The organism is Novosphingobium sp., from assembly GCF_025351285.1.
Lineage (GTDB): Bacteria > Pseudomonadota > Alphaproteobacteria > Sphingomonadales > Sphingomonadaceae > Novosphingobium.
This window is the reverse complement of sequence record NZ_JANXWG010000134.1, coordinates 1-57,227: the sequence shown is the minus strand read 5'-3', so window position 1 is coordinate 57,227 and position 57,227 is coordinate 1. Positions and strand designations below refer to the sequence as shown.

Sequence of the window (57,227 nt, the reverse complement as noted above, 5' to 3'; positions counted from 1 at the left end):
CGCCACGCCGATCCTGTTCAGCATGGGCGCGAGCCTTGCCTATTTCGTGATGATGCCCATCGCGTTCCGCTGGTTTCTGGGATTCCAGGGTGCGAAGGGCGGCTTGCAGGTCGAAGCTCTGCCCAACGCGGCCGATTACCTCAATCTCGTCATGCACTTCATCCTCGCGTTCGGGGTCAGTTTCCTGCTGCCTGTGCTGCTGATGCTGCTCAACCGCGCCGGGATCGTCAGCCGTGCGCAGTTGGTACGGGCGCGGCGCTATGTGATCGTGGGCTGTTTCGCGGTGGCTGCGGTGGCCGCGCCGCCGGACCTGGGCAGCATGCTGATGCTGGCGTTCCCGCTGGTGCTGCTGTTCGAGGGCACGCTGGTCGTGATGCGCTTCATCGAGAACAAGGAAGCCGAAGAGCGTGAAGCCGCCGAAGACGCCAAGCTGGTGCCCAATCCCGCAACGCTGCTGAGCGAAACGCCGCCCGCGCCCTAGCGATCCCTGGTCGGTTTGTTCACCGGCTGCCCGGTCGAATAGACCTTCCCCCCGCCGATCCAAACTTCGAGCACCCGTGTGGCGCGAACCTGCGCAGGGGATGCCGTCATCGGATCGGTATCGACGAAGATGAAGTCGGCGCGCAGCCCGGGGGCGATCCGGCCGAACTTCTGCTCGGCAAAGCCGGCGTAAGCCGCGCCGCTGGTGTAGCCGGCCAGCGCTTCGGCGCGGGTCACGCGCTCTTGCGGTTGCCAGCCACCTGCGGGCTGCCCGTCCGGCCCCTCGCGCGAAATCGCCGCTGCCAGCCCCGCGAACGGATCGGGCAATTCCACCGGCGCGTCGGACCCGAACGCCATGTGCGCGCCCGATGTCAGCAGCGAATGCCACGCATAGGCCCCCGCCAACCGCGCCGGACCAAGCCGCGCTTCGGCCATCTGCCGGTCCGAAGTCTGGTGGACCGGCTGCATCGAAGCGACCACGCCGAGCTTGGCGAACCGTGCAATGTCGGCCGGATCGAGGATCTGCGCGTGTTCGATCCGCCAGCGCCGATCGCCCTTGTACGTCTGGTTCAACTGCTCGACCGAATCGAGCACCGCGCTGTTGGCACGATCGCCGATGGCATGGACCGCGACCTGGAAATGGTCGAGCGCGGCGCGGCTCATCAGGTTGCCCAATTGCGTGTCCGAGAGGCGCGGCAGTCCGGTGCCGGGTGCGTCGGCATATGGCGCCTTGAGCCAGGCCCCGCGCGAACCGAGCGCGCCATCCATGTAGAGCTTGACCCCGCCCATGTGCAGCCGGTCGCCGTAAAGCCACGGCGTCGGGCCCGATCCGCCGATCAGCGACATCGCCTCGGTGCCGCTGGCGTAGACCATTACACGCAAATAAAGCCGGTTGAGATCGCCCGCACGGCGCAGTGCCTGCCAGTCCTCGATGGTGGTGCCCATGTCGGCGGCAGCGGTGACCCCGCGCTTGAACAGCAGGTCCTGTGCGGTGGCAAGCGCGAGATCGCGGTCTTCTGCGCGCGGCAGCGGCACGATCTTGTCGACGAGGGCCGATGCATTGTCGACCAGCACGCCCGCTGGCGCGCCGCCCGCACTGCGCACGATCTGCCCGCCCGCGGGGTCCTTGATGGCGGCGGTGACCCCGGCGGCCTTGAGCGCCGCGCTGTTGCCCCAACCCGCGTGGCCATCGACGCGCTCGAGCCAGACCGGCCGATCGGCCACCGCCGCATCGAGTTCGGCGGCGGAGGGAAAGCGCGAGTTTCCGGCCGAGTCCTTGAGCCCCCAGATTTCCTGGTTCCACCCGCGCCCGATGATCCACGGCCGATCGGGGTGCGCGGCGGCGTAATCGCGGATCCTGGCCTGCGCTTCGGCCAGTGACTTCGTCTCGGACAGATCAAGCGTGAGTGCGGCGAAGCCCAGTTGCAGCAAGTGCAGATGCGCGTCGATCAGCCCGGGCAGCAGCACGCGGCCCTTGCCATCGACGCGGTATTGCGCGCGCGGCAGCTTGTCGCCCTTGTGATAGACCGCGAGGATCGTGCCATCGTCGCTGAAGCGGAAGGCGGTAAAATTCTCGACCCGTCCGTCGGCGGTGACGGTTTCGCCAGCCACGTTGTCGACCAGCGTATCGGCCAACGCCGGTGAGGCCGAGAGCAACATCGCCGCCAAAACGGCGCGAAAAGCAGTCTTCACGCCTTGGGGCCCTTGCGCGGCAGCCGCCGGATCAGCGCGCTGGTATCCTCGCGCCCGGCCCCCAGCGCCTGCACGTCTGCGTAGAACTGATCGACCAGCGCGCCGATCGGCACACTGGCGCCGAGCGCGCGCGCTTCGTCGATCGCCAGCCCCAGGTCCTTGCGCATCCAGTCGACCGCGAAGCCGAAGTCGAATTCGTCGTTGGCCATCGTGTGCCAGCGGTTGTCCATCTGCCAGCTTTGCGCGGCGCCGCCCGAAATCGCGGTATAGACCTTGTCGAGATCGAGGTGCGCGGCTTGCGCCAGCCGGATCGCTTCGGAGAGCCCCGCCAGCGCGCCGGCGATGCAGAACTGGTTGCACATCTTGGCAAGCTGCCCCGCGCCGGCCTTGCCGACATGGGTGATGCGGCTGGAATAGGCTTCCAGCACCGGCCGCGCGGCTTCGATCGCCTTGGCGGTGCCGCCGCACATGATCGACAACGTGCCCGCTTCGGCGCCCGATTGCCCGCCGGTGACAGGCGCATCGACGCACATGATTTCCTTGTCGCGCCCCTCGACTGCGATCTGCCGCGCGATCTTGGCCGAAACGGTGGTGTGATCGATGAACACCGCGCCGCGCCGCAACCGGGTGAACACGCCGGTGGGCCCGAGCACGACATCGGCCAGATCATCGTCGTTGCCCACGCAGGTAACCACCGCGTCGGCGCCGTCGGCGGCATCGGCGGGGGTGCTGGCGAGCCGCGCCTCGATGTTGGGGTGCGCTTTCTGCCAGGCTTCGAGCCGCGCGGGCGAGCGGTTGAACACGGTCAGCTTGTGCCCGGCGGCGGCGATGTGGCGCGCCAGCGGCGAGCCCATCACCCCGAGGCCGAGGAACGAGACGTTGAGCGAGGGGGCGGCGGCCGGTGCGGCGGGATCGGTAGTCATGATTTGGTGTTTAACCGCTTTGTGCCCAGCCGCCAGCCCTTCTTCGGTCACGTTGCAACCACCTTTCGCCGCAGTGCAGCGATCGAATGGTTTCCAAGCTCGCGGCGCTGCGCTATCCGCCTCAGCCGATGGTGAACTTTGTCCAAGCCGTGTTCGGCCCACGCGTGATGCGTCCGCTGTTCTGTCTGCTCACGCTGTTCACGCTGACGATGGCGTTCCTGCCCCAGCCGCCGGCAACGCCGATCGACAAGTTTGGCGACAAGTTCGAACACATGGCCGCCTTCGCGGTGCTGACCGCGGTGGCGCTGATCGCCTGGCCGCAATCGCGGCGCTGGCGAATCATCCTGCTGCTGTCGGGGCTGGGCGCGATGATCGAATTCGTCCAGGAAATCCCCGATCTGCACCGCGACAGCGACTGGCACGACTGGGCGGCGGACACGCTGGCGATCGTGGCGGCGGCGGTGGTGGTCTCGCCGATCGTGCACGTGCTGCGACTCGATCGCACGGCTGCGCCAGACGCTGAACAACCTGCACCGGCCGAATAGCGCGGTTTCCTTTAGGGCCAAAAAGCGCGCTATTGCTGGTCGCATTTTCCGGGTCAGCCAATATTTCCATTGGCTTTGAAAATGCTCTAGGGCGCGCCGATCATGGATATCGCGACAACTGCCGTGCCCGAATCGCCAGAGGCCGACCCTGCCACCCCTTCGCTGACGCTCGCCGACGTGCGCGCTGCGGCCGAGCGGATCGCGGGCCATGTCGTGCGCACGCCGACGCTTTACAGCCGCACGCTCAGCCAGATCACCGGCGCCGAGATCTGGCTCAAGTTCGAAAACCTGCAATTTACCGCAAGTTACAAGGAACGCGGCGCGCTCAATGCGCTGGTGCAGTTGACCGATGAACAGCGCGCGCGCGGCGTGATCGCGGCGAGCGCGGGCAATCACGCGCAAGGCCTGTCGTACCACGGCACCCGGCTGGGCGTGCCGGTCACGATCGTGATGCCCAAGACCACCCCGGTGGTGAAAGTGATGCAGACCGAGCAAGTCGGCGGCAAGGTCGTGCTCGAAGGCGAGACGTTCGACGATGCCTTTGCTTATGCGCGGTCGATGGAGCAGCAGCTCGGGCTGACCTTCGTCCATCCGTTCGATCACCCGCACGTGGCGGCGGGGCAAGGCACCGTGGCGCTAGAGATGCTGGCCGATGTGCCCGATCTGGAAACGCTGGTTGTGCCGATCGGCGGCGGCGGGCTGCTGACGGGCATGGCCGTGGCGTCGCGCGGCATCAACCCGGCGATCGGTCTGGTCGGTGTCGAGGCGGAACTTTACCCGTCGATGTGGGCGCGGCTCAACCATGTCGAAGGCGTCTGCGGCGGCGACACCCTGGCCGAAGGCATCGCGGTCAAGGAACCGGGCAAGTTCACCTCGGCGGTGCTGGCGGGGCTGATCGACGAGCTGGTGCTGGTCAGCGAAAACGCGCTCGAAACCGCGCTGGCGCTGCTGCTGCAAATCGAGAAGACCGTGGTCGAAGGCGCAGGCGCGGCCGGCCTTGCGGCGGTGATGTGCAACCCCGAGATGTTCAAGGGCCGCAAGGTCGGCATCGTGCTGACCGGGGGCAATATCGATACGCGGCTGCTGGCCAACGTGCTGCTGCGCGATCTGGCGCGCTCGGGCCGCCTCGCGCGGTTGCGGCTGACCTTGCAGGACCGGCCGGGTGCGCTGTTCAAGGTGATGCGCGAATTCGATGCGCACCAGGTCAACATCATCGAGATCTACCACCAGCGCATCTTCACGCACTTGCCCGCCAAGGGCCTGATCACCGACATCGAATGCGAAGCGCGCGATCGCGAGCAGCTCGACAAGCTGGTCGCAAGCCTGCGTGGCAAGGGGTATGAAGTGAGCCAGGTCGAGCTGGGATAGCGGCCTGACCTGCGAACGCGCCGGCACAAAATTCCTGCCGATTCCGGATGCAACCGATTTCGCGCCCGCGCGTTACCGCACGATGGAGCTTTCGGAATGAGGCGGGCGGCGTTGCCGGTTGCCGCGCAACCTTTGCCTTGTCGGGCGTCCCGCGCCGGTACGCCGACGACGCGCGACGGACGCCCGCGCAAATATTTCTCGCGGGTTGCGGAAGACTGATGGTTAAGAGACTTCCACCATGCCGCCCGGTGATGCATGATCGTTGCATAGGGTGCCGCTGGCCGTGGCCGCACCAAGGAACCGCCAAGCCCCGTGACCGCGCCCGTCCGCTTTCCCCGCTTTTTCGTGACCAGCCCGGCGCCGTGTCCCTATTTGCCGGGGCGGACCGAGCGCAAGGTGTTCACCGAACTCAAAGGCCCCAATGCCGACGAGCTGAACGATGCGCTTGGCCGCATCGGATTCCGGCGCAGCCAGACCGTTGCCTACAGGCCAAGCTGCCTCGATTGCGCGGCGTGCGTGTCGGTGCGGATCGTGGGCAAGGAATTCGAGGCTTCGGCTACGCAGAAGCGGCTGATGAAGCGCAACGCGGACCTCGAGGTCACGATGTGCAAGCCGTGGTCCACCGGCGAACAGTTCGAATTGCTCCAGACCTATCTCGCCAGCCGGCACCCCGGCGGGGGGATGGCGACGATGGACGAAATGGACTTCGCCGACATGGTCGAGCACACGCCCGTCACCAGCTATGTCATCGAATATCGCGAACCAGGCGTGGACGGGGAACCGGGCCGGCTGGTGGGCGCGTGCCTGACCGATCAGCAGGGCGATGGTCTGTCGATGATCTACAGCTTCTACGATCCGCATCACTCCACGCGCTCGGGGCTGGGCACGTTCATCATCCTCGACCATGTCCGGCGCGCGGCGTGCGCGGGATTGCCTTATGTCTATCTTGGTTACTGGGTCGAAGGTTCGGCGCGGATGCAGTACAAGGTGCGCTTTCGTCCGCTCGAAAAGCTCGGGCGCGAAGGCTGGGTGCGGTTCGATCCCGATGAACAGGCCAACGCAATCACGCGCGCCGTGGCAACCGCGCGAGCCGATTTCGCCGCGCTTGGCGTGGGCGAAGGCGACGGCAAGGACGGCGTGCCCGGCCGGCTCTATTCGCTCCCGCTCGGCTGAGCCGGGCACGGCACGCGTACAAACCATTTCCAGGCAACTGCCAGCAATGCCGCTTTCGCCGCCGCATTCACGGGCGCGTTCAATGCCGCATTCTGCGGGCCTTGGCGTTCTGCTTGTCGCGCTTGCGTGCGGGTCCGTGCTGTCTGGCGGAACCCGCGTTTTCGCGCAGAGCCGCCAGACCGATCAGGAACTCAAGGACCTGATCCCGGACTCGGCGATCGACAACCCGCAAGCCTGGGCCAACCAGCCCGTTCCGGCCGCAAACGCGCCGACTTCGATCTCGCCAACTTCAATTCCTGGCAATGCTACGCCGCCAACCCCCGATGCCGCGCTTGCCGCTGCCGACCCGTCGCAGCCCTTGCCCGATCTCAGTGGGTTGGTGCTGGCCTGGCCCGACACCGCGACGATGCCCACGATCGATCCGCTGGCGCCCGATACGGACCTGGCGGCCGCCAATGCCGCCAACGCGGCAGCAGCCCGCGAATTGGCCACTCAGGAGCGCGCGACCTTGCGCCCTGGCGACACCACCACCCCTCGCACCGCGCGCAACGACACGATCAGCGTGGGCCGCGCGGTCGAACTGGCGTTCCCCGTCGATCTCGCCACCTTCCCTGATCGCGAGGCGTTTGCGCTGCGGTTCGGTACGTTGTCGAGCCTGAAATCGCTCGACAGCAAGTCCGACACCATCGCGCAAGTCGGCCGCCGCGCGGAGGCCGACCGCAAGGCGCTGGTCAGCCTGATGCGGCTTTACGGGTACTACGATCCTGAAGTGATCCAGACGATAGGCGGAAACCGGGGCGACGTTGCCCGGCGCATGGCCAGCGCCGAAACGGCCGCCAGCTCCGCCCCCACACCCCCTGCAACCGACGCGACGGCGGCTTCGGCTGCGCCCGAACCGACCGCCGAGCGCCCGGCCGTGCGCTTCGACATCGTTCCGGGACCGCTCTACCACTTGCGCACCGTCACGCTCGGCGATCTCGAGGCAACCGGCATCGATTACCCGATGCTGCGCGCGGCTTATCCGATGAAGATCGGTGATCCGGCCAACACCGACCGCATCCTGTCGGCCGACATGCAACTCACCACCGCGCTGGGCGAGCACGGCTATGTCTTCGGCACCGTCGGGGATGGTGAGTTGACGATCGATCACGATCCGCGGCTGGGTGACCTTGCGGTTCCGGTCACCAACGGGGGCAAGTTCGCGTTCGGCAAGGTGATCAGCGAATCGCCGGATTTCCTCAGTTCGGACCACTTGCGGCGAATCGCACGGTTCAAGGCGGGGCAAGTGGCGAAGAAATCCGGGCTCGACGATCTGCGCCAGGCAGTGCTCGCCACCGGGCTGGTATCGTCGGTGACGATCACGCCAAGGAAGGTCATCGAACCGCAAGGCGGGTCGGGCGTGAGCCTGGCGGTTCCGGGCACGATCGACGTTGACGTCGCGATGATCCCCGCGCCGCTGCGCACGGTTGCCGGCCAGCTCGGCTATTCGAGCGGGCAGGGCGCGCGGCTCGAACTGAGTTGGGAGAATCGCAACTTGTTCCCGCCCGAAGGCATGCTGCGCGTGCGCGGCGTGGCGGGCACGCGCGAACAGCTTGCCGGGATCACCTTTCGGCGCAACAACTTCCGCACGCGCGACCAGGTGCTGACCGCCGACTTGTTCGTCCAGAACGTCAAGTACACCGCCTATACCGCCAAGACGGTCAGCTTCATCACCACGCTACAGCGCCAGGCGACGATTCTGTTCCAGAAGCCGTTCACCTATTCGGTCGGCTTCGAGGCGGTGGCCACGCGCGATACCAATGGGTCGACCATCGGCCAGCAGTCGATCCCGCAGACCTACTTCGTGATCGCACTGCCCTTGCAAGCCGGGTACGACGGCAGCGACAACCTGCTCGATCCCACGCGCGGGTTCCGGCTGAACTTGCGCGTCTCGCCCGAAGCTTCACGCACGCTGGGCCAGCAATCGACTTATGTGAAGTCGCAGTTCGACGCCAGCATCTACCACACCGTCGCGCCGGGCGTGGTGCTGGCAGGCCGCGCGCGGTTCGGCTCGATCACCGGCGCCGACATTGCCAGCATTGCGCCGTCGCGGCGGTTCTACGCCGGCGGCGGGGGATCGGTGCGCGGTTACGGCTACCAGCAGATCGGCCCGAAGGACACCGCCGGACTGCCCAGCGGCGGCCGCTCGTTGACCGAATTCGGCCTTGAAGCCCGGGTCAAGACCGGGTTTGCAGGCGGCGCGGTCAGCGTGGTGCCGTTTGTCGATGCGGGCTCGGTCGATCAGGGCAGCACTCCGGCCTTCCGCGATATCAAGGTGGGCGTGGGCCTGGGCATTCGTTACCTGACCAACTTCGGCCCGATCCGCATCGACGTGGGCACACCGCTCAACAAGGGACCCAAGGACAGCCGCGTCGGCGTTTACGTCGCGCTGGGCCAGGCGTTCTGATGCCAGACGTTCCGATAGCAGATCCAGCGCTGCCGCCGCTCGATCCGGGCGCACCCGAACCAGCGCAGCGCGTGATCGTGCGCCGCTCGTTCGCGCGCAGCGGTGCGGTGGCCGCGCTCAAGACGCTGATCGTGGCGGCGGTGATCGCGGTGATCGCGGTGTTCGCGATCGACAGTTCAATCGGGCATCGTTTTCTGATTGACCGGATCACCGCGCTCGCGCCGGCCAGCGGGCTGCGGGTCAGCGTCGGGCGGATCGACGGGTCGGTTTATGGCGCGGCCACGATCCACGACTTGACGCTGAGCGATCCCAAGGGCCCGTTCCTGGTCGTGCCGGTCAGTGAACTCGACTGGCGGCCGCTGAGCTGGGTGCGCAGCGGACTCGATATCCGCGCGCTGACGATGCACCGCGGGCATTTGCTGCGCGCGCCCGCGCTCAAGCCGGGCAAGCCGGGCGGATCGACGCTGCCCAATTTCGATACCCGCATCGACAAGCTGGTGCTCGACGCGTTCATCGTCGATCCGGGCGTGATCGGTGAACGCCGCCGCATCGACCTGACCGGCCGCGCCGATGTGCGAAAAGGCCGCGCGCTGGTCGATCTCAACGGGCGTTTGGGCGGGAAAGATCGGCTGATCGCGCACCTCGACAGCGAGCCCGATCGCGACAAGTTCGAACTCGCCGCCGATTACAACGCGCCCAGGGACGGCCTGCTCGCCACGCTGACCGGCACGCACGCCGATGTCATGGCCAGGGTGGGAGGCAAGGGCGGCTGGCGCGATTGGCGCGGCTTCGTCGTCGCGCAACGCGGTGGCAAGTCGCTGGCGGCGCTGCAACTCGGCAACCGGTCGGGGCGTTATTCGGTCGCGGGGCTGGTCCATCCGGGCGATCTGGTCTCCGGCCTGCCCGCGCGTGCGCTGGGCGAGACGGTCGCGCTGGTGTTCGGCGGGACGTTCGTGGGCAACGTGATCGACGGCCGGCTTTCCGCGCAGGGCCAGGCGCTGCACGCGATCGCCACCGGTGCGCTCGATCTCGGGCAGGATCGCGCGAACGGGCTGCTGATCGACGCGGTGCTCGACCGGCCGCAACTGGTGCTGCCCGATCCGGCGCTGACCGGGGTACGGCTGAGTGCGAAGCTCGACGGCCCGTTTTCGGCGCTCGCGATCGACCACCGCCTCACCGTCGCATCACTCAAGAGCGGCCAGGTCGAAATCGACGGCCTTGCGCAGCACGGCATCGCGCGGTTGGCGAACGGGCGGCTCATGGTGCCGCTGGCGCTGACCGCGCAGCGCATCCTGACGGGCAACCCCGCGTTCGATCCGCGGCTGATCAACGGCCAGGCGGGCGGAATGCTGGTGCTCAATGGCACGAAGCTCGATTCCGACGCGCTCGACGTTGCATTTCCGGGGCTGACCGCGCGGCTGGCGCTGCGTTCGGACCTTGCGCGCGGTACTTACGCGCTCGCCGGACCAGTCAACGCCAAGGGGCTGGCGCTGACCAACCTCGGGCTGATCGACGCCAATGCGAAGATCGTGTTCAGCATGGCCGAGCGCAGCCCGTGGCGGCTCCAGGCGCAAGCCAGCGGCGCGATGACCCGGATCGACAACGCCACGCTCGAAAGCCTGACCGGGGGCGGCGTGCACTTTGCCGGCAACGCTACGCTGGGCCTGGGCGCGCCGATCGTGTTCCGCGACACCCGGCTGACCTCGCGCAAGCTGTCGCTGGCGCTGTCGGGCGCGCGCACTGTCGATGGCCGCACCACGCTCGCGGGCAATGGCCGCAGCGCCGATTATGGGCCGTTCACCGTGCGCGCCACGCTCGCCCAGAATGGCCCGCAAGCCGAACTGGTTTTCGCAGATCCGCTGCCCGCGGCCAGTCTCAAGGACGTGCGCGTCGCGCTCTCGCCGATCAAGGACGGGTTCCGCATCGAAACCGCGGGCGGATCGCGGCTGGGGCCGTTCGCGGGTATGCTGGGCCTGTTCATCCAACCGCGTGGCGCCACGCAGGTGCGGATCGAAATGCTCAAGGTCTCGCAAACCTCGGTCAGCGGCGCGCTGACGATCGCGGGCGGCGCGGCCACGGGCAAGCTGGCGCTGACCGGCGGCGGGCTCGATGGGACGATCGCGCTGGCGAATGCCGGTGGCGGGCAAGGCATCGACGCGTTGATCAACGCCCGCAACGCCACGTTCGCGGGCGCCACCCCGATCCGCATCGGCAAGGCGCGGGTCGAAGCCAAGGGCGTGATTGCAACAGGCCACAGCAATATCGACGCCACGCTTTACGCCGAAGGGCTGTCGAGCGGGCGCCTGTTCATCGGCCGGCTCGCCGCGCACACCGCGCTGACCAACGGCGCTGGGCCGTTCACCGCCTCGTTGGCGGGCCGGCGCGGCGCGCGCTTTTCGCTCCAGACCACGGGTTCGATCGCATCGGACCGCGTCGTCCTGCTCGCCTCGGGCGATTACGCCGGCCGGCCGATTGCGATGGCGCGCCGCGCGGTACTGACCCGCGACCCGAACGGCTTGGGCTGGAGCCTTGCGCCAACGCAAGTCAACTTCGCGGGCGGCATCGCGATCGCCTCGGGCCACTTGCTCGGCGGGCCGACCCAGATCTCCCTCCAGCTTGCGAAAATGCCGCTGTCGCTGGCCGATATCGCGTTGGGCGATCTGGGATTGGGCGGATCGGTTTCGGGCATCGTCGATTACCGCAACGATGGCCAGGGCGCACCCACCGGCAACGCGCGGGTGATGATCAATGGGCTGACCCGCTCCGGGCTGATTCTTTCATCGAGCCCGATCGACGTGGCGGTGATCGCCGCGCTCGACTCGCAGGCGCTGCAAACGCGCGCGGTGTTCAAGGAAGGCGGCGCCATTCGCGGCCGCCTGCAAGGCCGCATCGCCAATTTGCCGCGCGGGGGCACGCTGGTCGAGCGGCTGCGCGCGGGCAGCCTGGCCGCGCAATTGCGTTACAGCGGCGCGGCCGAAGCGCTGTGGCGGCTGGCCGGGGTCGATACCTTCGACCTGACCGGGCCGCTGGGCGTGACCGCAGATATTTCGGGCAACCTCGACAACCCCGCCATTCGCGGCGCGCTCGCCAGCAACGCGTTGCGCCTGCAAAGCGCGCTGACCGGCACCGATCTGCGCGGCATCAAGACCGTGGGCACCTTCGATGGCTCGGTGCTGACGCTGCCACGCTTTGCCGGCACCACGCCCAACGGTGGCACGGTCGTCGGCAACGGCACGATCGACTTGTCCGACGTGGCGTCGCGCGGGGTCGCGCTCGATCTCAAGATCGCGGCGGCCAATGCCCAAGTGCTCAACCGCGACGATATCAAGGCGACCGTCACCGGCCCGCTGCGACTGGTCAGCAACGGCAACGGCGGCACGATTGCCGGGCGCTTGCGGATCGACAAGGGTTCCTGGGCGCTCGGCCGCGCGGCAGCGGCGGCAGCGATCCCGGTGCTCAAGACGCGCGAGATCAACTTGCCCGCCGATGTTGCGCCGCCGCCCGCGCCCACCGCACCGTGGACGTACCTGATCGATGCGGTTGCTCCGGGCCAGTTCAACGTGCGCGGCTTGGGGCTCGACAGCGACTGGTCGGCCGACGTCAAGCTGCGCGGGCCGACCAGCAACCCGCAGATCTTCGGCACCGCCGACGTGCAGCGCGGCAGCTACCAGTTTTCGGGCAAGACCTTCGACCTCACGCGCGGCAAGATCCGCTTCACCGGCGAACAACCGCCCGATCCCCGGCTCGACATTGCCGCGGCTGGCGATGCCAACGGCGTCTCCGCCACGATCACCATCCAGGGATCGGCGAGCAAGCCCGAGATCAGCTTTACGTCCACCCCGGCGCTGCCCGAGGAAGAACTGCTCAGCCGGCTGCTGTTCGGCAGTTCGATCACCCAGATTTCGGCGCCCGAAGCAGTTCAACTCGCGGCGGCAGTCGCCAGCCTGCGCGGCGGCAGCGGGCTCGATCCGATCAACAAGCTGCGCAGCGCGATCGGGCTCGACCGACTGCGCGTGATCGGCGCCGACGCTGCCACCGGTCGGGGCACGGCGATTGCGGTGGGCAAGTACCTCGGGCGCAGGTTCTTCGTCGAACTGGTGACAGACGGCAAAGGCTACAGCGCCAGTTCGATCGAATTCCGCATCACCCGCTGGTTGTCGCTGCTGGGCACGATTTCATCGCGGTCGCAGCAATCGGGGCTGAACGTGAAGGCGAGCAAGGATTATTGAGGGGTGACCTCGATTCCAAGGCAGGTTTGACACTGCGGGTGTTGTAACTAGACTTGGCCCCAGTCCACGATGGGGTGCTCGAACGAAGAGCAGTCAGACTGCGGCAGTCGGGGTTCGCCCTTGCCAATGCAGACGGGATGGGGGCAGAAATGGCCGTCGACTACGCAAATTCGGGAAGGTACGATCTGGATGCTTTCCAGAAAGCCGTGGACCTTGGCTTCGGCAAAACGACGGACACCGAGGCCAAGGGGCATTATTACTCGGGATCGACGGCCAATTTTGCCAGCTTGCTAGGTCTGGCCGCGGCCGACACGCGCGTCACCGACATTCGCTGGATAGCCTACATGATGGGCACAACATTCTGGGAAGCGGCGCACATCGTCAGCCTGCCTCCGGCCGCGCCGAAGAAAAAGGCAAGGCACGTTTACGTAACCGGGACGCCGATAGAGGAAGCCGGCAAAGGCGCTGGCCGAAATTATTATCTGCCGGTCAAGGTGACGCCTTTCGTGTCAGCGACGGCAGACCCGATGAAGGCGTTGGTTACAATCTTCGACGGGTCGCAATACACCATCAAGGTGAACGGACGGCTGTACACCATTCACCGCGTGATCAAGGGCGTCGAAGAAAAATCCGCATACGGCAATCTCCCGCACCAGGGCGGCGCCTTGCCAGCGACGAAGGCGCCGACGACCTACATGGATGCCCCGGGAGCAGCCAATTCCTATTACGGCCGTGGGTACGTCCAACTGACCTGGTGGTACAATTATGCCGCAGCCGGCGATGCTACCGGCTGCGGCCTGATGTATCTGTACCACCCCGAGCGGGTCTTGCAGGCAAACGATGCCTATCAAATCATGGCATGGGGCATGCTGAATGGATACGGCTTTGCGAATGGCCATAAATTGAGCGATTACTTCAATGCGACCAAGTCCGATTATACGGGCGCGCGGGCGATCATCAATGCCAACGATCCCAAACCTGCGATCGTGACCGCTTCCAAGATCTTCGAGGAGGCCTTGTTGGCTGCGCGCTTGACGGTGCCGGGTCCCAAGCAGTGAAGCGTCGTGCACAATTGGCCTTGCCGGGCGCATTGCTTGCCGGTCTTGCCGGCATCGCGCTGGCCAAGGCCGCCCCGGCGGCCCTGCCGGGCGCGGAGCATTGGCAGGTGGTTCACACCTTCCGCGATCCCGCGGTCAGCAATGTCCAGGGCGCGTTCCTTGCCAAGGACGATCCCCGATTGGTGGGGCGTGAACTCGTGTTGGGCCCCAAGGCCGTCCAGATCAATTTCTTCGGCTTTGGCCCGAACGGAAGCGAGGCCAATCTCGACGCTTGTTCTCGCGTTGTAAAAACCAACAAGAACACGCGCTTGAGCACACTGCTTACGGCCAAGCTACAGAAGCCGACAACCCAGCCAGGACCAACGCCGCAGAACATGGGCCTGGGCCGGGACCGGGTTGTGTTGGCAACGCAATACCGCTGCCAGGGCACCCCCTACAGCGGCGTAAACGGCATGGCAACCGCGCGGCTGGGCCCCAACCTGCTGCTGGCAATCCTCGACGATCAGGGGACACTGCTCCTGGAACCGTGGCCCGTAAAAGGGCCCGGCCCCGGTTTCGATTGCAGCGCAGCGGCATCCAGCGATCTTGCGCGGATATGCAGGAACGCCGCGCTCACCAGTCTGTATCGCAGCGTTGCCACGGCCGCGGCCCGCAATCGGTCGCTGGCCACGGACCCGGTTCTGGCCACCTTGCAAAAGGAATACCTGACCAAACGCGCGGCCTGCGGAACCGATGACGGCTGCATTGGCCGCGCGATGAGCGAATGGCTCGGCTACTTGATGCAGTGATCTTGCGTAGTGTTCACAGCGCCTTTTCGTAGATCAGATATTCCTTGTTGATCTTGCTGTTGATGGCGTCGGCGATGGCGACCATTCCCTGATTGTCGTCGAGAATCCACCCGATTTCCCCGCGCTTGCCGCCGTATTCGCTGACCGCTGCGCGGCGGACGTATTCGACCATCATGAAAGCCAGTTGGCTGGCGAGGCGGCTGGCTTGCAGGCGCTTGACCACGCCCATGAGCGGCACGCGCATATCGGCATTCTTGGGCTTGCGCAGCCACAGCAGCAGCTTGGCCCAGCCGAACGGGAACAGCTTGCCGCCGATCTGCTTGATCGGACGGTTGAGATCGGGCCAGGTCATCATGAAGGCCACCGGCTCTCCGTCCACTTCGGCAATCCGCACCAGGTCGGGGCGGATCAGCGGCTTCAGTTTCTTGCCGACGTAGGCGATCTCGCTGTCGGTGATCGGCACGAAGCCCCAGTTGTCGCTCCACGCATCGTTGAGGATGTGGAGGATGGTCTGGGCTTCGTTGGCGAAGTCCTTGAGGTTGACCTCGCGGATGCGGATGCGCGGGTTCTTTTCGCCCGAAGCGATGATCCGGCCGATCAGAGGTGGAAATTCCTTTGTGATATCAAGCTCATATGTCACAAGCCGCTTGGCGACCGTATAGCCTTCGCCTTCGATCCAGCCCTGCAGGTGCGCGGGGTGGTGGCCCATCATCACCATCGGCGGATGATCGTGGCCCAACGTCAGCAACCCGGGTTCGTCCCAGATCGACAGGCTGAGCGGGGCCAGCACGCGGATCATGCCCTTGTCGCCCAACCACTGTTCGGCGCGGGCGATCAAGGCATCGGAAATGGCGCGGTCCTCGGCCTCGATCATGCCCCAGTTGCCGGTGCCGGGGCCCATGCCCTGCGCCGGCGGAACCGTCAGCGCGAGGTGATCGATATGCGCCGAGATGCGGCCGACGATCTTGCCGGCGCGCCTCGCCAGGAACAACTGAACCTCGGCGTGTTCGAAGAACGGGTTCTTGCCTGGAGTGAGCAGTTCCTTGACGTCGCCGCGCAGCGGTGGAACCCAGTTCGGGTCAGTGGCGTTGAGGCGGTAAGCAAGGTCGATGAAGGCGTCGAGATCATGCTTGCCGGCCACTGGCGTGATCTTGATATTGCCCGAAAGTACGGTCTGGCTTGCCACTATCTTGCCTTTGTTTGCGAATAAGAACGTAATCAATTGTGCCCTGCGGACTGTCCCGGCCGCTTGTCAAGCCACGAGCCAGGCCTGACGATGCGACGCAAGGTTCCATGCGGGAATATGGCATTCGGAAAACTGGTCGATGATTGCGAGTGATGTCCTGAAGCCCAAGGGGTCCGTGCCGGCCGCTACAGCGACGGGTGTGTTGCCGCGCAACTTGGCCGTAACGCCTGATGACAAGGCCATGCTGCGAGCCGCAGTCGACCTGACGCGCGACATCGCTGCGGCGCGGCCGGCGATCTACTGGTCAGACATGCTGGGCTCTGCTGCGCTGGGCTATGCGGGGCTTGCAGGGGTGATCCTTGCGCCGGGTACGCTGGTGCAGATGGCTTGCGCAGTGGTTGCAGTGCTCGCGCTGTATCGTGCACTTTTGTTCATCCATGAACTGACGCACATCCACAAGACCGCGCTGCCGGGCTTCCGCTTCGCGTGGAACCTGCTGGTGGGCGTGCCGATGTTGACGCCCTCGCTGATGTACGAAAACGTCCACACGCTGCACCATGCGCGCACGCGCTACGGCACCGCGGATGATCCCGAGTACCTGCCGCTGGCGCTGATGAAGCCGTGGTCTTTGCCGGTATTCGTGGTCGTGGCGTTGCTGCTGCCGGTGGGGCTGCTGCTGCGCTCGGCGGTGCTGGTGCCGCTCGGCGTGTTGGTCCCTCCGCTGCGGAAGCTCGTGTGGGAGCGGTTTTCGGCGCTGTCGATCAACCCCGATTTCCGCCGCCGCCGGCCCGAGGGCGAGTTTGCACGGATGGTTTTCTGGCAGGAACTCGGCGCTTCGACGTGGGCGCTGTTCGTGCTCGGCTGGTCCGCCACGCATGGCTGGCGGCCGCTGGCGATCGGTATTGCGGTGGTTTCGATCGTGGCGTTGCTCAACCAGATCCGCACGCTCGTCGCGCATTTGTGGGAGAACGATGGCGAGACGATGACCGTAACCGGGCAGTTTCTCGATACGGTCAACGTTCCGCCGCCGGGCGTGCTGGCCGAAATGTGGGCGCCGGTGGGCTTGCGCTATCATGCCCTGCACCACCTGCTGCCGAGCGTGCCTTACCATTCGCTGGCCGAGGCGCATCGGCGGTTGCATGGGCACTTGCTCGAAGGGTCGACCTATGCACGCTCAAGCTATCCGGGGCTGATGCCGCTGGTCGGACGCCTCGCGCGCAGCACGATGTTGCGCCGCTGAGCTATTCTTCGGTGCGGATTAGCACCGTCTCGCCGATCAGCGCGAACAACACGAACGGTGCCCACGCCGCCAGCAAGGGCGGGTAACCGCCGAAATTGCCCATCGCCAACGCAGCGTTGTCGACCACGAAGTAGGCGAAGCCGAGCGCCATGCCGAGCACGACGCGCAGGAACAGGTGGCCCGACCGCGCAAGGCCGAACGCCGCCACGCCGCCCAGCAGCGGCATCAGCAGCGCCGACAGGGGGCCCGCGATCTTGTGCCACCATTTGCCGTCGATTTCACCGGTCTGGCGATTGGCATTGCGAATCGCGGCGATCGAGCGCGACAATTGCGGCAGCGATTCTGAGTCGGGGTCGGTCTTGTTGATCAACACCTGCACCGGGTCGACGGTCTTGGCGACGATCACCGGTGCCGGAAGCCTGGTCAATCGCGAACTCTGCACATCGAAGCTGGTCGGTTGGTCGAACTGCCAGCCCGGGCCGGCATAGCGTGCAATGGGTGCACGCACGATTTCGGCCACCATGCCATTGGGATCGCGGCGAAACCAGCTTGCGTCGGCCATCGTCATCGCCTTGCCTTCACCCGCGACACCTTTGGCGAACAGGATGTTGGGACCGTCCTGCAGCCACACGTTGGCCTTGACCCCGCTATCCTTGGGGATCGGGCCGAACCCTACCGCCTCCCACGCCTTGAGCGTCGAGGTCGCGCGGGTGACGATGCGTTCGTTGAAGGCAAAGGTGAATGCCGAGCACACCATGGCCACCAGCACCAGCGGCGCCAGGACCTGATGCGCCGATAACCCGGCGGCCTTCATCGCGACGACTTCGCTGTTCTGGTTGAGCGTCGACAGTGTGATCAACGTCGCCAGCAGCACCGAATACGGCAAGAAGCGTGCGACAAGCTGCGGAAAACGCAGTGAAACATAGGTCAGCAATTGCGCCTGACCATTTCCTGGCGCTGCCAGGATCTTGCCGCTTTCGCTGAGCAGGTCGAGCATCTGCAAAACCAGCGTCAGCATCAGCAGCACCGCCAGGATCCGCACCGCGAACATCTTGGCCATGTAGATCGTGATGGTGCGCGACGGGAAGAAATCAAAGTGCAAGCGCACCTCCTGTCGAGCCGGCACCGTCATCCGGGTTCGCGATCGGTTCGTCGCGCAGGCGCTTGCGGCTGAACAAGCGGCGGAACATGCCGCCGGCTTGCGCAAAGGCGCGTTCCAGGCCTGCGATCGGCTGGCCCCCGGGAACGTAGGCGATCTTCCAGTACATCCACACGATCAACGCGGCGAACAGCACGAACGGGCCCCACAGCGCCAGCGTCGGATCCACCTTGCCGAGCGACGCCACGTCCTGCCCGTACTGGTTGATCTTGTGGTAAGCGGTCACCATCACGATCGACACGAAAACCCCCACCGCAGACGTCGATCGCTTGGGCGGGATCGCCAGCGCTACGGCCAGCAAGGGCAGCAGAAACATCATCATCACTTCGACGATGCGGAAGTTGAAACTGGCGAGCACTTCGGCCCGGGTTTGCGGGGTTGCGGTCTTGTCCCAGCCCATTCGGAGCAGTTCGGGCAGCAGGTATTCGCGCTCCTTGCCTCCGCGTTTGCGGAATTGCTCGATTCTCGGCAGATCGATCGGCAAGTCCTGGGTGGCGAAGCTGAGTACGCGCGGGCTGGTCACGTCGGGTCCGTCCTGAACGATCTGCCCGTCGGTCAGCCGCAGGACGACCGTGTCCGGGCTGTTGCGTTCGGCAAAGAACCGTCCCTCGCGCGCCGAGATGGTCAGCGTCTGGCCCTTGTCGGTGGCGATGCGCGCGAAGATGCCTTCGAGCATCCGTCCATCGTCACGGCTCGAATCAACGCGCAGCGCAGTCTTGTCCTGGAGCGTGTTGAACTGGCCGACCTTGATCGACGCACCCAACGCGCCCGAGCGCAACTCGTACTGCAACTGCTCGTAATAATAGTTCGACAGCGGCTGAAGGTAGCCGACGATCACCAGGTTGAGCGCGCCCAGCACCGCGGTCAGCACATAGGGCATCCGCAGCAACCGCGTGTACGACAACCCGACCGCGCGCATCACGTCGAGTTCCGAACTCGTCGCCAGCTTGCGGAATGCGAACAGTATCCCCAGCATCAACCCGAGCGGAATCGCCAGGCTGGCATATTCTGGGATCATGTCTGCCAGCATCTTGAATACGATCGAAACCGGCCCGCCCTGCATCGCCACGAAATCGAACAGCTTGAGCATCTTGTCGAGCATGAGCAGGCTTGCCGCGATGACGAACACCGCCAGCATGGGCACCAGCGTAAGCCGGAGAATGTAGCGATCGGTGGCGGTGATCAGCTTCAAGGCGCGGGTTCAATCTGGCAGGGAAGGGGATCAGGCTGGCAGGGAAGGGGATCAGGCTGGCAGGGAATGAGGCGCGGGCAGGAACCCCGCGCAAACCTTCCTGCCCCCGCCATAGACAGCGCACGGTCCGAACGAAAGCCCCCGCGGCTGGGTTTCCTGATTGTTCCGCTTAAGCTTTTTCGAGCGTGCACTGCAGCGGGTGCTGGTTCTGGCGCGCGAAGTCCATCACCTGGTTCACCTTGGTTTCAGCGATTTCATAGGGAAAAATGCCGCAAACGCCCACGCCTTTCTGGTGGACGTGGAGCATGACCCGGGTGGCCTGTTCAAGATCCATGCTGAAGAAGCGCTTGAGGCACATCACCACGAATTCCATCGGCGTGTAATCGTCGTTCAGCATCAGCACCTTGAACATGCTGGGCTTTTTCGATCGGGTGCGGGTGCGCGTCGCCACGCCGATCTGGTCGTCGCTCTGACCGCCGTTTCCGCGATCATCACCGCCTTCGCCGGCGCCGATGACGATTGTTGCATCCGGCATGGCCTGCTCCGGCAGGAATTCACCATGGCGCGGCAATTGATGGGGATTGAAGTGCATGATGTCTCTTTATCGCAGCGGCGGGCACGCGGAGCAAGGGGCGGGCGAAGCATGGATGCATGCCTGTCGCCAATAAGGTTTGCCGAACAAGGAATGACAAGGCCCGGCGGTGTGAAAATCGGGCTGAGGCAAAAAAGATCGGGCCGGACGGATTGCTCCGACCGGCCCGGTCTTGATCAGTCTGCCCGTGCACGCGCCGGCCCAACGGCCTGCGCGCTGCGGTCAGGCGGCGATCAGGCCGCCTTCTTCACCTTTTCCATCGCCAGGCTCATGCGAGTCGACAGCGGCTGGAATGCTTCGTTGACGAGCTTGAGCATCGCTTCGCTCGACTTCGACGACTTGGCAACGGCCGCGTCGAAGTTCTTCTTCATGATCGCGGTCTGCTTTTCCATGAACTCGGTCGGGCTCTTGGCCGAAGCGAGGTCCTTGGCGTCGGCGGTCATCGTCTCGAACGCGGTCTTGGCTTCGGCGACGTAGCCCTTGCCCATTTCCTGGATGCCGCCGGCGAGGATCTTGGTCGATTCGACCATGGCTTCGACGTTGCCCTTGGCGAACTCGCCGACTTCGCCGAGGCCAGCCTGGCCCTTTTCAGCGAAAGTCTTGGCCTTGGCGGCCGCATCCTTGACGGCGTCCTGGATCTTGGTGGTGATTTCGGTGGTGGTGGTAGCCAGGATCTTGGTGTCCTTGACTGGGGCCGGCAGACGCGCGGCGGGTTTCGATGTGGGTACGGTCTTGGTCTTCAATGGCTTGGCTGCGATCGGCGTCCTGGCTGCAACTGGCTTTGGGCTGACCTTGGCCGGAACAGGCTTGGCCGCTATGATCTTGATCGTGGCCGGCTTGGCGGGACCAGATTTTGCCGCGACGGAATTTGCCACAGCATCTACCTTGGCAGCTTCGGGCTTTACAGCTTCGACCTTGGCAGGTTCCGCGGACGTTGCTTTGGCCGCAACCGGGGCTGCCGCAGGCATGGCCGATTCGACTTTCGTCGCAATGTCGGCTTCGGCAATGGGCTTGGCGATATCGGCCATAGGGACCTTCGTTTCTGCGTCCGGGATTTCGCCCGGTCGGTTGATTTAAGTCAAGTCCGACAAGCGCCGGATGACTTCTGCTGCGCCGCAACATAATTTGTCGGAGGTGCAAGTCAAGAGATTTTTGTGCAGTGCACAATAACTCGACGCAACCAGAGCACGCTCCAGCCCGCTCAGTCGGCTGTCACCGAACCGTCAACCGTTTGAAAAAAAGACAGTTTATCAGCGCGATTTAACGTAGCTGCCCGGTGCATCCTCGATCGCCGGATCGCCCTTGCCGCCGGGCTTGCGCTTGGCAGTCGCAGCAATTCTCCGCGAATCCTCCGCTTCGATCCATTCGATCCAGTCGGGCCACCAACTGCCTTTGGTCTCTCGCGCGCCTGCCACGAAGTCGGCCAGCGAGTCGGGCTTTCCGTCATTGAGCCAGTATTGGTACTTGCCCGAGCTGGGTGGGTTGACCACGCCGGCGATGTGTCCCGATCCCGCCAACACGAACTTGTAAGTGCCGCCCAGGTGCCGCGTCAGCTTCCACACGCTGCCGGCGGGAGCGATGTGATCCTCGCGCCCGGCTTGGATGTAGCATGGGGTTTCGATGCGGCGCAGGTCGATCGGCGTGTTGTCGACTACCATCGCGTCGGGCACGACCAGCTTGTTGTCGCGGTACAGCTCCTCGAGGTAGGCCTTGTGCCACTTCGATGGCAGGTTGGTGGTGTCGCCGTTCCAGTGGAGCAGGTCGAACGCCGGGTAATCCTCGCCCAGCAGGTAGTTGTTGATCACGTAGTTCCAGATCAGGTCGGGCCCGCGCAGCGCGTTGAACGTCGCCGCCATGATCCGGCCATCGAGATAGCCGTCCTGCGACAAATTTCCGAGCATCTTGATCTGTTTGTCGTCGATGAAGTTCCTGAGCTCGCCCGCATCCTCGAAATCGACTTGCGCGGTGAAGAACGTGGCCGACACGACCTTGTCGGCTTCCCCCCGCCGCGCCATCAACGCCAGCGTGGCGGCAAGCGTCGTGCCCGCCACGCAATAGCCGATGGTATGGACCGCGGGCACATCGAGCCGCGCGCGCACGTGGTCGATCGCGTCGATCTGGGCCTTGATGTAATCGTCCCAGATCGTGTCGGCCATGCTGGCGTCGGCCGACTTCCACGACACCACGAACACCGTCAGACCTTGCTCCACAGCCCAGCGGATGAAGCTTTTCTGCGGGTTGAGGTCGAGGATGTAGAACCGGTTGATCCACGGAGGAAAGATCACCAGCGGCACCGCCAGCACCTGATCGGTCACCGGCGTGTACTGAATCAGTTGAAACAGCGGCGTTTCATAAACCACCTTGCCCGGCGTTACCGCAATGTTGCGGCCCAGTTCGAACGCATCGGGATCGGTATGGGTCAATTGCCCGCGCTTGAGATCGGTGATCAGGTGTTCGGCGCCGCGCACCAGGTTGTCGCCGCGCATTTCGAGCGTGCGCTCGATCACCAGCGGGTTGGTCAGCGGGAAATTGGCCGGGCTGAGCGCGTCGGTGAGCACCCGGGTCATGAAGCGGATCTGCTCCTTCTTCTCGGGCGTCACGCCATCGACCTGCTCGGCCATCGCCACGAGTTGTTCCGACAGCAGCAGGTACGTCTGGTGGATCAGCGCAAACAGCGGGGTTTCGCGCCATTTGGCGTCATTGAAGCGCCGATCGTTTCGGGGCAGTTCGGGCGCGGCATCGGGCTTCGTAGCTCCAAGCCCATATCCGCCCAGCACCGTGGTCCACAGCGCCATGCTGTCCTGCCACAGCTTCTGCTGGGTTTCCCAGGCCGATAGCGGCATCGCCTTCTGCCATTCGCCGAACATGACCGCCCACTTGGCCGGATCGACCATCTTCGCCAGCGCCACCTCTGCCGTGCCGCCCTGTTCGCCGGCGAATTCCAGCCACATCTTCTGCAGCTTGGCTGCCGACATGCCCCAATGCTGAAGGTCGGCCGGCTCGGCCAGCGTGGTCATCGCCGTCCCACCCCCCATCAGTGCGGGCGCGAATGGCGCGAACAGCGCGCGCATCGTTTCGCCCTGCTGGCGGACGAGATCCTCGAACGCCGGAGGATCACCGTTCGTCGGTCCGGCCATGAAATGCGTATCCCTTTAATTTTGTGCGAATTTGTTGCTGCGCCTCAGCGCGCGCGGCACATGGCCGAGCCCGTGCGGCGGTATTCGGCGTGGAACCTGGGCATGTTTTCAGACCTGTCCCCAAAACTGTGCCCATCGCCAAGGAAGAGGGTCAACCCCCGATCCGCCGAAGGGCTTTCGCTTTCGCCACCCCAGGTGTCGATCTGGATATTCTTGGTCATCGTACCCCAGCGGCCGTGGCCATAGAGCGTGTCTTGCCCATGGGCATGGCGACTCAGGAAACGGAACAATACAGGGCCGCAACGACCCTTGTCATCGAGGCTGACCCCACAAAAATCCTTGCCGCACTGTGTGATGTCGATCGACTTGTACTGGCGCCCGCGCGCGGTGAAGGCGGAGTGTTCCCCACCGACAGTCCAGCGCCCGTAGTATGGGCTGGGGGCTGCCGCCTGGGCTGTGGCCGAGGCCATGACCACGGCGAGGACCGGTATCGACAGCCGCGCGATCGAATGGGACAATGCCTTCATGTCAGTCTCCCTTACGGAATCGGTACCTGTGCCAGGCCTGGCGATCCGGGCCCTGCGCGGGGCAGCGATAGCAGCAATTGCGCTCTACGTCATGCTGGCGGCGTGGAAGGCACTGCACACGCCGCTCGCGCTTGATGATTTTCCCGAAGAACTGGCGATCAAGGTCGAATTGCTGCCGCTGCTGTTTCCGCTGCATATGGTCACCGGCGGGCTGGCGCTGGCGCTGGTGCCGCTGACGTTCGCGGCCCGGCGCTATCCTCGCTGGCACCGGCCGTTGGGACGAATCACCGCCGCCGACGTGCTGATCTCGGGCCTGACAGCGTTTCCGGTGGCGCTGGTGGCGCCAGTCACGCGCGTTTCGGCGCTGGGGTTCAGCGCTCAGGCGGCGGTCTGGCTCACCCTGCTGGCGCTCGGCATCCACAACATCCGGCGCGGGCGCGTGGCCGCACACCGCACTTGCATGCTGTTGATGGCGGCCACCACCAGCGGCGCGCTTGTGTTCCGGATCGCGCTTGCCACTTGGGCGATCATGGGCTCCACCCGGCATTATGAGGCGTTCTACGCCGCCGATGCATGGTGCGCCTGGGCGCTTCCGCTTGGCCTCGCGGGCTTTTTACTACATCGCACTGGCAGTTTGCGCGCCGATCCCCGATAAGGGCCGCTGAAATGAAGGCGCGCGCCAAGCGGCGACGTCAAATCCGGAAAGGTCCGATGTCCGAAGAATTTTACCGCATGAAGCGACTGCCGCCCTATGTCATCGCCGAAGTCAACGGCATGCGCGCGGCCGCCCGTGCGGCAGGACGCGACATCATCGACCTGGGCATGGGCAACCCCGATCTGCCGCCGCCCGCGCACGTGATCGAAAAGCTGTGCGAAGTGGCGATGAAGCCCGATGCGCACGGCTATTCGGCCTCGAAGGGCATCCCCGGCATCCGCAAGGCGCAAGCCAATTACTACGGCCGTCGCTTCGGCGTGGATCTCGATCCCGAGACCGAAGTGGTGATGACGATGGGATCGAAGGAAGGGCTCGCCTCGATGGCCACGGCGATGACTGCGCCGGGCGACGTGGTGCTGGCGCCCAACCCCAGCTACCCGATCCATACGTTCGGCTTCATCATCGCCGGCGCGACGATCCGTTCGGTGCCGACCACGCCGAACGAGGACTATTTCCGCGCGCTCGAACGCGCGATGGCGTTCACCGTGCCTCGCCCGTCGATCCTGATCGTCAATTATCCGTCGAACCCCACTGCCGAAACGGTCGACCTCGCGTTCTACGAACGGCTGGTGGCCTGGGCCAAGGAGAACAAGGTCTGGATCCTGTCCGACCTCGCCTATTCCGAACTGTACTTCGACGGCAACCCGACGCCATCGATCCTGCAGGTGCCAGGCGCCAAGGACGTGTCGGTGGAATTTACCTCGATGTCGAAAACGTTTTCGATGGCCGGCTGGCGCGTGGGCTTTGCAGTGGGCAATGCCCGGCTGATCGCGGCACTGTCGCGGGTGAAAAGCTACCTCGATTACGGCGCGTTCACGCCAATCCAGGCGGCGGCTTGTGCAGCGCTCAACGGCCCGCAGGATATCGTCGAATCCAACCGCCAGCTCTATCAGAAGCGCCGCGACGTGCTGGTCGAAAGCTTCGGCCGCGCCGGCTGGGACATTCCCAGCCCCAAGGCCTCGATGTTTGCCTGGGCACCGCTGCCGCCTGCATTGAAGGCGATGGGCAGCCTGGAGTTTTCCAAGCAACTGCTCACGCACGCCGAAGTCGCGGTGGCGCCGGGTGTGGGGTATGGCGAGGAAGGCGAAGGCTATGTCCGCATCGCGCTGGTCGAGAACGAGCAGCGCTTGCGGCAGGCCGCGCGCAACGTGAAGCGCTACCTTGCCAGCATGGGCGTGAACGCCAGCGCGGCTTGAAAAACAACAAACAGATTGGAAGAACCGCCGATGATGTTTCGTGACCGCGTGTCGATCACGCTGGAAGGCCAAGTCGCGCACGTTCGGCTCGAACGGCCGGACAAGCTCAATGCGCTCGATGACGATATGTTCGAGGCGGTTGTCGAAGCCGGCCAGCATCTGTTTGGAATGCATGGCGTGCGCTGCGTTGTTTTGTCCGGCGCGGGGCGTGCGTTCTGCGCGGGGCTGGACCTTGCCAGCATGGCGCGGACCGATCAGCATAGCGAAACCTCGCTGACGGCGCGCACCCACGGCAATGCAAACCGGCCGCAGCAGGCAGCGATGGTGTGGCGCAAGCTGCCGATGCCGGTGGTCGTGGCGATCCAGGGCGTATGCTTCGGCGGCGGCTTGCAGATCGCCAGCGGCGGAGACATCCGCGTGGTGGCGCCTGACGCGCGGCTGGCGATCATGGAAACCAAGTGGGGGCTGGTGCCTGACATGGCCGGCTATGTGCTGTGGCGCGGCAACGTGCGCGACGATGTGTTGCGCGAACTGATCTACACGCACCGCGAGTTTTCGGGTGAGCAAGCGGCGCAGTACGGCATTGCAACGCATGTAGATGCCAACCCGGTGGCGCGCGCGATGGCCATTGCGCAGGAGATCGCGTTGCAAAGCCCGCAGGCAGTCCGCGCCTCGAAGCTGCTGTGCAACCGCATGCCCGAGCTTTCGGCGGACGACATGCTGATGGCCGAAAGCATCGCGCAGCACGAACTGATGTATTCGAAAAACCAGAAGGAATCGGTCTTGGCCGGGATGGAACGCCGCACTGGTATTTTCGACGATCCGTGATGGCGCCTTCGCACGCCACACCACCACAAACCGATTGAACATCCCCGCGCCTTGGTCTAACCGCCGCGCGTTCCACGCTGATCTGCGTATCGAGGCCCGATGGCGGAGTGGTTACGCACCGGACTGCAAATCCGTTTACGCCGGTTCGATTCCGGCTCGGGCCTCCAAGCAGATTTTCGCGGAACCTTGCAAATCCGATTACCTGGATTCGCCACAAACCATCGCTATCCTGCGGGCCTCAGCGTTCTTCACGGACGACCAGCTAGCCTGGTCCTGTAGAGCGCTGAGACATAAGCTGGCGCTTAGCGTAATTCTGCATCTGTTCGAGCAGCCACAGCAGCCCGCCATCTTTTTCGCGTGTGCGATGATACTGCGCCATTTCTTCCATAAGGGGCATCGGAAAGGGTAGCGCTGCAATCGCGAGCGGCAGGACTTTTGAGAATGTCAGTGCAAGCCGCTGGTGAAGCACCGCGATCCGAGTCGAATTGGGAAGCAGCCAAGGCACAGCCGCGAATGTCGGTGCAATAACGTCAATGCGCCGATTCAATCCGATGCTATGCATTTGCTCTTCTGCGAACGGTCGGGTTCGTTGTGGGCCCAGTTCGACAGAAACCTGGGGCGATGCGAGAAAACTTTCCAGGCTGACTTGCGATGCGAAAAGCGGATTCTCGGACCAACCGACGATCACGTGTGGCTCTTCGAAAATGAGAACCGACGGGTGATGGGGTGATGTGAATTGCCGGGGCGTCAGGATCAGGTCGACATCGCCGCGCTCAAGATATTGAATGATTTGAGGAGTCAGCGACGAGACTTCAAATGAGACGTTTGGCGCCTCGTTCTGGAGCAATGCTATAAGCGGCGCCACCAACGTGGTGAAAATATAGTCCGAGCCGGCAAGACGAAATCGTCGTTCGGAAGTGGCCGGATCGAAGGCGGTAGATGCTGCGATAAGCCGTTCGACATCACCCAGCACCTCCCGGATCATGGGCTGAAGGCTGAGTGCATGAGCCGTAGGCAGCATGACTCGCCCCGTGGGCAAAAGCAGTTCGTCGTCAAAATAAAGCCGGAGGCGCGCCAAGGCAGAGCTTGTCGCGGGCTGGCTGAGATTGAGCCGCTTTGCCGCCGCAGTCACGTTCCGCTCGTTGAGCAGCACCTCCAGCACGAGGAGGAGATTGAGGTCCAGACCTTTAAATCGCATCGCATTACATCCACTATTTGAAAATTGAATAACAATCAATCCGAACAAGGGATTTTGCGGATCGCGCGCAGTGTGGAACTGAAGGGGTAAGATCGCGGAACAATCGCGATAAAGGGGAGGCTTTCATGCGCTCTGCGCTTTTCTGCGGTTCGGCCGTCATTCTCGTCAGCACCATGTCCACCAGCGCGCTGGCGGCTGACCAGGATTCTCCGACGTCGTCCCCTGTCAGCGAACCGGCTGCCGCCGATGCCACACCCGCCGGCGGGCTTGGCGAGATTGTCGTGACTGCGCAGCGCCGGTCCGAAAACTTGCAGAAAGCGGCGCTTCCGGTTGATGTGGTTTCGGGCGCAGCAGTCGTTTCCAGCGGACTGAGCGCGGCGGGCCAGCTTGGCGCGGTCATTCCCTCGCTATCGGTGCAGAACAACGGCGGCGCAAACGTCACCCTGTTCCTGCGCGGTGTCGGCAACTTCACCGTCAACGGCTACAGCGATCCTGCCATCGCCATCAATTACGACGGGGTCTATCTTGGCCGACCCACGTCCACCTCCGGACTGTTCTACGATCTTGAGCGGATCGAAGTGCTCAAGGGGCCGCAGGGCACGCTCTACGGCCGCAACGCCACCGGCGGTGCGATCAACGTCATCCCGGCAAGGCCCCGCGTGGGCGAACTCTCGGGCTTCGGCACGGTCAGCTACGGCAACTTCAATGCGGTAAACGCCCAGGCTGCGTTGAACCTGCCGGTTGGGCAGGACGGCGCGCTGCGGATTTCGGGCAATGTCGTTTCGCGTGATGGCTACAATTCGGACGGCACTTCGGACGAGAAGACCCAGGCGCTGCGGGTGCAGTTCCTCGGCAAGTTGACCCCCAACCTGACCGTGCGCATTTCGGGCGACTATTCGCACAATGGCGGCAAGGGCGTTGGCGCAAATTATTCGGACGCGTTCGCATTCAGCTTCCCGACCCAGCAGTTCATCGTCACGCCTTCGCGCTTCGGCAATTCGGTCGGCCTGTTCGATCCCGCGGCGCAAGCTTATCGGCGGACGTTGTTTGCAGGCTTGCCGGGCCGCACGCTCGGCGCGCTCGAGTCCGATGTCTACGTGAAGGACAACTATTACGGAGCCTCCGCCGAGGTAACCTGGCGGACCGGTGCCGGCACTCTAACGGTGCTGCCGGCAGCGCGCTTCGCCACCCTTAATGACAAGTTCCCGACCCCGGCATTCATCGGGTTTATCCAGGAAAACGACAGCCAGTACAGCGTCGAAGCACGCTGGGCCGGTGAACGGATCGGCATTTTCGACTATATTCTGGGCGGCTACTTCTTCGACGAGAGGGTGAAAGGCAACTACACCTTCTCGCAGGACGCGCTTGCCGCCTATCAGGAGTTCACCTCCGACACGAAGTCCTATGCCGCCTTCGGCCGGGTGACCACGCACCTGACCGACCGGTTGCGGCTTGTTGGCGGGGCGCGCTACACGAAAGACAAGAAGGACTTTTCCGGCATCGCCGACGTGATTACCGTCGTCTGCACGGTGCGCAACGCCTTCGGCGTGCCGAATTGCCCCAACGCGCCGGTGATCCCGGTCACCGACAGCCTGTCACAACTGCCCTTCCCGGTGCCGGGGCCGGCATCGGGCCCGATCCCCGTCATCCCCACCGGTGCAATCATCGTGCGCGCGCAGACCCCGGTGAACCAGAGCCAGAATCCGGGCAAAGTGACTTACCGGCTTGCGGGCGAGTTCGACCTTTCGCCCACCTCGCTGCTCTATGCCAGCTTCGAGACCGGCTATCGCTCGGGCGGGTTCTCGCTGTCGTTCGGCAAGGAAACCTTCCAGCCGGAATACATCGATGCCTTCACCATCGGCTCGAAGAACCGCCTGTTCGACAACCGGCTCCAGCTCAACATCGAAGCGTTCTACTGGAAGTACAAGAACCAGCAGGTCAACCACACCGGCATCGACTTGCGCGGCAACCAGGGCCAGTTCACCGAGAACGTTGGGCGTTCGGTCAACAAGGGCGTGGAGGCCGAGGCACAATTCCTCGCCACTCCGACCACGCTGCTCAACGCCCAGGTCCAGTACCTCGACGCGAAGTACCAGTCGTTCGCCTATACCGTTCCGCTAGGTACCAACCCGCCTTACGTCGGCTGCCCGGTGTCCATAAGTTCGGCAAACCCGGCGCTGCGCGTGGTCGATTGTGCGGGCAAGCCGTCTTACAATTCGCCCAAATGGACGATGAACCTTGGTGGGCAGCAGACGATCCCCGCGGGCGACTACAAGGTCGTTGCCCAGGTGAACACACAGTACAAGTCGAGCCGCGTGGTCGGCTTCGAGTACCTGCCGTACCAGATCGTCGGTCCGACCTGGACGACCGACGCACAGCTTACTTTCGGACCCGCCAGCGATCGCTGGTCGTTGACCGGGTTCGTCCGCAATATCGAGAACAACCGCATCGTCACCGCGGCGCCGATCTTCAACATCGGCGGTGTCGGCACGCAAGTCCGCAGTGCGCCGCGCACTTACGGCATCCGGGCGAGCGCGAAGTTCTGATGGGGCGCCTGCTGCTGCTCGGCTGTGCGATACTGCTACCGGCGCTGCTGGCCGGGGCGGCACAAGCCACGCCCGCACCGCCGGGCGGACAATGGATCACGCTCGGCACGATGGGAGGACCGGTCGCAAACCCGCGTCGTTCGCAGCCGGCCAATGTGTTGCTGGTCCCCGAGGGCGCGATCCTCGTGGACGCCGGTGACGGTACCGCAGAGCAGCTCGCCAAGGCCCAGATTCCGTTGCCGCAGTTGCGTGCCGTGATCCTGAGCCATTTGCACTGGGACCATACCGGCGGACTGGCGGCGCTGCTGGGCTTGCGCTTCCAGACCAATGTTCCGGGCGCGCTGAGGATATATGGCCCGCCCGGCACCAGGGCCTTGGTGGCAGGGCTGATTGCGTCGATGCAGCCGGGTGCCGAAGCCGGCTATGGCGATCCGCATGCTGCCGCCGTCCATCCTGCGGACACGGTGGAGGTGACCGAACTGGCCGATGCCAGCACCACGACAATCGCCCAGGGCGTGGTGCTCCGGACCGTCCAGAATACCCATTTCAGCTTTCCTCCCGGCAGCGACCTGGATCGGCGATACAAATCTTTTGCCTACCGGTTCGATATGCGGGCCCACTCGATCGTCTACACCGGCGATACCGGTCCCAGCACGGCTGTGGAGCAACTGGCGCAGGGCGCGGACTTGCTCGTCAGCGAGATGATCGACCTGGACGGCACCCTGGCAACGGTGAAACGAAACACGCCCGAGATGGATGCAAGGGCGCTCGCCGGGTTGACCTGGCATCTCACGCATCACCACCTCACCCCCGAACAGGTCGGACAGCTTGCTGGAAGAGCAAAGGTGAAGCGGGTTGTCGTGACCCACATCACGCCGGGCGATACGTCCCCGGCTGACCGCGGACGATTTCTTGCGGCCATCCGCCGCAACTACAACGGACCAGCGGACCTGGCGGAAGATTTGGAGGTTTACTGACACGTTCGAGCAAGCGTTGTTTTAACTCGCACGGCTGGCGGTGGCAGCACCGGGGAGCGATCGCCTGAGTCAACGCGGCACGGTCGCCGCTGCGCGCGATTCTTCACCGCCGACGGCGGTTCAAAAGCCCTCCAACGAAGGCAATTCGTTTTTCAAATAGAAAATTATAAATTCAATAGATTTGAAGAATGGCAGATGTTTTTTTAGGGGATCTCGCGGACCCCCGAGAAGGTTCGTTGTGGAGGATGAACTGATGCGCGTTGTTTCCTGTTTGCTCACTTCGGCATGCTTGCTTGCCCTGGGAACATCGGCCCGAGCTCAAGATGCTGTGCAAGCGCCTGAAGCACAGCAATCAGCCGCAGCAGAAGTCCCAGCGGGTGAGATTGTAGTGACCGCGCAGCGACGCAGTGAGAGCATTCAGCGCGTCCCGGTCAGTCTGACCGCAGTGAACGCAGACACTCTTCGCTTGCAACAGATCAACGATCTCAGCCAGATCACCCGCGCTGCGCCGAGCCTGCAGATCGGGCAGGACAGCACGTTCGCAGTGCGCGGTATTGGAACTCTGGCGTTCGCCAGCACGATCGATTCCAGCGTCGCCGTTTCGGTCGATGACGTCAATCTCGGCCGGCCCGCGCTGAATGCTCCGCAGTTTCTGGACCTTGAACGGGTCGAGGTTCTGAATGGGCCGCAAGGTCTTCTGTTCGGAAAGAACGCATCGGCGGGCTTGCTCAACGTGGTCACGGTAAAGCCCAAGCTGAACACCCGCGAGAACATCACCGATGTCGAGTTCGACTCGCGTGACAAGCCTGGTGCCAGCGGCAGCGCGCCAGGGATCATCGCGCGTCAGACGTTGAATCTTCCGCTTGGCTCGAAAGCCGCGCTGCGCTTAAACGCGCTCTATTCTTACGTCGAGCCGCCCGTAACTTACGTGGGCACCGCACCCGCGGGGACGCGAAACGACTTCAACCGCAAGTCGCTCCAGCTCAAGGGCAAGCTGCTGTTTGCCCCGAGTGACGACTTGTCGATCAATCTCATCGGGGACTACAATAAGCTCACCGGTGCGGGTGGGATCTTCACCACCACCTACCTGCGGACTGCACCCGATAGCGTCAACCTGCCGGCTCTGGCAGCGGACGGGATCACACCGGGCCGGGACAATTTCCAGTTCGGCGGCGACGGCGGATATTGGCGCGACCTCAAGGTCGGCGGCGCTCAGGCGACGGTGCGTTACCAACTGGCCAACGGGATGGAGATCTCCAACCTTGCAGCCTGGCGCTTCTACGATCTCAACCAGCAACTCGACATCGATGCGCTCTCTGCCAATGGCGCCAACACCAATCGCACGATTGCCGACTACAACCAGTTCTCGAACGAATTCCGGATCGCGCTTCCGGCAGGCAATCGCCTGAGCGGACAGGTCGGGCTTTATGCGTTTCGGTCGACGCTTCACCAGGACAGTCTCCTGGGCGGCAACAACTATCTGCCGAGTTTCGTGGCTGCCGGTTTCCCGTTCTGCGTCGGTGCGGTTGCCGTCGCTGGTGCGCGCCCGCCGGCCTGCTCAGTCAGCAACCTGTTCTTCCTCGGCAGTGACCGGGCCTACACTCTCAACACGACAAGCCTCGCCGGTTTCGGGCAAATGACTTATGCTCTGACCGATCAGTTGAAGCTGATCGCAGGCGGCCGCGTAACGCACGACAAGATCGACATCAACTCGCTGCAGGGGCGCTTCAACTACTTCGTGCCGCTTGGTGGGCCCAGCACCCAGGTCGCGCAAACCTACAAGAATACCGATTTTAGCTGGAAGCTCGGCGCGCAGTACCAGGCCACGCCAACGTTGATGTTGTACGGGTTCTATGGCCGCGGCTACAAGGGCCCGGGCTTCAACGACCAAGCTGTGACCCCGGGTGGATCGCTGGTCATCCTGCCGGAGCGTTCGCACACCGGCGAGATCGGTATCAAGTCGAGCTTTCTTGACCGGCACCTCACGCTGAACGTCTCGGCCTTCACAACGAGCTTCGACAACCTCCAGGTCCAGTCCTTCGATACCAATCTCCAGACCTTCGTGATCTCGAACGCCGCCAAGGCGCGGACCAAGGGCATCGAAGTGGCGATGACCGCACTGCCTTTCACCGGGTTGACGATCAATGGCGGTTTTTCACTGCTGTCGTCGAAGTTCGTCAGCTTCCCGGGTGTCCAGTGCTATCCGACCCAGACGACGCGCGGTTGCAGTGCGACGGTTAATCGGTTCGATGCCTCGGGCGATACCCTTCCGGTGGCGCCGAAGTTCACGTCGACCATTGCGGCCAATTACGAATTCGCGACCGGTGGGACGGTGGTTCCGTTCATCCGGGGTGACTGGTACCACCGCTCGTCGATCCACTATGGCCTGAGCGGCGCACCGCTTCAGGTGTTTTCGCCGGTGGATATCTTCGGCGCCAGCCTGGGCGCGCAGATCGGCAAGGCAGTGCGCGTCTCGGTGTTCTGCAAGAACTGCACGAACGAGCATGTGCCGACTTCGATCGGCACCGATGCCGGCGACGCCTCTGCCCGTCCGCCGCGGCTGACTTACAACCAGTCGTTCAACCTCGATTCGGTGCGCACGATCGGCGCTACGTTCGGGCTGCGCTTCTAGGCACTTGGCGAGAGCCAGATTGAATTGCCAGGAGAGGTCGGGCCAGCCATGAAGATCGATCGCAGGGATGCTCTCAAAAGTGTCGTGGCAACCGGGGCAATAGCCCAGGTTGCCCCGTCACTCGCGCAGCCGGTGCCCAGACGGTTTCCGCAAGGCTTTCTCTGGGGCGCGGCGACCGCCGGGCACCAGGTGGAGGGAAACAACACCAACAGCGACACTTGGGCGGTCGAGCACCTGAAGCCGACCAGCTTTGCGGCCCCGTCCGGCGATGCGTGCGACAGCTTCAACCGCTGGCCGATCGACCACGAGATGGTCAGGAGCCTCGGCCTCAACACTTACCGGTTCTCTCTCGAGTGGGCTCGCATCGAACCCGCACCGGGCGAGTTCTCGGTGGCGATGCTCGATCACTACAAGGCGATGATCGACGGCTGCCGCAAGGTGGGGCTGGCGCCGGTCGTAACCTTCAGCCACTTTACCTGCCCGCGATGGTTCGCGGCGATGGGGGGATGGACGAACCCCGACGCTCCGCAACTGTTTGCGCGGTTCTGCGATCGCGCCGCGCGTCACATGGCGGGGAACATCCATGCGGTCGTGACGCTGAATGAACCCAATCTCATGCGGCTGTTGCGCTTCAAGCTGCCCCCGCAGGCCCTTGCCGGAAAAGATGCGGTCAGGGCCGCCGCGGCAAAGGCTTACGATGCGCCGGCCTTCGTCGCGCAGTTCATCGAAAGCGTCCAGCAGACGGATGCGATGGTGCCGATCATGATCGAGGCCCATCGGCAAGGTAAAGCGGCGATCAAGGCAGTCCGGACCAGCCTGCCCGTCGGCATGAGCCTGGCCATCGAGGACGACCAACCGGTCGGAGCGGCAAGCCGGTGCGATGAAAAACGCCGCTACTACTATGGGCCCTGGCTGGAGGCGGCTCGACAGGACGACTTCATCGGCGTGCAGAACTACGAGCGTGCACGCATCGACGAGCGGGGCCAAATGCCGCCGCCCGAGGGAGCGGAGAAGACCACCCGCGGCACAGAGATCTATCCCGAATCCCTTGCCGGAGCCGTCACTTACGCATGGAAAACCGCCGGAGTGCCGGTGCTCGTGACCGAACATGGCGTAGGCACCAGTAACGACAGCCAGCGCGCTGCGTTCATTCCCGCCGCATTGCGCGGCCTGCACGCTGCGATGGACAAAGGCGTCCCGGTGCTTGGCTACATCCATTGGTCGCTGCTCGATAACTTCGAGTGGGTCTTCGGATATGACCCCAAATTCGGACTGGCCAGCGTCGACAGAACCACGTTCCAGCGCAAGTTCAAGCCAAGCGCGAGTGTCCTCGGCCAAATCGCGAAACACAACGCGATATGATGTGTGTCGTATTTGGTTCAACTGAAAGCCAGCTTCCAAAGGGCTTGTTTCACCGGACTGTGGTGCGACGCTGTGGCTGGCCATCCTGCCCGAAAAGATTTGCGCGTCCGCGCCGTTCGAAAGTGAAGTGATGATGAACCGCAACATTCTCATCATAGGCGGCGGCATCGGTGGTTTGTGCGCGGCGATCGTGCTGGCCGAGGAGATCGGCCGCCACGACGATCTCGGCGCCGCGTTCAGCGCGTATCGCGACCGCCGGTTCGAACGCTGCCGCTACATCGTCGAGCAGAGCCTGGCGATCTGCCACGGCCAGTTGGACAAGGGCCCGCCGGTCGACAACCACAAGGCCACCGCGGAGATGTTCGCGGTGGTTTCGCATCCCATCTGAAGGATTTCCGCATGAGCCGAGTGACCGATATTCGCTTCGTGGGCTATGGTGTGCCTGACTTCGAGGCCGAACGGCGCTTCTACGCCGATGACTGGGGGCTGGTCGAAGTCGCGGCCACCCAGGACACCGCCTGGTTCAAGACCCATGGGCACGATGAGCACCATGTCGTCCGACTGCACAAGGCCGATGCACGCCACGTCGAGGTGATCGCGCTGGCCGCTGACAGCCGGGCCGATGTCGATGCACTGTGCGCTGCGGTTTCGGATGCGGGCTGCCGCGTGGTGTTCGCTCCGCGCGAGCTCGATGCGCCTGGCGGCGGCTACGGCCTTCGCTTCTTCTCGCCAGACGGCCTGCCATTCGAGATCTCGGCCGACGTGGCGCGCGGCGAGATGCGCACGATGGAGCGCTGGGAAGGCATGCCGCTCAAGATCAGTCATATCGTGCTGCATTCGCCCGACCATCAGGCGATGGTGCGCTTCTTCGTCGATGTGCTGGGGTTCAAGGTCTCGGACTGGCTGGGCGATTTCATGTGCTTCCTGCGTTGCAATTCAGCGCACCACCGCATCGCGATCCTGCCCGGTCCGCCGTGTCTCAACCATGTGGCGTACGACATGCTGACGCTCGACGACATGATGCGCGGGATCTCGCGGCTCAAGAAGCGCGGCTGCGATCTGCGCTGGGGCCCGGGCCGGCACACCGCGGGCAACAACACCTTCAGCTATTTCGTGACGCCCGGCGGCTTTGCGGTGGAGTACACCTCCGAGCTTGAGGAGGTCGATTTCGAGACGCACCAGGACCAGGTCCACGCGCCCGGCCCGCAAGTGATGGACCAGTGGGGCATAGCTACCGGCGGCCCGCAGACGATGCCGCACCCCGCGCCCGACCCGCACCTGTTCAAGCCGGCCAGGATCTGAGCGATGGCGCTGTTCGAACCGTTCCCCAACTACATCTGGAACCTTTCGGTCGATCCGCACAGCGAGCACTGGGCGTCGAAGGCGGTGGATGGGCTGGAGGCGCAGCCTGACGTGGACCCCAAACGCATCGGCATGACCGGCATTTCGCTGGGCGGCCATTTTGCGCCGCGCGCGGTGGCATACGAACCGCGCTTTGCCAGTGGCGCGGTGTGGGGTGCCAACCACAACTGGCGCGAAGTGCAGGACAAGCGGCTGAACCGCGAGGGCGAGAACCCGGTGCCGCACTACTGGGCGCACGTGATGTGGGCCTTTGGCGCAAGCGACATGGACGATTTCCTGACCCGTTCGGCCGACATGAACCTCAACGGCCACATGGACCGGATCAAGGTCCCGTTCCTGGTCACGCACGGCGCAAGCGACCGGCAGATCAGCGTCGGTTATGCGCACGATCTCTACGATCAACTCGTCAACGCCCCGCGCCGCGAAAAGGTGATCTTCACAGCCCGCGAAGGTGGTGTTGAGCATGTCGGCGCCGACAATATGAGCTATGGCCGCGACTGCATCGCCGACTGGTTCGCCGAAACGCTTGGAGGCCACACCGCATGACACGCCGATTTGTCGATCTTTCGATCACGCTGTGCAACGACGTCGTGAGCGATCCGCCGTTCATGCGGCCCAAGATCACCTACCAGAAGCACGGCGACACGATGGCCGAAATGCAGCACTTCTTCCCCGGGGTCAGCGCGGAGCAAGTGCCCGGCGGCGAAGGCTTTGCCGCGGCCGAAGTGATCACGCTGACCACGCACAACGGCACGCACCTCGATGCGCCGTGGCACTTCCATCCGACGCAGGATGGGCTCGACGGCACGCCGCGCGCGGCGATGACGATCGACGAGATCCCGCTCGAATGGTGCTTCCAGCCGGGCGTGAAGCTGGATTTCACCGCGATGCCCGATGGCTACGTGGTCACCGCCGAGGATATCCAGGCTGAACTCGCCCGCATCGGGCATACGCTCCAGCCGCTCGAAATCGTGCTGGTCAACACCGCGGCGGGCAAGGCGCTGGGCGAGCCCGATTTCGTGAACCGCGGCTGCGGCATCGGCTATGAAGCGACAATGTACCTCACCAGCCGGGGCGTGCGCGTGACCGGGACCGACGCCTGGTCTTGGGACGCGCCGTTCGTCCACACCGCCAAAAAGGTGGCCGAAACCGGCGATACCTCGCTGATCTGGGAAGGCCACAAGGCCGGGCGCGACATCGGCTATTGCCACCTCGAAAAGCTGCACAACCTGGAAGTGCTTCCGCCCGACGGGTTCACCGTGAGCTGCTTCCCGCACAAGATCGAAGGGGCCAGCGCCGGCTGGACTCGCGCGGTCGCGATCTTCGAGGACTGATCCGATGCGGCTGGCAACGCGACCCAATGGCACGCCCGACGGCGAACTGGTGGTGGTGAGCGCCGACAGCGCGCGCTGCCTCGCGATCGAGGGGCTGCGCAACCTGCTTGGCGCGATCGAGACGTGGGATAAAGCCGCTCCCTTGCTGCGCGCGGCGGCAGAGCGGGTGGATGCCGGCCAAGGCGATGCGCTGGACTCCGACACGCTCAAGGCCCCGTTACCGCGGAGCTGGCAATGGCTCGATGGATCGGCGTTTCCGACTCACGGCGAATTGATGCAAGTCGCGTTCTCAACCGATCCGATCGCTACCGACCGCCCGCTGATGTACCAGGGCATGTCGGACCGGTTCTACGGCCCGTACGACGACATGCCCTTGCCGAGCGAAGCCGACGGGATCGACTTCGAAGGCGAATTCGGCGTGATCGTCGATGCCGTGCCGATGGGCACCGATGCCGCCACGGCACTGGGGCATATCCGGTTGGTGGTGCAAATCAATGACTGGTCGCTGCGCGCGATCGCGCCGGTGGAAATGCGCACCGGCTTCGGCTGGGTGCAGGCCAAGCCCGCATGCAGCATGGCACCTTTCGCCGTCACCCCGGACGAACTCGGCGAGCATTGGCAAGACGGGCGGGTGTGCCTTGATCTCGATATAGCCTGGAATGGCCGCCGGTTCGGCCATGCCAATGGCGCGGCGATGGCGTTCGGGTTTCACGACCTCGTTGCGCACGCGGCGCGTACGCGCGATCTGGTAGCGGGGACGATCATCGGGTCCGGCACTGTATCCAACGCCAACTACGCCGAAGTCGGATCGAGCTGCATTTCGGAGCGGCGCGCGATCGAGATGATCGCGACTGGGCAGCCGGTCACCCCATTCATGGCATTCGGAGACACGGTGCGGATGAGCGGATCGTTGCCTGACGGCCGCATGCCGTTCGGAACGATCGATCAGCGCGTCGTCGAGGACGGGTAGTCGGCAATCCCGTCGCTACGTTTTCGCTTAGATACCCGGAATTGCTGCGGACTGGACCGGTACTGAAACCGCAGGCAGTTCAGGATCGAGCGCTTCTGTCGAAGCCTGCGCCGATTTCCCGATCGTGACCGAAGTGGCCATGTCCGTGTGCGGCGCATCGGTAACCGTGGTCGAAGTCTTGGCCAGGTCGACCGAAACAGAGCCGTCATCGGCCTGCTTGCCGAAACTCGGTTCGGGCAAGGCGAGGGCTGCTGTGCCCGCGTTGCTGCCGCCGAACGCCGCCGCAAACGACATGCTGGTCGGCGGGGTAGCGGTCTTTTGCGCCAGACGCGCCGCAGTGCGATGCAGGGCCGCGCGATGCTGCACGGCGTGAACTTCGGTAGCGAGTTCAACCTTCTCCGGCGGAGCCGCCTCGGCGAGTCGTGGAGCGGCCAGGAACGCGTCGGTCCGCGGTTTGAAGGCGGGAACCTTGATGTCTGCCTGCGCGAGTCGTTGGGGCAGCGTCGCTGCATTGGGCATCGTGGGCGACGCCTTGTTTTGCGCATTGGCGGCCGTTGTGTAGGACAGGGTACTGGCAAAGGCGCGCTGCGCTTCGGGCGAAAGGCCCGCACCACGCCAACTGTCCTTGACCGCCGCTGCATCGGCATAAGCCGATTCGGGCGCAGTGATCGGCACTTCGCGATGCAGCCTGACTTGCGCGACATAAATACCCACGCAATCGGCGGCGGTAATCGCCAGAACCAATGCCGCCGCCCATGTCTTGGTGGAATAACGCTTCATGCCGCAGACTCCTGTTCCGTGCAGATTACCAAATCGCGCAAACCAGCGCAATTCGTTTGGGCGCCCGGCCCCTCGATTGCCGGCGCGATTGCCGAGCCGGGCTCAGCGCCCTATCGCCCGGCCGCAATGGACGATTTCTGCATCATCGGCGGCGGCATTGTCGGGCTGGCGAGCGCGCTGGCGCTGCTCGAACGGCGGCCCGGCGCGGAACTGGTGCTGCTCGAAAAGGAATCGGGCGTGGCGCGGCACCAGACCGGGCACAACAGCGGCGTGATCCATTCGGGCATCTACTACACCCCGGGCAGCCTGAAGGCGCAATTGTGCAAGGCCGGCGCGGCGGCGACGGTAGCCTTCGCGCGCGAGCACGGCGTGGCGCACGAGATCTGCGGCAAGCTGATCGTGGCAAGCGACGCGCTGGAACTGGCGCGGCTGGCCGATCTGCAAGCGCGCGCGGAGATCAACGGGATCGTCTGCGAAGCGATCGACGCGGCCGAACTGGCGCGCCGCGAGCCGATGATCGCGGGGCTGGGTGCGCTGTGGATTCCCTCGACCGGGATCGTCGATTATCCGGCGCTGTGCCTTGCGATGGCGGCGCGGATCATCGCGCTGGGCGGGCGGATCGAAACCCGCGCTGCCGTTACCAAGATTCGCGAGGAGCCGGATGGCGTCACCGTCAGCGTCGGTGAACGATCATGGCGGGCGCGGCAGCTTGTCGCCTGCGCAGGGCTCCAGGCCGATCGCGTGGCGCGGCTGGGCGGGATCGACACCGACTTCCGCATCGTGCCCTTTCGCGGCGAGTATTATCGCCTGCCGCCCGAAAAATCCCAGATTGCCAAGGCATTGATCTATCCGGTGCCCGATCCGGCGCTGCCGTTCCTGGGCGTTCACCTTACCCGCACGGTCGATGGCGGGATGACAGTGGGGCCGAATGCGGTGCTGGGGCTGGCGCGCGAAGGGTATGAAAAGGGCGCGATCGACAAGGCCGACGCCGCAGATATCCTTGCCTTTCCCGGCTTCTGGAGGCTGGCGCGGACGCAATGGCGATCGGGGCTGTCGGAACTGCGCGGATCGCTAAGCCGGCGTGCCTATCTGGCCAGGTGCCGCAAATATTACCCTTCGCTCGAACTTGCCGATTTGCGCCCCGAACCTGCCGGCATCCGCGCGCAAGCGGTGCTGAATGACGGGACACTGGTGCACGATTTCCTGATCCGTGAAACCGCGCGCAGCGTCCACGTCTGCAACGCGCCATCACCGGCTGCCACCTCGGCCTTGCCGATTGGTGCGATGATTGCCGACAATGTGCTGGCGCAACTGGCCAACATCAATTGAGTGATGATGCAATGACCGAAACCTTCGATGCGATCGTGCTGGGCGCAGGCGCTGCCGGGTTGATGTGTGCGCTGACTGCCGGGCAGCGCGGGCGGCGCGTGCTGGTGATCGATCACGCCGACGCGCCGGGCAAGAAGATCCTGATTTCGGGCGGTGGGCGCTGCAATTTTACCAATGTGCACACCGCGCCCGACCGGTTCCTTTCGGCCAACCCGCACTTCGCCCGCAGCGCGCTCAGCCGCTATAGCCCGCAGAACTTCCTCGACCTGGTCGAACGTCACGGCATTGCCTGGCATGAAAAGACGCTCGGGCAATTGTTCTGCAACGGTTCGGCACGGCAGATCGTGGCGATGCTGCTGGAGGAATGCGCAGCCGCGCAAGCCAGCGGGGGGCACGTCGAGGTCGCCTGCGGCGCAACGATCGGTGCGGTCGATCATGCCGATGGCTTGTACCGGGTCGGCTTCGGCGCGCGCGTAGCCAGCGCGCCGGCGCTGGTCATCGCCACCGGCGGGCCGTCGATTCCCAAGATGGGCGCCACCGGGTTTGCCTATGAACTGGCGCGCAAGTTCGGGCTCAAGGTGGTGCAGCCGCGCCCGGCACTGGTGCCGCTGACGTTGAGCGGCGAGGATGCGCTGTTCGCCAGCCTGTCGGGGGTTGCCGCCGAAGTGATGGCGCGTGCGGGCGGCGCGGCGTTCCGCGAGGCAGCCTTGTTTACGCACCGGGGGCTGTCCGGCCCGGCGATCCTGCAAGTCTCGTCGTTCTGGCGCCACGGCGAAGCGGTGGGGATCGACTTTGTGCCCACCGCTTCTGCGGGCTGGCTGGTTGCGGCCAAGCGCACAACGCCGCGCACGACGCTGCGCAGGGCGCTTGGCCAGGTCCTGCCCGATCGCTTGTCGCAAGTGCTGGGCGAGCAACTGGCGCTGGCGGGCGATCTCGGCAACTTGCCCGATCGCGCGCTGGCCGCCGCAGAGGCGCGACTGGCCGACTGGCAGTTCCTGCCCAACGGCACCGAGGGCTATGCCAAGGCCGAAGTCACCGCCGGCGGAATCGCTACCGATGGCCTCTCGCAAAAGACCATGGCGGCGCAGCATGTGCCAGGGCTCTACGCGATCGGCGAGGCGGTCGACGTCACCGGCTGGCTGGGCGGCTACAACTTCCAGTGGGCCTGGGCGAGTGGGGCGGCAGCCGGAAATGCGGTTTAGGTGCGAGTAAACCCATTTCGGGTCAGCAACCCGCATCTCGGCGCTTTTCAACCGCGCGATGCTCGCCTAACCTGCATTCATGGGAACGAGCATTCTGGTCTGGAGCGTGGTGTCGCATGACGGTGCCGCGCGCGTGGTCAAGCCCGCGGGCAAGATCGATGAATCCACCGCAACCCCGTTCGGCGAGCGGCTGGCCGAGGAGATCGAGGCGGCCGCGACCGATGGTCTGGCCAAGGTGGTCGTCGATCTTTCGCATATCGAATATATGTCGTCGCGGGGCTTGCGCGGGCTGACGCTGGGGCAGCGCAAGGCGAGCGAGCACAAGGTTGCGATCGTGCTGGCCCAACCCAACGAGATCATGCGCGAAATCCTGGCGATCAGCCGCTATGACAAGGTGTTCAAGGTCTTCGACAGCGTCGCGGAGGCGGTTGCGGGCTGATTGCGCGGCGGGACGGATATTTGGGGGAAACGGCGATGAAGGTGCGGTTCTGGGGCACTCGCGGATCGCTGGCGGTGGCGCAGAAGGCGGCGTCGATCGGTGACAAGATTGCGGCTGCACTCGTTGCGGCCCGCGGTCGTACTTTCGCGGATGTGGCCGAAGCGCGCGCCTTCGCCGAAAGCGAACTCGATTTTGCGACTTTCGGCACTTATGGCGGCGCAACCAGTTGCGTCGAAGTCGAAGCTGGGGGAGAGGGCGACGCGTTCATCGTCTGCGACCTGGGATCGGGCCTGCGCGAATTCGGGCTCGATGCGATGGGCCGCTGCGCGAGGGGGCATGCGCGCGTTTATCACGTGTTCCTGTCGCACTTGCACTGGGACCACATCTGCGGCTTCCCGTTCTTCGTGCCGGTGTTCGATCCCGCTGCCGAAGTGGTGATCCATTCGGGCCACCCCGACGCCGAAACCGCGCTGCGCCGCCAGCAGGAAGAAATCTCGTTCCCGGTGGCGTTCGACTGGTTGCGCGCGAACATCAGCTTCCGGACGCTCGAAGTGGGCACGCGCTACCCGATCGGTGCGGTGACGGTCGAAATGATCGAACAGCACCATTCGCACTTGTCATATGGCTACAAGTTCACCGACGCAGCCGGCAAATCGGTGGTCTACAGCACCGACAGTGAACACAAGATCGACAAGATGGACGCCGAAACCGCCTTTGTCGGGTTCTTCGGCGGTTGCGACCTGGTCATCTGCGATACGATGTATTCGCTCGCCGACAGCATCTCGATGAAGGAAGACTGGGGCCATTCGAGCAATGTCGTCGCGATCGACTTGTGCCACGAAGCCGAAGCCAAGCGACTGGCGCTGTTCCACCACGAACCGACTTACAGCGACGCTGATCTCCAGCGGATGCATCAGGAAAGCATCCGTTACGAGGAACTGACGCGAGAGACCGCGCCGCTGGAGGTGCTCTGTGCCTACGACGGCCTCGTCGTCGACGTCTGAGCCATCGCCCGCGCTGAGCCGCCGGCCTTTGACCGGTGCGCTGGGCGCGGTGGCGGTGGGTGCGGTGCTGGCCTTGTTGCTGTCGCTGCTGGCAGGGCCGTGGGCGCGGCAGATGCTGTTCGATGCATGGCAGCGCACCTTGCCGCGCGCGATCGGCAACGACGTGACGGTGGTGATGATCGACGATCCCGCGGTGCGCGAAGTCGGCCCCTGGCCCTGGCCGCGCAGCCGGCTGGCGCAACTGGTGCTTTCAATCGCGCAGCACAAGCCCAAGGCGATTGCCTTCGACGTGCTGTTTACCGAGCCGGACCGCTTCAACCCCGATGGGATCCAGCACGCCTATCCCGATATCGATCCAGCGATCAAGGCCGGGATCGGCCGGCTTCCAACGCTCGATTCACAATTCGCCGGAGTGATCGGGCAGGCGCCTGTGCTGCTGGCGCGGTCGGGCATTTCGGCGCAGGCGTTCGGGGTGAAGGGCGCCGCAGCCGCGCAGTTGCTGGTCGATCCGGAGATGGCGGGCAAGCCGCCGGTGCGCGCATTTGCCTGGCCGCGTGCAGTCACCAATATCCCTGAACTCGACGACGTGGCGCTGGCGCACGCGTTTCTCAACGCCGAGCCCGATGCCGACGGAGTGTTCCGCCGCGTGCCGATCGCGATGATGATCGGCGATCGCGCGATGCCCGGAATGGCCGCCGAACTCGCCCGGATGAAGGCCGGGGCCGAACGGATCGCCTGGAAAGGCATGGTCGCGACGATCGGCCCGATCACGCTGCGCAGCGATGAAACCGGCACTCTGCCGCTGCGTTTCGGCAAGTTTCCCGAAACCCACATCGTATCGGCCGCCGCAGCGATGGCGCCTGACTCACCTGCGGCGGAATTTGCCGACAAAGTGGTGATCATCGGGCTGGGCACCGAAGGATCGGTCGATCTGGTCAAGACCCCGCTCGAGCGCACCTTCGGGGTGACGGTGCAGGCGCAGGCGGTCGATGCGATGCTTCATCACGGCTGGCTCGAACGGCCGCTGTGGATCGAACTGGCGGAATGGGCACTGGCGCTGGTGCTGGTGCTGCTGGTGATCGTGGCCGGGCAGCGGCGGCGCTGGGCGTCGGCAGTGGCGGCGGGTGGCGGCCTGCTGCTGATGCCATTGTCGTGGGCGGTGTTTACCGGGCCGGGGTTGCTGTTCGATCCCCTGCGCCCGATCGTGATCGGGTTCGGCGCGGCGCTGGCAGCGGGCGTGCGCTCGTTCCTGGCGGCGCGGGCCGAACGGACCCGGCTGGCGAACGAACTGGTCGCGCGGCAGATGGCCAACGCGGTGCAGGAAGGCGAACTCCAGGCGGCGCGCGGCATCCAGCTCGGCATGGTGCCGACCAGCGACCTGATGGCACATCTCGATCCCGCGATCGACGCGGCGGCGATGCTCGAACCCGCGCGCTCGGTCGGCGGCGATTTCTTCGATGCGTTCCGGGTCGATGCCACCCGGCTGTTGTTCATCATCGCCGACGTGACCGGCAAGGGCGTGCCCGCGGCGCTTTTCATGGCGGTGTCCAAGACGCTGGCGAAAAGCGTGCTGGTGCGCGAACAGGGCGGCCTGGCTCACGCAGTCGAGACGCTCAACGCCGAATTGCTGCGCGAATCCGACGATTCGATGGGCGTGACGATGCTGGTGGTGCTGGTCGATTGCAGCAGTGGCGAACTGGTCATGGTCAACGCCGGCCACGAAAACCCGGTGTTGTTGCGGACCGACGGCGCGGTCGAAGTGGTGCCGATGGACGGTGGGCCGCCGTTCTGCGTGATGGATTTCCCCTATCCCGAAGAACGGCGGACGCTGGCGCCGGGCGAAACGCTGGTGCTGATCACCGACGGGGTGAGCGAGGCGCAGGACGAACACGGCACGCTGTTCGGCATCGAAGGCGCGCTCGACTGGCTCAAGCAGGCCGACCAGAGCGATCCCGCCACGCTGGTTTCGGGCATGATGCGCGCGGTGCGGGCGTTCGAGGAACCCGCCGAGCCGGCCGATGACCTGACCGTGATGGCGATTCGGTATAACGGGCCGCAAGCGGGTTGAGTTAGCGCACGATCACTTCGATGCGGCGGTTCTTTTTGTCGTCATTGGGATCGAGCAGTTCGCGCTTGCCGCGCCCGACCGCACTTACCTGGTCGGTCGGGAAGCCCTTGGAAATCAGTTCCTGGCGAAAATTTTCGGCGCGTTTGAGCGATAGCCCGTCGTTGTCGAAACTGGGTCCGCCGGATGCGTCGGTATGTCCGGTCACCTGGACTTCGGCACCGGGGCGCAACGCCATCTCGTCGCGGATATAGTCGATCGTCCTGCGATTTTCTGCCGTGTCCTCCGGCAGATCTGCGCCCAGGGCGAATGTGAGCGTGAAGGTCTTGTAAGGCAACGGCAGCCCGGCCATCAACTGGTTGTATTCGGGCTTTGCCGTGATGTTGCGTTTAACGCCGTTACCGCCCTTGAGCACTTCGTTCGCCTCATTCAGCACCGCCCCGTCGCTGCCGTCCTTGTTGAGCTTGACCAGCGCGCCAACCGGATGCCCGGCCTCGCCCGGCAAGAGCAGCGTGGTCTGCGAAGCACACCCGGCGAGCAGTCCCGAAGCCGCCAGCGAGAGCGCCAGCGCGCGGATCACTTGACGTCCACCACGAAGCGCGTGCCGCGCACGCCCAGGATCGTGGTGGGGGTGTGGACCTGCATCGCGTCCTTGGCCGACTTGGCGATCTTGCCCGACACCACGCCGAGCGAGCCCTTGTTGACCCGCGCCACGAACTGCCCGGTCTGCTGGGTGCGATCGTACTTGTACGTTGCCAGCACGATCTTGCTGTTGGGGCCGACCGCGATCCGGGTGTCATCGGTGAAGGCGATGCCCATGCGGCCGTCCTTGCCGGTGACGAGCTGGTCGGTGGCTTCGAGCTTGAAGCCCGGTGCGGCAGCGATGGTCTGCTTGCCGCGCACGATCTGCGCCGTGCCGACGTTGCTCTTGATCCGGCCGATTTCGGCCAGGGCGGGGGTGGTGGCAAGCATGCCGAAGGTTCCGGCAAGCAGCGCTGCGGTGATCAGATGTCGCAAAGTCGTTCCCCCATTACACGCAACTGTGGCATACCACCGCCATGGGTTCGGGCACAACCATTTCGCTCTGCCACCGGGCGGGGGACAACCTTTCGCGCAGCCTTCGGCCGGCGCTGGTCGAAGTGCACGAATTTGCCGGCCGCATCGCGCTCGATGCGGCGATGACGCGGCGACTGGTGATCGTGGTCGAGGAATTGCTGGTCAACCTGCTGGAACACAGCGGAGAATCGGCCGGCGGCGGCCAATTGAGCGCAAGCTTGCGGCTGGACGAGACCGCCAGAGGCCTTGTGCTGAGGCTTGAGGACGATGGCGTGCCATTCGATCCGCGCGGCGCCGGGGCGGTCGATATGCCCAACCAGGATCGTGGCGGCGGGGTGGGCCTGGCGCTGGTCAAGGCTTTCGCGCAGATCGAAAGCTATACCACGAAAAGTGGGCTGAACCGTCTGACATTGCGCATGAACCCACGCCGCGATCCGGCCGAATGAACCGGAACGTGCCCTAGCCGGCCGCGATTGCTTCCTGCGCTGCTTTCACCGCAGCAATCTCTGCGCGCAGCCACATCGTTTCGGACAAGTTGCTGCCTCCGCTTGCCGAAAGCAACGCGTCGAGCGCAGCAAGTTTGGCGTGGAGCGCTGCGCTATGCAATCCATCTGCCGCGAGCGCGATGGCCGCAAGGTGCAGGGCTTCAAGCGGGCGGCCCGCAGCGATGTGCGCGGCAGCGCGATCGGCCAGCAGCATGGGTCCGCCGGTCAATTGGGCCAGTTCGGCATCGATCGCGCTGCGGGGTGAGCCGAACAATTCGGTGGTGCCGTCTTCATAACGGAACCAGCCCGCGTATTCCTCCCAGATCGTGCGGACAGCCCAACTGACCTTGCCGTGAAACTCGCCGATCTTCAGACGATCGGGCAGTGCGATCGTGCGCATCAATTCCTGCATCGATGTACCGGCATTCATGCCGTCGAGCGTGAAATCACGCACGTAGCTCACCGCGCCATGCATCCGTTCGAGATCGGCGCGGATGCGGTCGGCGCCGGTGATCGGTTCCCCATGCCCGGTGATCAGGATTTCCGCGCCAAGCGCGCGCACTTTTTCGAGCGATGCCAGATAGCGGCGCACCGATCGCGGCTTGTCCCCGCGCAAGGTGCACAGGAACGGCATCGACGCGAACACCGGGCCGAACAGGTTGCCGGTGAACACGATGCGCTCATCGGGCAACCACAGGCACAAGCCGTCGGTGGTTTCGCCCTCGGGCGTGTGGATCGCGACGAACCGGCGGCCGCCCTGCTCGAACGCCAGTTCGCGGTCGACAAGCACGTCGGGCGTGACTTCCGGTGGGGCCTTCGGATTGGCGCCGCGCTTCATCGTTGCGCCCCACAGCTTGCCGCTGCGTGGCCCGAAGAAGGGCTGGAGCCGTTTCATGTCGGCCCAGTTCTCGACGAAGCCCGGGCCGCCGATCACTTGCGTTTCGGGCTCGCGGAATTCGGGAACGCCGCCGAAATGATCGGCGTGGCTCTGCGTCAGCACGATTCGCCGCAGCGGCCCGGTGCGGTGCGGCGCCAGCAGCGCGACGTTGCGATCGGCGTTGTCCATGAAGCCGGTGTTGACCAGCAGATCGCCGTCCGAAGTGGTTACAAGATAGGCGTTCGAAATGTCGCACGCCATGAAGATGAACGGCGTGATCGCGAGTGCTTCGGTTTGCGCGTCGCCTTGCCGGACAAGGCTTGCCAGCGCCGGGCCGGTGGACTTCTGCCCGCTCATGCGTCCGCCCCGTCGAAGGCGATCATCACTTTGGCGCTTTCGGGCGTGGCCGCAATCTTCAAGCCTTCAAGCACTTGCGCGAACGGCAAGCGGTGGCTGATCAGCGCCGCGATCTTGTCCTGCAACCGCGGCATCGCGGCGATAACGTCGGGAAATTCGTCGGGATAGCCAACCGCGGTGGTGATGGTCATCTCGGTGGTGAGCATCGGGCCTGCGGGCAGTTCGATCGGCTTCATGTAGGCGGCGGTGATGACATGGCGCGCGTGGCGCTTGGCCATGGAAACCACTTGCGCCAGGATCATCGGGGCGCCGGCGGCGTCGATGTAAGCGTCGGTGCCCGACTTTTCCTTGCCGAAGCACATTTCGGTGCCGTGGATCGCCTTGATCGCGGCAGCCACATCGGTGGTGCCGGGGTTGATCGCATGGGCGCCCAGGGCACGCGCCCGTTCCAGCCGTTCCTCGGCCAGGTCGAGCGCGATAACGTCCTTGCAGCCGCGATCGATCGCCCACATCACCATGCCGAGGCCAATCGGCCCGCAGCCGAAGATCACGATCCGCTCGCCGGCTTTGGCTTGCGCCCGGTTGACGCCGTGCAAGGCCACTGCAAGCGGTTCGCACATCGCCGCAACTTCGTAGGAAATGCCCGGTGGGATCGGCAGCAGGCTGTCACCCAGCCTTGCCTCGCGCACCAGCAGTTCTTCGGTGAACGCGCCTTCGGGCCCGCCGCTTCCGATGTAGCTGGGGGTGTTCATCGGGTTGATGATGACCGCATCGCCCACGTTCACGCCCGCCACTTCGGCACCCACCAGCATCACTTCGCCCGCACCTTCATGGCCGAGCGCGGTCAGCGTGCCCGGTGTCGGGATGCCGCCGTTCTTGATGTACGAAAGGTCGCTGCCGCAGATGCCGCAGGCCTTCATCCGCACGACCACGTCCTTCGGGCCGGGTTCGGGGCGCTGGTAGGGATCGAGCCTGACATCGCCGACGTCGTGAATGTTGAGCAATTGCATCGTCTGGATTCCTTAAGGGCGAACCATATATCCGCCGTCGATTGTGATCGTCTCGCCGGTGATGAACGAGCTTGCGTCCGAGCACAGAAACGCGCCGATCCCCTCGAAATCCGAGACCTGGCCCACGCGCTTGAGCGGCACTTGCGGGCCGAAATGCCCGGAAATCGCCGCCTCGTTGGTCTCGCCACCCATCATCGGCGTCATGATCAGGCCCGGCGCGACCACGTTGGCGCGGATCGCGTGCGGCCCGAATTCAACCGCCATGCAGCGGATGATCGCCGCCACGCCCGCCTTCGATGCGGCGTAGTTCTGTTTGCCCGGCAAGCCCTGGAACAGCGAGAGGCTGCCGCAAGCAACCAGACTGCCCCCCGGCTCTCCGGCTTCAGAACGCGCGACCATGTGCCGCGCCGCCTCGCGCAGCGTGATGAACGCGCCGTGGAGCGCGACATTGAGGAACTTGTGCCATTCCGCGGTCGGCATATCGAACACCGAATTGAACCCCGGCGCCGCGCCCGAATTGGCGAACACGCAATCGATCCGGCCGAAATCGCCGATGAACTGGTCGTAGCCGGCCAGGATCGCGTCCTCGCTCGACACGTCGACCACGTAAGTCTCGACCCGTGCCGCGCCCGCTGCCAGCAGGTCGGCCTTGGCGGCGGCGTTCTTCTCGGCATTGCGCGCCCAGATCGCCAGACTTCCACCTTGTTTGGCAATACCGCGCGCAAAGCCGAGGCCGATCCCGCCATTGCCCCCCGTGACCAGCGTGACTTTGCCGGTGCAGTCGAACAGCGTGTTGCCCATGGTCTCTCCCGAATTTCCATCTACCGCCACTATGGCCGCGCGCCTTCGCCGAAGCCAGCGGCCCGCCAATCGCGCGAGCGATGGTTCACGCCGCACCGCTACCGCCCGCCCGCCAGACGCTTATGCAAGGCGGGCGGCGATACCTGCCACAAGGGCCGAGCCATGATCATCACCGGACGCCATTTCCAGAACGCCTATGTCACCCGCGATATCGGCGCCGCGGTGGCGCAGTTCCAAAGCCAGGCCGATGTGCGCAAGGCGATCGAGACCGAAGTCACGGTCAAGCTGTGGACGCCGCAGGGCGAGGGCGAGGGGCGGCAGAAGCTGGCGTTCCTGTGGGTCGAGGACATGCAGTACGAACTGATCCAGCCAGTCTCGGGCGATGTGCTGGCGCTGTATCGCGACGCATTGCCGGAAGGTAACGAATTGAAATTTCATCACGTTTGCAACCGGGTGGACGATTGGACCGCCTTCGAGGCAGGGCTGATAGATTCGCCGTACCCGGTGGTGCTGCGCGGGGGTTCGCCGGGGCTGCTCGAATTCTGCTACCTCGATACGCGGTCGTGGCTGGGGCACTATCTCGAATACGTGTGGATGGGGCCCGAACGCTGGGCCGGCATGGGAGGGCGCTGAGATGGCTGGCTTGAAAGACCGCTACGGCCCGTGGGCAGTGGTTGCGGGCGCGTCCGAGGGCACGGGCCTGGCCATCGCGCGGCACCTGGCAAGCGAGGGCATCCATTGCGTGCTGGTGGCGCGCCGGGCCGGGCCGCTCGAAGCGTTGGCGGCGGACTTGCGCGCCGAATTCGGGATCGAAACCGTGGTCGCGCCGGTCGATTTGTCGCTAGACGAAGCTTGCGAGCAGGTTGCAACGGCGGTGGGCGCGCGCGAAATCGGGCTTTACGTCAGCAACGCCGGCGCCGACCCGACCGGAGCGCACTTCCTCGATGCGCCGATCGACGATTGGGTCGGCCAGATCCAGCGGGGGGTGATCACCACCATGCGATCGTGCCACCGTTACGGCACGGCCATGCGAGCGCGCGGACGCGGCGGATTGCTGCTGATCGGTTCGGGCGGCTGCTATGGCGGCGGCGCTTACATGAGCGTCTATTCGGGGCTGAAGGCGTTCGGGCTCAACTTTGCCGAGGGGCTGTGGGCCGAACTTTCGCCGCACGGCGTGGATGTGTTGTTCATGGCGCTGTCGACCACCGATACGCCGGCGCTGCGCAAGCTGCTGGCCGCCAAAGGTGTGCCGCTCGTCGAGGGCCTCGCCGATCCCGCCGACGTCGCCGCGCATGCCTTCGCACGGCTGCCGCACGGCCCGATCACCAATTGGGGCCAGGCGGACGACGAGCCGGGCATGTCGCCCGTCTCGGCCGCCGCGCGGCGCCAACGCGTACTGGCGATCGGCGAAAGCACCAGGCGGATTTTCGGAAGCTGATCGTCACGCTCAATCGCGGATTTCACCGCGCCTTTGCTTGAACGCCTTGCGCCGCGATTGCGCGGGGGTTTCGGGCAGGTCGCTCAGCATCAGGTAGCCATGGTGCTGCGTATCCAGCGCGCCGAAGCGCACCCCCGCCGCATCGAGCACGTCCTGCCGGCCGATCCGCGCGCGGAAATCGGTGTCCATTGCCGAGACTGGTTCGGGCAGGCCGAGCAGGTCGAACCGCCCGGCGCCTTGCGGGCGGTTGGCGTAGCTGCCCACGGGCCGCGCCGCCGATCCGGAGCTTTCGCCGCCCCCGCCACCGTCTTCGCCGCCACGTCCTCCACCGCCCCCACCACCGCCCCCGCCACCGCCGCGCCCTCCACCACCGCCACGATGCCTGCCGCGCCCTCCGCCGCCAGTGCCGCGATGCTCGCCCGCGCCGGGCCCGCCGCCGCCGAAGTCTCCGGCGTGCACTTCGGGCGCGATCGTGGTTTCGTAGTGGTCGATTTCTTCAGCATCGATCACGCCGTCGTGGTTGACGTCGAGCGAGGCGCAGAAGCGCACGAAGTCGGCGGTGAATTCGGCTTCGGTCAGGCGGCCGTCGTGGTTGGCATCGGCGCGCGCGAACCACTCGGCGACGGGGTAGGGCGCGTCCTGATCCGCGCGGAATGGCTCGCCAGAGGGCGCGATGAACACTTGGCTGCGAACGACACGATGCGGCGGCTGCTCCTCGATCGCGTGCATCGACGCGGCCGGCGGTGCAGAGGGCATGGTCGCCGGAAGCTGCGCGGCTGCGGCAAGAATAGCGATGATCATGGGGCCTCCGAGGGTCGGATCGGAGGTCATCGCTATCCCAACATCGCGGGCGCCACCATCGCTGCCGGGCTCCGCCATACAATTGGCGACACAATGTGACGGTGGCTTGCTGCGGCTTACGGCGGCTTACGGCGCTGTCGCGCTGAACGCCCGTGCAGGCGCAAGTTCGCGGCCCAAATCAATCGCTGGGGCGGTTTGCACCGGCGGGGGCGGGGGCACGGCGCGGTGCTGAGCCGATGGCGATTGACAGCGGCGGCACGGCCAGCACATTGCAAGATCGCCGCTCTGCGGCAGTGGGAACAAAGCGCGCGGTGTCCGTGGCATCGCCCAGCAGGGGTATTCGGCGGGCATGCCCGGCACCAACAACGCAACAAATCTGCCACTTGCGGCGGCCGATCCTGCGCCCAAACGGCGGGTTCGCAACACCACCGCGACGCGCGCGGCGATCCTCGAAGCAGCACGCACGTTGCTGGCCAAGGACGGTCCCGACGGGGTGAGCCTGTCCGAAGTGGCCAAGCTTGCGGGTGTCAACCGCGGCACCGCCTACCAGCACTTTGCGACGCGCGAAGCCGTCCTCGAAGCAGCGGTCGCCGAAGTTTCGGACGAAATGTTCCGCGCGGTGTTCGGCGATCCCGCAACGATCGGGGAACGCGATGTCGGGCAGGTCGACATGGTTGCTTTGACCGAGCGGCTGGCGGTGTTCGCGATGGAAAACCAGGAAGTTTGCCGGGTGTGGCTGCAAACCGTGCTGGCTTCGCCCGAACCCTCGCGCGATCGGTTCTGGAACGAATTCGAAGGCTCGATCGCGCGCTTTGCCGCGACCGATCTGGCCGAACCTGGGATCGATAGCGAAGTGTGGTCGGTGATCGTGCTGGCGGGCAATTTCCTGTGGCCGATGTGGGCGCGTGCGCATTCGCACGGCGATGTCGATCGCGGCGCGCTGGCGCATCGTTTCGCGCGCGAAATGCTGCGGCTGTCGATGCACGGCACCGTGCGCGTTGAAAAATACCCCGGGATCGCTGCGTTGCTCGAAGGCGAGGCGGCGCCCAGCCCGATGTTGTTGCGCGCTGTTTAGGCACGCCGAGTTTTCCATTCTGTTTCAGATACAAGACGAAGGATTTTGCGATGTTTTCTGCGATCGTGATCGACAAGAATGATGCCGGGCAATCGGTGAGCGTGCAACAACTCGATGAAAGCGCGCTGCCCGAAGGCGATGTATTGATCGACGTTGCCTACTCGACGCTGAACTACAAGGATGGCCTCGCGATCACCGGGTCTTCGCCGGTGGTGCGCAAATTCCCGATGGTTCCGGGGATCGACCTTGCGGGCACAGTGCGCGAATCGAACAGCGCCGAATGGAAGGCCGGCGACAAGGTCGTGCTCAACGGCTGGGGCGTGGGCGAGGGCCACTGGGGCGGGCTGGCGCGAGTGGCGCGGCTCAAGGGCGAATGGCTGGTGCCGCTGCCGAGCGCATTCACAGCGCGCCAGGCAATGGCGATCGGCACCGCCGGCTACACCGCCGCGCTGTGCGTTGATGCGCTGGTGAACGCCGGCGTGACGCCCGATCAGGGCGAAGTGCTGGTGACCGGCGCGACCGGTGGCGTGGGTTCGGTTGCCGTGGCGCTTCTAAAGGCGGCGGGCTTCACCGTCGTCGCGGCGACGGGCAAGGCGTCCGAGGGCGATTATCTGGCCAAGCTGGGCGCGGATTCGGTGATCGATCGCGCCACTTTGTCCGAAAAGGGCAAGGCCTTGCAGAAGGAGCGCTGGGCCGGCGTGGTCGACGCGGTGGGCAGTTTCACGTTGGCCAATGCTTGCGCGCAGACGCGTTATGGCGGCGCGGTTGCGGCTTGCGGCCTGGCACAGGGTGCGGATTTCCCGGCTACGGTGATGCCGTTCATCCTGCGCGGGGTGCGGCTGCTCGGCGTGGACAGCGTGATGGCGCCGCGTTCGCTGCGCACCAAGGCTTACGAGCGGCTGGCGCGTGACCTCGATGCCGCCTCGCTCGAAGCGATTGCTACCGAGATCGCACTGGCCGATGCGCCGGCGGCGGCGGCGGACCTGATCGCGGGCAAGATCCGCGGGCGCGTGGTGGTCGACGTCAACCGCTGATCGGGCGGCGGACCATGCAGCCATCGATCATCAGGGGTGCGCCGCTGGCCGAGGAGCCGGGGCTGGGCGCGCTCACGCTCGGCGGCTGGCTGGAGGAGGTGACCACCCGCTTCGGCCCGCGCGAGGCGATGGTGCTGCACGAGGCGGCGGGCACCATCCGCTGGACTTACGCCGATCTGTGGGCGCAATCGCAGGCGGTGGCGCGTGCGCTGGTGGCTTGCGGAGTCGGCCACGGCACCCGCGTGGGCGTGCTGATGACCAACCGGCCCGAATTCCTGAGCGCGGTGTTCGGCACGGCCGTGGCGGGCGGGGTGGCGACCACCTTCAGCACGTTCTCGACCGAGGCCGAGCTTGGCCAGTTGCTGGCGATGAGCGGGGTTTCGGTGCTGCTGGTCGAACGGCGGGTGGTGAAGAAGGATTTCTGCGCGATGCTGGCCGCGCTCGAGCCGGCGCTGGTTACTTCGGCTCCGGGTGCAGTCGTGTCGGGCAAGTATCCGTTCCTGCGCCATATCGCGGCGGTCGGCGAACCGCTTGGTGCGATCGAGGGCTGGGACGCCTTCCTGGCGCGCGGCGATGGTGTCGATCCGGCGCTGATCGCTGCGCGGGCGGCCTCGGTCCATCCGTCCGATGCGGGGGTGCTGTTCTTTTCGTCGGGCACCACCGCCAAGCCCAAGGGCATCCTGTCGGCGCACCGCGCGGTGGCGTTGCAATTGTGGCGGTGGAAGCGGTTCTACGGCACGGGTGATGATGCGCGGACATGGTCGTCGAACGGGTTCTTCTGGTCGGGCAACTTCGGCATGGCAATCGGTGGCACGATGAGCGCGGGCGGCAGCCTGATCCTGCAAGCCTTTTTCGATCCCGAGGCCGCGCTGGCGCTGATGGAGGCCGAACGCGCCACGATGGCGATCGCCTGGCCGCACCAGTGGGCGCAACTGGCCGCCGCGCCGAATTTTGCGAGCGCGGATCTGTCGACGCTGCACTACGTCGGGCCCGAAACCGCGCTTGGCCAGCATCCTACGGTCAGGACCGCCTGGCAGAACCCGATGGCCGCTTATGGCAACACCGAGACTTTCACGATCAGCGCGATCTTTCCGTCGGGCACCGATCCTGAACTGATCGGTACCAGCCACGGCACGCCGCAGCCGGGGATGACCTTCAAGGTGGTCGATCCCTTGACCGGCGTGGTCGTGCCTATGGGCGAGAAGGGCGAAATCGCGGTCAAGGGGCCGACGCTGATGCTGGGCTATCTCGGCATTCCGCTCGACGAGACGCTCGATGACGAGGGCTTCTTTCGCACCGGGGACGGGGGGTGGGTGGATCACGCAGCTGACGGCACCCCGAGGCTGTTCTGGCAGGGGCGGCTCAACGACATCATCAAGACCGGCGGCGCAAATGTCTCGCCTCTGGAAATCGACGCCACGCTGCGCGAATGTCCCGGGGTGAGGCTGACGCAGACCGTCGGCGTGCCGCACGATACGCTCGGCGAACTGGTGGTGGCCTGCGTGGTGCCCCACGCGGGTGCGGTGCTGACCGAGGACGGCGTGCGCGGCTTCGCCAGGCAGACGCTGGCGAGCTACAAAGTACCACGCCGCGTGCTGTTCTTTGCCGAGCAGGATCTGGCCACGACGGGCACCGCCAAGATCAAGACCGCCGATTTGCGCGCGCTGGTGGGCAAGCGGCTCGCGGCCGAGGTGGCGTGACCGACACCGAGGCGATCGCCGCTATCAAGGCGCGCTACTGCATGGCGGTGGACTTGTGCGCCACCGATCCCGAGGGCGCGCGCGGGGCCATGGCGCCGCTGTTCACGGCCGATGCCACTGCCGACTATGGCGCCGGTCCGGTCACCGGCGCAGATGCGATTGCCGGCTTTCTCGCGACCAACATCGCCGCCAATTCGGCGTGGATGCTGCACATGCTGCATACCCCGCTGATCGCGGTCGATGGCGATGCTGCAACGGGCGACTGGACCGTCATGGTCCACTGCAAGCGGCGCGAAAGCCAGGACATCGACACGATCGTCGGGCGCTATTCGGACACCTTCCGCCGCGGCGCCAATGGCGCGTGGCGGATCGCGCACGTTCGCTTCATCCGCAACAACTGACACGACAGGAAACAAGCGATGGCCACTGGCATCACGGGCAAGACAGTGCTGATCACTGGCTCGGCGGGCGGGCTCGGGCGGGCGTTCGCGCTCGCGTTCGCGCGCGAGGGGGCCAGCCACCTGATCCTCGTCGATGTCAACGAGGCCGGGCTTGCCGAAAGCAAGGCGCTGATCGAGGCCGAAGGCGCGGCAGCGTCCACTTACAAAGTCGACTTGTCGGTCGAAGCCGAAATCGTGGCGCTGGGTGAAGCCGTCGTGGCAGCGCACCCGCAGCTCGACGTGCTGATCAACAACGCCGGGCTGCACATGGGCGAGATCGCGCGCGGCTTTGCCGGGATGGGGCTGGCCAAGTGGCAACATTTCTTCGCGATCAACACCTTTGCGCCGCTGCTGCTGGCCGAAGCGGTGCGGCCCTCGCTGGCGGCGGCCAAGGGCCTGATCATCAACCAGTCGTCGATGGCCAGCTTCAATCCCGCGACCGCGTACGGGATCACCAAGGCCGCGCTCAACCTGTTCAC

General features: G+C 64.8%; 50 protein-coding genes, 1 tRNA gene and 1 pseudogene (1 of these 52 running past the window's edge). 35 read left to right on the top strand and 17 right to left on the bottom strand.

Translation table 11 applies throughout. The features are described 5' to 3' along the window. Nucleotides 1-481, top strand: partial view of a twin-arginine translocase subunit TatC gene (tatC, locus tag Q0R16_RS16350; protein ID WP_295638519.1) — the 3' portion only. Its footprint begins 347 nt before the window's first position; only the last 481 of its 828 coding nucleotides appear in the window; the start codon falls outside the window, past its left edge; its stop codon occupies nucleotides 479-481. On the opposite strand, the gene Q0R16_RS16345 is transcribed toward tatC, so the two are convergent. Further along, complete coding sequence (locus tag Q0R16_RS16345) at nucleotides 478-2,139, bottom strand: amidohydrolase (RefSeq protein WP_295638574.1); 1,662 nt, start codon at nucleotides 2,137-2,139, stop codon at nucleotides 478-480. The genes tatC and Q0R16_RS16345 overlap by 4 nt on opposite strands. Before the next feature lie 29 nt (nucleotides 2,140-2,168). Further along, nucleotides 2,169-3,095, bottom strand: coding sequence for an NAD(P)-dependent oxidoreductase (locus Q0R16_RS16340; RefSeq protein ID WP_295638516.1), 927 nt, complete (start codon nucleotides 3,093-3,095; stop codon nucleotides 2,169-2,171). Between the two features lie 86 nt (nucleotides 3,096-3,181). Between Q0R16_RS16340 and Q0R16_RS16335 the strand changes: the two genes are divergently transcribed. The 7 genes from Q0R16_RS16335 to Q0R16_RS16305 all read left to right on the top strand — a co-directional run bounded on the left by Q0R16_RS16335 (nucleotide 3,182) and on the right by Q0R16_RS16305 (nucleotide 14,702). After that, complete coding sequence (locus Q0R16_RS16335) at nucleotides 3,182-3,640, top strand: hypothetical protein (RefSeq protein WP_295638513.1); 459 nt, start codon at nucleotides 3,182-3,184, stop codon at nucleotides 3,638-3,640. Between the two features lie 102 nt (nucleotides 3,641-3,742). Continuing rightward, nucleotides 3,743-5,008, top strand: coding sequence for a threonine ammonia-lyase (locus Q0R16_RS16330; protein ID WP_295638511.1), 1,266 nt, complete (start codon nucleotides 3,743-3,745; stop codon nucleotides 5,006-5,008). Nucleotides 5,009-5,320: 312 nt separating this feature from the next. Beyond that, nucleotides 5,321-6,181 carry an arginyltransferase gene (locus tag Q0R16_RS16325; protein ID WP_295638508.1) on the top strand — a complete coding sequence of 287 codons (861 nt, stop codon included), beginning with the start codon at nucleotides 5,321-5,323 and terminating at the stop codon, nucleotides 6,179-6,181. Between the two features lie 82 nt (nucleotides 6,182-6,263). Beyond that, on the top strand, nucleotides 6,264-8,627 hold the full coding sequence (locus Q0R16_RS16320) for a BamA/TamA family outer membrane protein (protein ID WP_295638505.1): 2,364 nt from the start codon (nucleotides 6,264-6,266) through the stop codon (nucleotides 8,625-8,627). After that, entirely contained in the window at nucleotides 8,627-12,856 is a 4,230-nt protein-coding gene (locus tag Q0R16_RS16315) for a translocation/assembly module TamB (RefSeq protein WP_295638502.1), read from the top strand. Before Q0R16_RS16320 ends, Q0R16_RS16315 begins: the two co-directional genes overlap by 1 nt. 149 nt (nucleotides 12,857-13,005) lie before the next feature. Beyond that, nucleotides 13,006-13,914, top strand: coding sequence for a hypothetical protein (locus tag Q0R16_RS16310; RefSeq protein WP_295638499.1), 909 nt, complete (start codon nucleotides 13,006-13,008; stop codon nucleotides 13,912-13,914). A gap of 14 nt (nucleotides 13,915-13,928) precedes the next feature. Further along, nucleotides 13,929-14,702, top strand: a complete 774-nt coding sequence (locus Q0R16_RS16305) for a hypothetical protein (protein ID WP_295638496.1) — start codon at nucleotides 13,929-13,931, stop codon at nucleotides 14,700-14,702. Between the two features lie 13 nt (nucleotides 14,703-14,715). On the opposite strand, the gene Q0R16_RS16300 is transcribed toward Q0R16_RS16305, so the two are convergent. Next, the gene (locus tag Q0R16_RS16300; RefSeq protein WP_295638493.1) at nucleotides 14,716-15,888 is read right to left on the bottom strand and encodes an N-acetyltransferase; all 1,173 of its coding nucleotides are present in this window, start codon (nucleotides 15,886-15,888) and stop codon (nucleotides 14,716-14,718) included. A gap of 139 nt (nucleotides 15,889-16,027) precedes the next feature. On the opposite strand from Q0R16_RS16300, the gene Q0R16_RS16295 reads away from it, so the two are divergent. Continuing rightward, a complete protein-coding gene (locus tag Q0R16_RS16295; protein ID WP_295638490.1) occupies nucleotides 16,028-17,128 on the top strand; it encodes a fatty acid desaturase in 1,101 nt (366 codons plus the stop codon). Nucleotide 17,129: 1 nt separating this feature from the next. On the opposite strand, the gene lptG is transcribed toward Q0R16_RS16295, so the two are convergent. The 6 genes from lptG to Q0R16_RS16265 form a co-directional block, all read right to left on the bottom strand. Beyond that, entirely contained in the window at nucleotides 17,130-18,230 is a 1,101-nt protein-coding gene (lptG, locus tag Q0R16_RS16290) for an LPS export ABC transporter permease LptG (protein WP_295638487.1), read from the bottom strand. Beyond that, nucleotides 18,220-19,479, bottom strand: coding sequence for an LPS export ABC transporter permease LptF (gene lptF / locus Q0R16_RS16285; RefSeq protein ID WP_295638484.1), 1,260 nt, complete (start codon nucleotides 19,477-19,479; stop codon nucleotides 18,220-18,222). The genes lptG and lptF overlap by 11 nt, the downstream gene beginning before the upstream one ends. 169 nt (nucleotides 19,480-19,648) lie before the next feature. Beyond that, nucleotides 19,649-20,014, bottom strand: coding sequence for an ATP-dependent Clp protease adapter ClpS (clpS, locus tag Q0R16_RS16280; protein WP_295638481.1), 366 nt, complete (start codon nucleotides 20,012-20,014; stop codon nucleotides 19,649-19,651). Between the two features lie 290 nt (nucleotides 20,015-20,304). Next, nucleotides 20,305-21,099, bottom strand: a complete 795-nt coding sequence (locus Q0R16_RS16275) for a phasin family protein (protein WP_295638478.1) — start codon at nucleotides 21,097-21,099, stop codon at nucleotides 20,305-20,307. A 222-nt stretch (nucleotides 21,100-21,321) separates the two neighbouring features. Beyond that, on the bottom strand, nucleotides 21,322-23,208 hold the full coding sequence (gene phaC, locus Q0R16_RS16270) for a class I poly(R)-hydroxyalkanoic acid synthase (RefSeq protein WP_295638474.1): 1,887 nt from the start codon (nucleotides 23,206-23,208) through the stop codon (nucleotides 21,322-21,324). 44 nt (nucleotides 23,209-23,252) lie between these two features. Beyond that, on the bottom strand, nucleotides 23,253-23,735 hold the full coding sequence (locus Q0R16_RS16265) for a hypothetical protein (protein ID WP_295638471.1): 483 nt from the start codon (nucleotides 23,733-23,735) through the stop codon (nucleotides 23,253-23,255). On the opposite strand from Q0R16_RS16265, the gene Q0R16_RS16260 reads away from it, so the two are divergent. The 4 genes from Q0R16_RS16260 to Q0R16_RS16245 all read left to right on the top strand — a co-directional run bounded on the left by Q0R16_RS16260 (nucleotide 23,734) and on the right by Q0R16_RS16245 (nucleotide 26,641). Continuing rightward, nucleotides 23,734-24,390, top strand: coding sequence for a DUF2306 domain-containing protein (locus Q0R16_RS16260; protein WP_295638468.1), 657 nt, complete (start codon nucleotides 23,734-23,736; stop codon nucleotides 24,388-24,390). The two genes, Q0R16_RS16265 and Q0R16_RS16260, sit on opposite strands and share 2 nt — an antisense overlap. Nucleotides 24,391-24,446: 56 nt before the next feature. Then, complete coding sequence (locus tag Q0R16_RS16255; protein WP_295638464.1) at nucleotides 24,447-25,646, top strand: LL-diaminopimelate aminotransferase; 1,200 nt, start codon at nucleotides 24,447-24,449, stop codon at nucleotides 25,644-25,646. Nucleotides 25,647-25,676: 30 nt separating this feature from the next. Then, on the top strand, nucleotides 25,677-26,474 hold the full coding sequence (locus tag Q0R16_RS16250) for a crotonase/enoyl-CoA hydratase family protein (protein WP_295638461.1): 798 nt from the start codon (nucleotides 25,677-25,679) through the stop codon (nucleotides 26,472-26,474). Nucleotides 26,475-26,567: 93 nt separating this feature from the next. Then, nucleotides 26,568-26,641 (top strand) — tRNA-Cys (locus Q0R16_RS16245). A gap of 95 nt (nucleotides 26,642-26,736) precedes the next feature. On the opposite strand, the gene Q0R16_RS16240 is transcribed toward Q0R16_RS16245, so the two are convergent. Continuing rightward, nucleotides 26,737-27,672 (bottom strand): LysR family transcriptional regulator, encoded by a 936-nt coding sequence (locus Q0R16_RS16240; protein WP_295638458.1) that lies wholly within the window; start codon nucleotides 27,670-27,672, stop codon nucleotides 26,737-26,739. 125 nt (nucleotides 27,673-27,797) lie between these two features. Between Q0R16_RS16240 and Q0R16_RS16235 the strand changes: the two genes are divergently transcribed. The 9 genes and pseudogenes from Q0R16_RS16235 to Q0R16_RS16195 all read left to right on the top strand — a co-directional run bounded on the left by Q0R16_RS16235 (nucleotide 27,798) and on the right by Q0R16_RS16195 (nucleotide 38,855). Then, on the top strand, nucleotides 27,798-30,218 hold the full coding sequence (locus Q0R16_RS16235; protein ID WP_295638455.1) for a TonB-dependent receptor: 2,421 nt from the start codon (nucleotides 27,798-27,800) through the stop codon (nucleotides 30,216-30,218). Further along, a complete protein-coding gene (locus Q0R16_RS16230; protein WP_295638452.1) occupies nucleotides 30,218-31,195 on the top strand; it encodes an MBL fold metallo-hydrolase in 978 nt (325 codons plus the stop codon). The genes Q0R16_RS16235 and Q0R16_RS16230 overlap by 1 nt, the downstream gene beginning before the upstream one ends. A 253-nt stretch (nucleotides 31,196-31,448) precedes the next feature. Beyond that, the gene (locus Q0R16_RS16225; protein WP_295638449.1) at nucleotides 31,449-33,827 is read left to right on the top strand and encodes a TonB-dependent receptor; all 2,379 of its coding nucleotides are present in this window, start codon (nucleotides 31,449-31,451) and stop codon (nucleotides 33,825-33,827) included. A 48-nt stretch (nucleotides 33,828-33,875) separates the two neighbouring features. Then, nucleotides 33,876-35,189 carry a family 1 glycosylhydrolase gene (locus tag Q0R16_RS16220; protein WP_295638446.1) on the top strand — a complete coding sequence of 438 codons (1,314 nt, stop codon included), beginning with the start codon at nucleotides 33,876-33,878 and terminating at the stop codon, nucleotides 35,187-35,189. Nucleotides 35,190-35,322: 133 nt separating this feature from the next. Then, nucleotides 35,323-35,577, top strand: coding sequence for a hypothetical protein (locus Q0R16_RS16215; RefSeq protein WP_366857860.1), 255 nt, complete (start codon nucleotides 35,323-35,325; stop codon nucleotides 35,575-35,577). An 11-nt stretch (nucleotides 35,578-35,588) separates the two neighbouring features. Next, nucleotides 35,589-36,491 (top strand): VOC family protein, encoded by a 903-nt coding sequence (locus Q0R16_RS16210; RefSeq protein WP_295638443.1) that lies wholly within the window; start codon nucleotides 35,589-35,591, stop codon nucleotides 36,489-36,491. A 33-nt stretch (nucleotides 36,492-36,524) separates the two neighbouring features. Then, nucleotides 36,525-37,097, top strand: a pseudogene (locus Q0R16_RS16205) (prolyl oligopeptidase family serine peptidase); the annotation flags it as partial. After that, nucleotides 37,094-37,885, top strand: coding sequence for a cyclase family protein (locus Q0R16_RS16200; protein ID WP_295638441.1), 792 nt, complete (start codon nucleotides 37,094-37,096; stop codon nucleotides 37,883-37,885). The pseudogene Q0R16_RS16205 and the gene Q0R16_RS16200, both read left to right, overlap by 4 nt. A 4-nt stretch (nucleotides 37,886-37,889) precedes the next feature. Then, complete coding sequence (locus tag Q0R16_RS16195) at nucleotides 37,890-38,855, top strand: fumarylacetoacetate hydrolase family protein (RefSeq protein WP_295638438.1); 966 nt, start codon at nucleotides 37,890-37,892, stop codon at nucleotides 38,853-38,855. Nucleotides 38,856-38,882: 27 nt separating this feature from the next. Here Q0R16_RS16195 and Q0R16_RS16190 read toward each other — a convergent pair whose 3' ends face one another. Continuing rightward, nucleotides 38,883-39,635 (bottom strand): hypothetical protein, encoded by a 753-nt coding sequence (locus Q0R16_RS16190; RefSeq protein ID WP_295638434.1) that lies wholly within the window; start codon nucleotides 39,633-39,635, stop codon nucleotides 38,883-38,885. A gap of 18 nt (nucleotides 39,636-39,653) precedes the next feature. On the opposite strand from Q0R16_RS16190, the gene lhgO reads away from it, so the two are divergent. From lhgO to Q0R16_RS16165, 5 genes are all read left to right on the top strand, one after another. Next, nucleotides 39,654-40,964, top strand: a complete 1,311-nt coding sequence (gene lhgO, locus Q0R16_RS16185) for an L-2-hydroxyglutarate oxidase (RefSeq protein WP_295638431.1) — start codon at nucleotides 39,654-39,656, stop codon at nucleotides 40,962-40,964. Nucleotides 40,965-40,975: 11 nt separating this feature from the next. Beyond that, on the top strand, nucleotides 40,976-42,166 hold the full coding sequence (locus tag Q0R16_RS16180) for an aminoacetone oxidase family FAD-binding enzyme (protein ID WP_295638571.1): 1,191 nt from the start codon (nucleotides 40,976-40,978) through the stop codon (nucleotides 42,164-42,166). A 79-nt stretch (nucleotides 42,167-42,245) separates the two neighbouring features. Continuing rightward, the gene (locus tag Q0R16_RS16175; RefSeq protein WP_295638429.1) at nucleotides 42,246-42,605 is read left to right on the top strand and encodes an STAS domain-containing protein; all 360 of its coding nucleotides are present in this window, start codon (nucleotides 42,246-42,248) and stop codon (nucleotides 42,603-42,605) included. Between the two features lie 35 nt (nucleotides 42,606-42,640). Next, nucleotides 42,641-43,609 (top strand): MBL fold metallo-hydrolase, encoded by a 969-nt coding sequence (locus Q0R16_RS16170; protein WP_295638426.1) that lies wholly within the window; start codon nucleotides 42,641-42,643, stop codon nucleotides 43,607-43,609. Continuing rightward, nucleotides 43,578-45,677 carry a CHASE2 domain-containing protein gene (locus Q0R16_RS16165; RefSeq protein WP_295638423.1) on the top strand — a complete coding sequence of 700 codons (2,100 nt, stop codon included), beginning with the start codon at nucleotides 43,578-43,580 and terminating at the stop codon, nucleotides 45,675-45,677. The genes Q0R16_RS16170 and Q0R16_RS16165 overlap by 32 nt, the downstream gene beginning before the upstream one ends. A 1-nt stretch (nucleotide 45,678) precedes the next feature. On the opposite strand, the gene Q0R16_RS16160 is transcribed toward Q0R16_RS16165, so the two are convergent. Further along, complete coding sequence (locus Q0R16_RS16160; protein ID WP_295638420.1) at nucleotides 45,679-46,254, bottom strand: OmpA family protein; 576 nt, start codon at nucleotides 46,252-46,254, stop codon at nucleotides 45,679-45,681. Next, nucleotides 46,251-46,646 (bottom strand): FecR domain-containing protein, encoded by a 396-nt coding sequence (locus tag Q0R16_RS16155; RefSeq protein WP_295638418.1) that lies wholly within the window; start codon nucleotides 46,644-46,646, stop codon nucleotides 46,251-46,253. The genes Q0R16_RS16160 and Q0R16_RS16155 overlap by 4 nt, the downstream gene beginning before the upstream one ends. Before the next feature lie 86 nt (nucleotides 46,647-46,732). Here Q0R16_RS16155 and Q0R16_RS16150 point away from each other — a divergent pair, with 86 nt between their 5' ends. Further along, on the top strand, nucleotides 46,733-47,176 hold the full coding sequence (locus Q0R16_RS16150) for an ATP-binding protein (RefSeq protein ID WP_295638417.1): 444 nt from the start codon (nucleotides 46,733-46,735) through the stop codon (nucleotides 47,174-47,176). 13 nt (nucleotides 47,177-47,189) lie between these two features. Here Q0R16_RS16150 and Q0R16_RS16145 read toward each other — a convergent pair whose 3' ends face one another. The 3 genes from Q0R16_RS16145 to Q0R16_RS16135 are packed head-to-tail and all read right to left on the bottom strand — an operon-like array spanning nucleotide 47,190 to nucleotide 50,290. Next, nucleotides 47,190-48,449 (bottom strand): MBL fold metallo-hydrolase, encoded by a 1,260-nt coding sequence (locus Q0R16_RS16145; protein WP_295638415.1) that lies wholly within the window; start codon nucleotides 48,447-48,449, stop codon nucleotides 47,190-47,192. Then, nucleotides 48,446-49,459, bottom strand: coding sequence for a zinc-binding dehydrogenase (locus Q0R16_RS16140; protein WP_295638413.1), 1,014 nt, complete (start codon nucleotides 49,457-49,459; stop codon nucleotides 48,446-48,448). The genes Q0R16_RS16145 and Q0R16_RS16140 overlap by 4 nt, the downstream gene beginning before the upstream one ends. 12 nt (nucleotides 49,460-49,471) lie before the next feature. Then, entirely contained in the window at nucleotides 49,472-50,290 is an 819-nt protein-coding gene (locus tag Q0R16_RS16135; RefSeq protein ID WP_295638411.1) for an SDR family oxidoreductase, read from the bottom strand. A 132-nt stretch (nucleotides 50,291-50,422) separates the two neighbouring features. Here Q0R16_RS16135 and Q0R16_RS16130 point away from each other — a divergent pair, with 132 nt between their 5' ends. Continuing rightward, nucleotides 50,423-50,893, top strand: a complete 471-nt coding sequence (locus Q0R16_RS16130) for a VOC family protein (RefSeq protein WP_295638410.1) — start codon at nucleotides 50,423-50,425, stop codon at nucleotides 50,891-50,893. Between the two features lies 1 nt (nucleotide 50,894). After that, nucleotides 50,895-51,698: an SDR family NAD(P)-dependent oxidoreductase gene (locus tag Q0R16_RS16125; RefSeq protein WP_295638408.1), complete on the top strand. Its 804-nt coding sequence runs from the start codon at nucleotides 50,895-50,897 to the stop codon at nucleotides 51,696-51,698. A 9-nt stretch (nucleotides 51,699-51,707) separates the two neighbouring features. On the opposite strand, the gene Q0R16_RS16120 is transcribed toward Q0R16_RS16125, so the two are convergent. Next, a complete protein-coding gene (locus Q0R16_RS16120) occupies nucleotides 51,708-52,499 on the bottom strand; it encodes an EF-hand domain-containing protein (RefSeq protein WP_295638406.1) in 792 nt (263 codons plus the stop codon). A gap of 349 nt (nucleotides 52,500-52,848) precedes the next feature. Between Q0R16_RS16120 and Q0R16_RS16115 the strand changes: the two genes are divergently transcribed. From Q0R16_RS16115 to Q0R16_RS16095, 5 genes are all read left to right on the top strand, one after another. Further along, on the top strand, nucleotides 52,849-53,574 hold the full coding sequence (locus Q0R16_RS16115) for a TetR/AcrR family transcriptional regulator (protein WP_295638404.1): 726 nt from the start codon (nucleotides 52,849-52,851) through the stop codon (nucleotides 53,572-53,574). 50 nt (nucleotides 53,575-53,624) lie between these two features. Next, entirely contained in the window at nucleotides 53,625-54,608 is a 984-nt protein-coding gene (locus Q0R16_RS16110; protein ID WP_295638402.1) for an MDR family oxidoreductase, read from the top strand. Nucleotides 54,609-54,622: 14 nt separating this feature from the next. Continuing rightward, nucleotides 54,623-56,308 carry an AMP-binding protein gene (locus Q0R16_RS16105; protein WP_295638400.1) on the top strand — a complete coding sequence of 562 codons (1,686 nt, stop codon included), beginning with the start codon at nucleotides 54,623-54,625 and terminating at the stop codon, nucleotides 56,306-56,308. After that, nucleotides 56,305-56,709: a nuclear transport factor 2 family protein gene (locus Q0R16_RS16100; protein ID WP_295638389.1), complete on the top strand. Its 405-nt coding sequence runs from the start codon at nucleotides 56,305-56,307 to the stop codon at nucleotides 56,707-56,709. The genes Q0R16_RS16105 and Q0R16_RS16100 overlap by 4 nt, the downstream gene beginning before the upstream one ends. Nucleotides 56,710-56,727: 18 nt before the next feature. Further along, the coding region (locus tag Q0R16_RS16095; RefSeq protein WP_295638386.1) for an SDR family NAD(P)-dependent oxidoreductase at nucleotides 56,728-57,227 on the top strand (500 nt) is incomplete at its 3' end.

Bases quoted from the DNA above. Each gene is read 5' to 3' on its own strand.
- phaC (WP_295638474.1), bottom strand. From the start codon at position 23,208: ATGGCCGGACCGACGAACGGTGATCCTCCGGCGTTCGAGGATCTCGTC.
- Q0R16_RS16255 (WP_295638464.1), top strand. From the start codon at position 24,447: ATGTCCGAAGAATTTTACCGCATGAAGCGACTGCCGCCCTATGTCATC.
- clpS (WP_295638481.1), bottom strand. From the start codon at position 20,014: ATGCCGGATGCAACAATCGTCATCGGCGCCGGCGAAGGCGGTGATGAT.
- Q0R16_RS16130 (WP_295638410.1), top strand. From the start codon at position 50,423: ATGATCATCACCGGACGCCATTTCCAGAACGCCTATGTCACCCGCGAT.
- Q0R16_RS16275 (WP_295638478.1), bottom strand. From the start codon at position 21,099: ATGGCCGATATCGCCAAGCCCATTGCCGAAGCCGACATTGCGACGAAA.
- Q0R16_RS16210 (WP_295638443.1), top strand. From the start codon at position 35,589: ATGAGCCGAGTGACCGATATTCGCTTCGTGGGCTATGGTGTGCCTGAC.
- Q0R16_RS16125 (WP_295638408.1), top strand. From the start codon at position 50,895: ATGGCTGGCTTGAAAGACCGCTACGGCCCGTGGGCAGTGGTTGCGGGC.
- Q0R16_RS16140 (WP_295638413.1), bottom strand. From the start codon at position 49,459: ATGCAATTGCTCAACATTCACGACGTCGGCGATGTCAGGCTCGATCCC.
- Q0R16_RS16235 (WP_295638455.1), top strand. From the start codon at position 27,798: ATGCGCTCTGCGCTTTTCTGCGGTTCGGCCGTCATTCTCGTCAGCACC.
- Q0R16_RS16190 (WP_295638434.1), bottom strand. From the start codon at position 39,635: ATGAAGCGTTATTCCACCAAGACATGGGCGGCGGCATTGGTTCTGGCG.
- Q0R16_RS16345 (WP_295638574.1), bottom strand. From the start codon at position 2,139: ATGTTGCTCTCGGCCTCACCGGCGTTGGCCGATACGCTGGTCGACAAC.
- Q0R16_RS16260 (WP_295638468.1), top strand. From the start codon at position 23,734: ATGTCAGTCTCCCTTACGGAATCGGTACCTGTGCCAGGCCTGGCGATC.
- Q0R16_RS16145 (WP_295638415.1), bottom strand. From the start codon at position 48,449: ATGAGCGGGCAGAAGTCCACCGGCCCGGCGCTGGCAAGCCTTGTCCGG.
- Q0R16_RS16170 (WP_295638426.1), top strand. From the start codon at position 42,641: ATGAAGGTGCGGTTCTGGGGCACTCGCGGATCGCTGGCGGTGGCGCAG.
- Q0R16_RS16195 (WP_295638438.1), top strand. From the start codon at position 37,890: ATGCGGCTGGCAACGCGACCCAATGGCACGCCCGACGGCGAACTGGTG.
- Q0R16_RS16315 (WP_295638502.1), top strand. From the start codon at position 8,627: ATGCCAGACGTTCCGATAGCAGATCCAGCGCTGCCGCCGCTCGATCCG.
- Q0R16_RS16310 (WP_295638499.1), top strand. From the start codon at position 13,006: ATGGCCGTCGACTACGCAAATTCGGGAAGGTACGATCTGGATGCTTTC.
- Q0R16_RS16320 (WP_295638505.1), top strand. From the start codon at position 6,264: ATGCCGCATTCTGCGGGCCTTGGCGTTCTGCTTGTCGCGCTTGCGTGC.
- Q0R16_RS16105 (WP_295638400.1), top strand. From the start codon at position 54,623: ATGCAGCCATCGATCATCAGGGGTGCGCCGCTGGCCGAGGAGCCGGGG.
- Q0R16_RS16240 (WP_295638458.1), bottom strand. From the start codon at position 27,672: ATGCGATTTAAAGGTCTGGACCTCAATCTCCTCCTCGTGCTGGAGGTG.
- Q0R16_RS16330 (WP_295638511.1), top strand. From the start codon at position 3,743: ATGGATATCGCGACAACTGCCGTGCCCGAATCGCCAGAGGCCGACCCT.
- Q0R16_RS16225 (WP_295638449.1), top strand. From the start codon at position 31,449: ATGCGCGTTGTTTCCTGTTTGCTCACTTCGGCATGCTTGCTTGCCCTG.
- Q0R16_RS16215 (WP_366857860.1), top strand. From the start codon at position 35,323: ATGAACCGCAACATTCTCATCATAGGCGGCGGCATCGGTGGTTTGTGC.
- Q0R16_RS16110 (WP_295638402.1), top strand. From the start codon at position 53,625: ATGTTTTCTGCGATCGTGATCGACAAGAATGATGCCGGGCAATCGGTG.
- Q0R16_RS16220 (WP_295638446.1), top strand. From the start codon at position 33,876: ATGAAGATCGATCGCAGGGATGCTCTCAAAAGTGTCGTGGCAACCGGG.
- Q0R16_RS16175 (WP_295638429.1), top strand. From the start codon at position 42,246: ATGGGAACGAGCATTCTGGTCTGGAGCGTGGTGTCGCATGACGGTGCC.
- Q0R16_RS16230 (WP_295638452.1), top strand. From the start codon at position 30,218: ATGGGGCGCCTGCTGCTGCTCGGCTGTGCGATACTGCTACCGGCGCTG.
- Q0R16_RS16200 (WP_295638441.1), top strand. From the start codon at position 37,094: ATGACACGCCGATTTGTCGATCTTTCGATCACGCTGTGCAACGACGTC.
- Q0R16_RS16115 (WP_295638404.1), top strand. From the start codon at position 52,849: ATGCCCGGCACCAACAACGCAACAAATCTGCCACTTGCGGCGGCCGAT.
- Q0R16_RS16250 (WP_295638461.1), top strand. From the start codon at position 25,677: ATGATGTTTCGTGACCGCGTGTCGATCACGCTGGAAGGCCAAGTCGCG.
- Q0R16_RS16340 (WP_295638516.1), bottom strand. From the start codon at position 3,095: ATGACTACCGATCCCGCCGCACCGGCCGCCGCCCCCTCGCTCAACGTC.
- Q0R16_RS16265 (WP_295638471.1), bottom strand. From the start codon at position 23,735: ATGAAGGCATTGTCCCATTCGATCGCGCGGCTGTCGATACCGGTCCTC.
- Q0R16_RS16155 (WP_295638418.1), bottom strand. From the start codon at position 46,646: ATGCTTGCCACCACCCCCGCCCTGGCCGAAATCGGCCGGATCAAGAGC.
- Q0R16_RS16180 (WP_295638571.1), top strand. From the start codon at position 40,976: ATGACCGAAACCTTCGATGCGATCGTGCTGGGCGCAGGCGCTGCCGGG.
- Q0R16_RS16120 (WP_295638406.1), bottom strand. From the start codon at position 52,499: ATGATCATCGCTATTCTTGCCGCAGCCGCGCAGCTTCCGGCGACCATG.
- Q0R16_RS16335 (WP_295638513.1), top strand. From the start codon at position 3,182: ATGGTTTCCAAGCTCGCGGCGCTGCGCTATCCGCCTCAGCCGATGGTG.
- Q0R16_RS16150 (WP_295638417.1), top strand. From the start codon at position 46,733: ATGGGTTCGGGCACAACCATTTCGCTCTGCCACCGGGCGGGGGACAAC.
- Q0R16_RS16295 (WP_295638490.1), top strand. From the start codon at position 16,028: ATGATTGCGAGTGATGTCCTGAAGCCCAAGGGGTCCGTGCCGGCCGCT.